The 57,671-nt window shown below is 68.3% G+C and carries 47 protein-coding genes and 2 pseudogenes (2 of these 49 cut by a window edge); 25 read left to right on the top strand and 24 right to left on the bottom strand.

Annotated elements, in window-relative coordinates; translation table 11 throughout:
- Positions 1-293, top strand: the 3' end of a protein-coding gene (locus ACIRQH_RS00495; RefSeq protein ID WP_404223959.1) for a class I SAM-dependent methyltransferase. It extends 538 nt beyond the left edge of the window; only the last 293 of its 831 coding nucleotides appear in the window; its start codon lies beyond the left edge, outside the window; it ends in the stop codon at positions 291-293.
- 264 nt (positions 294-557) lie between these two features.
- Here the strand turns inward: ACIRQH_RS00495 and ACIRQH_RS00500 are convergent, their stop codons facing one another.
- The 3 genes from ACIRQH_RS00500 to ACIRQH_RS00510 all read right to left on the bottom strand — a co-directional run bounded on the left by ACIRQH_RS00500 (position 558) and on the right by ACIRQH_RS00510 (position 2,983).
- The gene (locus ACIRQH_RS00500) at positions 558-767 is read right to left on the bottom strand and encodes a DUF6243 family protein (RefSeq protein ID WP_358821751.1); all 210 of its coding nucleotides are present in this window, start codon (positions 765-767) and stop codon (positions 558-560) included.
- A 593-nt stretch (positions 768-1,360) separates the two neighbouring features.
- Positions 1,361-2,113 carry a flavodoxin family protein gene (locus ACIRQH_RS00505; RefSeq protein WP_404223333.1) on the bottom strand — a complete coding sequence of 251 codons (753 nt, stop codon included), beginning with the start codon at positions 2,111-2,113 and terminating at the stop codon, positions 1,361-1,363.
- Between the two features lie 345 nt (positions 2,114-2,458).
- Positions 2,459-2,983: a MarR family winged helix-turn-helix transcriptional regulator gene (locus tag ACIRQH_RS00510; RefSeq protein WP_404223335.1), complete on the bottom strand. Its 525-nt coding sequence runs from the start codon at positions 2,981-2,983 to the stop codon at positions 2,459-2,461.
- 145 nt (positions 2,984-3,128) lie between these two features.
- Here ACIRQH_RS00510 and ACIRQH_RS00515 point away from each other — a divergent pair, with 145 nt between their 5' ends.
- From ACIRQH_RS00515 to ACIRQH_RS00535, 5 genes are all read left to right on the top strand, one after another.
- Positions 3,129-3,644: a YceI family protein gene (locus tag ACIRQH_RS00515; RefSeq protein ID WP_358821748.1), complete on the top strand. Its 516-nt coding sequence runs from the start codon at positions 3,129-3,131 to the stop codon at positions 3,642-3,644.
- Between the two features lie 653 nt (positions 3,645-4,297).
- Positions 4,298-5,884, top strand: coding sequence for a D-alanyl-D-alanine carboxypeptidase/D-alanyl-D-alanine-endopeptidase (dacB, locus tag ACIRQH_RS00520; RefSeq protein ID WP_404223338.1), 1,587 nt, complete (start codon positions 4,298-4,300; stop codon positions 5,882-5,884).
- A 288-nt stretch (positions 5,885-6,172) separates the two neighbouring features.
- A complete protein-coding gene (locus tag ACIRQH_RS00525; protein ID WP_404223961.1) occupies positions 6,173-7,273 on the top strand; it encodes a pentapeptide repeat-containing protein in 1,101 nt (366 codons plus the stop codon).
- Between the two features lie 232 nt (positions 7,274-7,505).
- Positions 7,506-8,153, top strand: a complete 648-nt coding sequence (locus tag ACIRQH_RS00530) for an RNA polymerase sigma factor (protein WP_388881527.1) — start codon at positions 7,506-7,508, stop codon at positions 8,151-8,153.
- Between the two features lie 77 nt (positions 8,154-8,230).
- On the top strand, positions 8,231-9,055 hold the full coding sequence (locus ACIRQH_RS00535) for a hypothetical protein (RefSeq protein WP_388881530.1): 825 nt from the start codon (positions 8,231-8,233) through the stop codon (positions 9,053-9,055).
- Between the two features lie 38 nt (positions 9,056-9,093).
- Here the strand turns inward: ACIRQH_RS00535 and ACIRQH_RS00540 are convergent, their stop codons facing one another.
- From ACIRQH_RS00540 to ACIRQH_RS00550, 3 genes are all read right to left on the bottom strand, one after another.
- Positions 9,094-10,254, bottom strand: coding sequence for an oxygenase MpaB family protein (locus ACIRQH_RS00540; RefSeq protein WP_404223342.1), 1,161 nt, complete (start codon positions 10,252-10,254; stop codon positions 9,094-9,096).
- Between the two features lie 88 nt (positions 10,255-10,342).
- Entirely contained in the window at positions 10,343-11,398 is a 1,056-nt protein-coding gene (locus ACIRQH_RS00545; protein ID WP_404223344.1) for a polyprenyl synthetase family protein, read from the bottom strand.
- Complete coding sequence (locus ACIRQH_RS00550) at positions 11,388-11,666, bottom strand: polyprenyl synthetase (protein WP_404223346.1); 279 nt, start codon at positions 11,664-11,666, stop codon at positions 11,388-11,390. The genes ACIRQH_RS00545 and ACIRQH_RS00550 overlap by 11 nt, the downstream gene beginning before the upstream one ends.
- A gap of 653 nt (positions 11,667-12,319) precedes the next feature.
- Here ACIRQH_RS00550 and ACIRQH_RS00555 point away from each other — a divergent pair.
- Positions 12,320-13,318, top strand: coding sequence for a linear amide C-N hydrolase (locus tag ACIRQH_RS00555; RefSeq protein WP_404223348.1), 999 nt, complete (start codon positions 12,320-12,322; stop codon positions 13,316-13,318).
- A gap of 308 nt (positions 13,319-13,626) precedes the next feature.
- Here ACIRQH_RS00555 and ACIRQH_RS00560 read toward each other — a convergent pair whose 3' ends face one another.
- The 6 genes from ACIRQH_RS00560 to ACIRQH_RS00585 form a co-directional block, all read right to left on the bottom strand.
- Positions 13,627-14,475 carry an SDR family NAD(P)-dependent oxidoreductase gene (locus ACIRQH_RS00560; protein WP_358821740.1) on the bottom strand — a complete coding sequence of 283 codons (849 nt, stop codon included), beginning with the start codon at positions 14,473-14,475 and terminating at the stop codon, positions 13,627-13,629.
- A gap of 339 nt (positions 14,476-14,814) precedes the next feature.
- Positions 14,815-15,561, bottom strand: a complete 747-nt coding sequence (locus tag ACIRQH_RS00565; protein WP_388881548.1) for a phosphotransferase family protein — start codon at positions 15,559-15,561, stop codon at positions 14,815-14,817.
- A 282-nt stretch (positions 15,562-15,843) separates the two neighbouring features.
- Positions 15,844-16,239 (bottom strand): VOC family protein, encoded by a 396-nt coding sequence (locus ACIRQH_RS00570; protein ID WP_358821738.1) that lies wholly within the window; start codon positions 16,237-16,239, stop codon positions 15,844-15,846.
- Positions 16,240-16,711: 472 nt separating this feature from the next.
- Positions 16,712-18,166 carry a PH domain-containing protein gene (locus ACIRQH_RS00575; protein WP_404223351.1) on the bottom strand — a complete coding sequence of 485 codons (1,455 nt, stop codon included), beginning with the start codon at positions 18,164-18,166 and terminating at the stop codon, positions 16,712-16,714.
- A 353-nt stretch (positions 18,167-18,519) separates the two neighbouring features.
- On the bottom strand, positions 18,520-19,269 hold the full coding sequence (locus tag ACIRQH_RS00580) for a hypothetical protein (protein WP_404223353.1): 750 nt from the start codon (positions 19,267-19,269) through the stop codon (positions 18,520-18,522).
- Positions 19,270-21,959: 2,690 nt separating this feature from the next.
- Positions 21,960-22,976 carry a LacI family DNA-binding transcriptional regulator gene (locus ACIRQH_RS00585; RefSeq protein WP_388936445.1) on the bottom strand — a complete coding sequence of 339 codons (1,017 nt, stop codon included), beginning with the start codon at positions 22,974-22,976 and terminating at the stop codon, positions 21,960-21,962.
- Positions 22,977-23,261: 285 nt separating this feature from the next.
- On the opposite strand from ACIRQH_RS00585, the gene ACIRQH_RS00590 reads away from it, so the two are divergent.
- The 4 genes from ACIRQH_RS00590 to ACIRQH_RS00605 all read left to right on the top strand — a co-directional run bounded on the left by ACIRQH_RS00590 (position 23,262) and on the right by ACIRQH_RS00605 (position 28,182).
- The gene (locus ACIRQH_RS00590) at positions 23,262-24,575 is read left to right on the top strand and encodes an ABC transporter substrate-binding protein (protein ID WP_388880577.1); all 1,314 of its coding nucleotides are present in this window, start codon (positions 23,262-23,264) and stop codon (positions 24,573-24,575) included.
- Between the two features lie 112 nt (positions 24,576-24,687).
- Positions 24,688-25,677: a carbohydrate ABC transporter permease gene (locus tag ACIRQH_RS00595; protein ID WP_388880580.1), complete on the top strand. Its 990-nt coding sequence runs from the start codon at positions 24,688-24,690 to the stop codon at positions 25,675-25,677.
- A 13-nt stretch (positions 25,678-25,690) separates the two neighbouring features.
- On the top strand, positions 25,691-26,632 hold the full coding sequence (locus ACIRQH_RS00600) for a carbohydrate ABC transporter permease (RefSeq protein ID WP_358821732.1): 942 nt from the start codon (positions 25,691-25,693) through the stop codon (positions 26,630-26,632).
- An 89-nt stretch (positions 26,633-26,721) separates the two neighbouring features.
- Complete coding sequence (locus ACIRQH_RS00605; RefSeq protein ID WP_404223356.1) at positions 26,722-28,182, top strand: GH1 family beta-glucosidase; 1,461 nt, start codon at positions 26,722-26,724, stop codon at positions 28,180-28,182.
- 71 nt (positions 28,183-28,253) lie between these two features.
- Here ACIRQH_RS00605 and ACIRQH_RS00610 read toward each other — a convergent pair.
- Both ACIRQH_RS00610 and chvE read right to left on the bottom strand, forming a co-directional pair.
- Positions 28,254-29,041, bottom strand: a pseudogene (locus ACIRQH_RS00610) (IS5 family transposase).
- Positions 29,042-29,406: 365 nt separating this feature from the next.
- A complete protein-coding gene (gene chvE / locus ACIRQH_RS00615; RefSeq protein WP_404223963.1) occupies positions 29,407-30,510 on the bottom strand; it encodes a multiple monosaccharide ABC transporter substrate-binding protein in 1,104 nt (367 codons plus the stop codon).
- Positions 30,511-31,835: 1,325 nt separating this feature from the next.
- On the opposite strand from chvE, the gene ACIRQH_RS00620 reads away from it, so the two are divergent.
- The 4 genes and pseudogenes from ACIRQH_RS00620 to ACIRQH_RS00635 all read left to right on the top strand — a co-directional run.
- Positions 31,836-32,507 carry an alpha/beta fold hydrolase gene (locus tag ACIRQH_RS00620; protein WP_404223359.1) on the top strand — a complete coding sequence of 224 codons (672 nt, stop codon included), beginning with the start codon at positions 31,836-31,838 and terminating at the stop codon, positions 32,505-32,507.
- A 623-nt stretch (positions 32,508-33,130) separates the two neighbouring features.
- Positions 33,131-33,967 carry an alpha/beta fold hydrolase gene (locus ACIRQH_RS00625; protein WP_404223361.1) on the top strand — a complete coding sequence of 279 codons (837 nt, stop codon included), beginning with the start codon at positions 33,131-33,133 and terminating at the stop codon, positions 33,965-33,967.
- Between the two features lie 22 nt (positions 33,968-33,989).
- Positions 33,990-34,523 carry a TetR/AcrR family transcriptional regulator gene (locus tag ACIRQH_RS00630; protein ID WP_358821752.1) on the top strand — a complete coding sequence of 178 codons (534 nt, stop codon included), beginning with the start codon at positions 33,990-33,992 and terminating at the stop codon, positions 34,521-34,523.
- A gap of 258 nt (positions 34,524-34,781) precedes the next feature.
- Positions 34,782-34,997, top strand: a pseudogene (locus ACIRQH_RS00635) (transposase); the annotation flags it as partial.
- 179 nt (positions 34,998-35,176) lie between these two features.
- On the opposite strand, the gene ACIRQH_RS00640 reads toward ACIRQH_RS00635, so the two are convergent.
- Together ACIRQH_RS00640 and ACIRQH_RS00645 are read right to left on the bottom strand one after the other, a co-directional pair.
- Positions 35,177-37,600, bottom strand: coding sequence for an ABC transporter permease (locus ACIRQH_RS00640; RefSeq protein ID WP_404223363.1), 2,424 nt, complete (start codon positions 37,598-37,600; stop codon positions 35,177-35,179).
- Entirely contained in the window at positions 37,597-38,289 is a 693-nt protein-coding gene (locus ACIRQH_RS00645) for an ABC transporter ATP-binding protein (RefSeq protein WP_404223365.1), read from the bottom strand. The genes ACIRQH_RS00640 and ACIRQH_RS00645 overlap by 4 nt, the downstream gene beginning before the upstream one ends.
- A 221-nt stretch (positions 38,290-38,510) precedes the next feature.
- Between ACIRQH_RS00645 and ACIRQH_RS00650 the strand changes: the two genes are divergently transcribed.
- On the top strand, positions 38,511-39,887 hold the full coding sequence (locus ACIRQH_RS00650; RefSeq protein WP_404223367.1) for a sensor histidine kinase: 1,377 nt from the start codon (positions 38,511-38,513) through the stop codon (positions 39,885-39,887).
- Positions 39,872-40,570, top strand: coding sequence for a response regulator (locus tag ACIRQH_RS00655; RefSeq protein WP_388880601.1), 699 nt, complete (start codon positions 39,872-39,874; stop codon positions 40,568-40,570). The genes ACIRQH_RS00650 and ACIRQH_RS00655 overlap by 16 nt, the downstream gene beginning before the upstream one ends.
- A gap of 67 nt (positions 40,571-40,637) precedes the next feature.
- Here the strand turns inward: ACIRQH_RS00655 and ACIRQH_RS00660 are convergent, their stop codons facing one another.
- Entirely contained in the window at positions 40,638-41,189 is a 552-nt protein-coding gene (locus tag ACIRQH_RS00660) for a GNAT family N-acetyltransferase (protein ID WP_404223370.1), read from the bottom strand.
- Between the two features lie 173 nt (positions 41,190-41,362).
- Positions 41,363-41,971: a TetR family transcriptional regulator gene (locus ACIRQH_RS00665; RefSeq protein WP_358821723.1), complete on the bottom strand. Its 609-nt coding sequence runs from the start codon at positions 41,969-41,971 to the stop codon at positions 41,363-41,365.
- A gap of 284 nt (positions 41,972-42,255) precedes the next feature.
- On the opposite strand from ACIRQH_RS00665, the gene ACIRQH_RS00670 reads away from it, so the two are divergent.
- The 7 genes from ACIRQH_RS00670 (at position 42,256) to ACIRQH_RS00700 (ending at position 49,851) form a co-directional block, all read left to right on the top strand.
- Positions 42,256-43,407, top strand: coding sequence for an alkane 1-monooxygenase (locus ACIRQH_RS00670; RefSeq protein WP_404223373.1), 1,152 nt, complete (start codon positions 42,256-42,258; stop codon positions 43,405-43,407).
- Between the two features lie 230 nt (positions 43,408-43,637).
- Positions 43,638-43,868: a DUF2945 domain-containing protein gene (locus ACIRQH_RS00675; RefSeq protein WP_358816352.1), complete on the top strand. Its 231-nt coding sequence runs from the start codon at positions 43,638-43,640 to the stop codon at positions 43,866-43,868.
- On the top strand, positions 43,865-44,206 hold the full coding sequence (locus tag ACIRQH_RS00680) for a DUF3140 domain-containing protein (RefSeq protein ID WP_388880613.1): 342 nt from the start codon (positions 43,865-43,867) through the stop codon (positions 44,204-44,206). Before ACIRQH_RS00675 ends, ACIRQH_RS00680 begins: the two co-directional genes overlap by 4 nt.
- A 149-nt stretch (positions 44,207-44,355) precedes the next feature.
- Positions 44,356-44,934, top strand: a complete 579-nt coding sequence (locus ACIRQH_RS00685; protein WP_404223376.1) for a DUF2231 domain-containing protein — start codon at positions 44,356-44,358, stop codon at positions 44,932-44,934.
- A 115-nt stretch (positions 44,935-45,049) separates the two neighbouring features.
- Positions 45,050-46,234 carry a zinc-dependent alcohol dehydrogenase gene (locus tag ACIRQH_RS00690; protein WP_388880616.1) on the top strand — a complete coding sequence of 395 codons (1,185 nt, stop codon included), beginning with the start codon at positions 45,050-45,052 and terminating at the stop codon, positions 46,232-46,234.
- 482 nt (positions 46,235-46,716) lie between these two features.
- Positions 46,717-48,240 (top strand): catalase, encoded by a 1,524-nt coding sequence (locus ACIRQH_RS00695; protein ID WP_358816356.1) that lies wholly within the window; start codon positions 46,717-46,719, stop codon positions 48,238-48,240.
- 546 nt (positions 48,241-48,786) lie between these two features.
- Positions 48,787-49,851, top strand: coding sequence for a PP2C family protein-serine/threonine phosphatase (locus tag ACIRQH_RS00700; protein WP_358816357.1), 1,065 nt, complete (start codon positions 48,787-48,789; stop codon positions 49,849-49,851).
- Positions 49,852-49,877: 26 nt separating this feature from the next.
- Here the strand turns inward: ACIRQH_RS00700 and ACIRQH_RS00705 are convergent, their stop codons facing one another.
- From ACIRQH_RS00705 to ACIRQH_RS00715, 3 genes are all read right to left on the bottom strand, one after another.
- Entirely contained in the window at positions 49,878-50,099 is a 222-nt protein-coding gene (locus tag ACIRQH_RS00705; RefSeq protein WP_358816358.1) for a hypothetical protein, read from the bottom strand.
- 227 nt (positions 50,100-50,326) lie between these two features.
- The gene (locus ACIRQH_RS00710; RefSeq protein ID WP_404223379.1) at positions 50,327-51,436 is read right to left on the bottom strand and encodes a sensor histidine kinase; all 1,110 of its coding nucleotides are present in this window, start codon (positions 51,434-51,436) and stop codon (positions 50,327-50,329) included.
- Positions 51,429-52,124, bottom strand: coding sequence for a response regulator transcription factor (locus ACIRQH_RS00715; protein WP_388880627.1), 696 nt, complete (start codon positions 52,122-52,124; stop codon positions 51,429-51,431). The genes ACIRQH_RS00710 and ACIRQH_RS00715 overlap by 8 nt, the downstream gene beginning before the upstream one ends.
- A 301-nt stretch (positions 52,125-52,425) precedes the next feature.
- On the opposite strand from ACIRQH_RS00715, the gene ACIRQH_RS00720 reads away from it, so the two are divergent.
- Positions 52,426-53,445 carry an endonuclease/exonuclease/phosphatase family protein gene (locus ACIRQH_RS00720; protein ID WP_404223965.1) on the top strand — a complete coding sequence of 340 codons (1,020 nt, stop codon included), beginning with the start codon at positions 52,426-52,428 and terminating at the stop codon, positions 53,443-53,445.
- 151 nt (positions 53,446-53,596) lie between these two features.
- Here the strand turns inward: ACIRQH_RS00720 and ACIRQH_RS00725 are convergent, their stop codons facing one another.
- The 3 genes in view from ACIRQH_RS00725 to ACIRQH_RS00735 are tightly spaced (at most 58 nt apart) and all read right to left on the bottom strand, a layout consistent with a single transcriptional unit that may run on beyond the window.
- Positions 53,597-54,811, bottom strand: a complete 1,215-nt coding sequence (locus ACIRQH_RS00725; protein ID WP_388936408.1) for an SGNH/GDSL hydrolase family protein — start codon at positions 54,809-54,811, stop codon at positions 53,597-53,599.
- Entirely contained in the window at positions 54,808-57,186 is a 2,379-nt protein-coding gene (locus ACIRQH_RS00730) for a glycosyl hydrolase family 95 catalytic domain-containing protein (protein WP_404223382.1), read from the bottom strand. Before ACIRQH_RS00730 ends, ACIRQH_RS00725 begins: the two co-directional genes overlap by 4 nt.
- Before the next feature lie 58 nt (positions 57,187-57,244).
- On the bottom strand, positions 57,245-57,671 hold the final stretch of the coding sequence (locus tag ACIRQH_RS00735) for an alpha-galactosidase D (RefSeq protein ID WP_388880636.1). 1,385 nt of this gene lie beyond the right edge of the window; the window shows 427 of its 1,812 coding nt (coding positions 1,386-1,812); its start codon lies off the right edge, out of view; the stop codon is at positions 57,245-57,247.

Raw genomic sequence — 57,671 nt, forward strand, 5'->3', positions numbered from 1 at the left:
AGCTGCTGCTGGCCCGGATCAGCACGCAGTCGGCGGCAGGCAGTCGGATGGGGCTGACCTTGGGCTCGCGCGGCGTGATCGAGCGCTTCGGCGCGGACGCCGCGCCGGGGTCGGCGGCCTCCATGTGGGTCTCGGAGATGCCCGACGACCCGGTGGGCTGGCTGGCCGGGCACGGCTGGGATGCCGACAGCCACACCCTGCGCGAGCGCGCCACCGCCTACGGCCGTCCGATCAGCACCCCGACGCAGCACGAGGAGCGGCCCGGCGGACTGATCTCGGCGGTCCGCCGGTAGAGCGCCTTCCGGTTCCCTGGTGATCGATTTCAAGGGGCCTGACGAGTGGGGCCAGGTCCATGCGCGGCCATCCGGCCATGCCCGCACCGACCCGCCTACGACCACTGAAGCCCGCCCGAAATCGCCTGGCCGGACGGTGGTGGGGCCGACGGTCCTTCGCCGCGAACGAAGTTCTGCCGCCGGCTCGCTACGGCAACAGGGCCCGGACCGCGCGTCGCGGTCCGGGCCCTGCCCCTTGCGGTGCCGCCCTGTGGCGGCGGCGCGTCAGCTCTGTGCGGTGTCGTCGCCCGTCTGCCCGGTGCCCTCGGATCCGCTCACCTTTTCGCGCATCTTGCGCACCAGCTCCGCCTTGAGGTCGGCGGCACTCTGGCGGTCGAGGTTGCGGTGCGGACCGTTGTTGGCCCGTTCGGCGCGGGACAGCTTCTTGCGCTTGCCGCCGCCCATGCCCACGGGGTTGTTGATGTTCTTGCTCACGGGGTCTCCCGGAATGATGTGAAGTGATCTACGGATTCAGCGGTGGGAGACGGGCGCGGCGACGTCGTAGGACGCCTGCAGGGGCCCATCACGCGCTCACTCGTGAATCGGAGTCTGGAAGAACATGACAAGGACGTTACCCGGTTCCGTCGGCCCCGCGCACCAAGCCTTTCGCCGCCCCGGTTCCGGCCGGGGTTCGGCGAGCGCCCGGGGTCCGTCGTTTCCTTCCGGGAACCTCAGCACCGCCGGCACCCGCCGGTGGCCTCGCCGCCCGCCCGGGGCCGGCCCAGATGAGCTTTGCCGGTCCTCCGCGGGCGTTGTCAGCGGTCGCGAGCGCACTGCCGGCATGAGCCTCACTTCGTCTGCCGCAGCCGATGCGCCCGTCTCTCCTGTTCGGGTGGAGTCGATGGACGCCTGCGGCGGTTGGAGACGCTCATGCGACGGGCAGGCGGATCCCGGAGCGACCCGGGGGTCCGCCGTTCACAGCGTTCGCGTACACGTCGGCGTACGCGTGGCGCAGTACCCCGACCGCAGCGTCCTGCTTCCGGCCTGTCTCGACCGGCCCAGTCGATGACTTGCGTCCGGGGGACGCGTCATCGGTAGTCGGGGTTCGCCGCGTCGAGGCGGCAGCCCGCGTCCCACTCGGAGCGCTGGTTGCCATGGGCCGGGAAGCCGCCGGCCCGCTTGAGCATCGCCGCCATGTGCATCAGGTTCCAGGCCATGAAGGCGGTGTTGCGGTTGGTGAAGTCGTTCTCCGGGCCGCCCGAGCCGGCGTCCAGGTACGAGGGTCCGGGACCTGCCGGGCCGATCCAGCCGGCGTCGGCCTGCGGCGGGATCGCGTATCCGAGGTGTTGCAGGCTGTAGAGGATGTTCATGGCACAGTGCTTGACGCCATCCTCGTTGCCGGTGATCAGGCAGCCGCCGACGCGCCCGTAGTAGGCGTACTGCCCGCGGGAGTTGAGCAGGCCGGAGCAGCTGTAGAGCCGCTCGATGACCTGCTTGGTGACCGAGCTGTTGTCCCCCAGCCAGATCGGTCCGGCGACCACGAGGATGTCTGCGGCAAGGACCTGCTCGTACAGCTCCGGCCACGCGTCCGTGGTGAAGCCGTGCTGGGTCATGTCCGGGTAGACACCTGGTGCGAGGTCGTGCTCGACGGCGCGGATCACCTCTGTGGCAACCCCCTGCCCGTCCATGATCGCGCGGCTCTTGTCGATCAGGCCCTGGGTGTGACTCTGCTGGGGCGAGAGCTTCAGCGTGCAGTTGATGAACAGGGCCCGCAGGTCGTCGAAGCGGTAGGTGTCGTCGGTCGAAGGGGCGGGGGAAGAGGCCGCCTGGGAGTCGTTCATCAGGGCTCCTTGCTCCTTGGCACGGGATCGCCGGATGTTTCCCCACCCGTCCGACCGGTGGGTCAGCAGCACCTTCTCGCGTCGATCCGTGTTTGTCCCTCCCGACGCGCGAGCATGCCGTCGGGAGCGAGTTCATCGGAGGTGCACGCCCCAACCCAGGCGCACCCTCAACGGTCGGCTCCCGCCCACGACCCGAGTCAAGTCTCCGTCCCCGGCCGCATCGCTACCGCCCGGCGTCGAGGGTGAAGGACGATCGGATTGAGCCATGGCTGTCCTGCATCCTCTGGAACGGAACACCCGTTCCAACAACCGACTGATCCGACTGATCCACATGAACCCGCCCGGTCATCGGGGTGGGTCCTGGGGCTGTGCGGCTTGCCGCTCGGTATCCGGCACACCCGGGAGAAAGTCGTGCAACTGCGAGTATCCCTGGGAGCAGGCTGTCTGGGCTATGGCCTCGGAGACAGCATCGGCCAGGGGCCGCGATGACTCGCCGAGCAGGCGACGTGCCTTCTCGGTGAGTGTCACCTCGATGCCGCGCCGGTCGCCGCACGCGGACATCCGGGTGATGAGCCCTGCGCGTTGCAGGCAGGCGACCTGGTACGTCAACCGTGTCTTGGGTCGGCCCAGCAGTTCCGCGATCTGTGTCATCCGCAGACGGGAACCCGGCTGGTCCGCGAGCAGGCACAGCACCAGGAACTCGTCGTGCGAAATCCCCATCGCGTCCTTCACCCGCGAGCGCAACTGCTGCTCGACGGCTCCGGCAGCGGCCAGAAGCCGCATCCAGGAACGCAGCTCTGTCGGCAGCAGGTCCGCGTCACTCGGCGTCTCGCATTCGGGCTGCTCGGCACGGGCGCTTGGGTCAACCATGATGTCGCATTCTACCGGTTGTTCATTTTTGGATGAACGGCTAGCGTGCAGTAATCCAAATTTGGACGATAGGGCTGGCACCTCCTGACTGACCTCGGGTGCGCTCCACCTCCACGTTTACCGTCTGTAACCACCAGGAGAAGACATGACCGCCGCCATTGAGACCGGCTTGTGGGAGCTCGACCCCGCCCTCTCCACCGTAGCCATCGCGCACCGGACCATCTGGGGCATGGTCACGGTCAAGGGCACGTTCACGGGTGTCGTGGGTGAGGGTGAGGTGAACGCCGACGGCACGGCCCACGGCGCGGTCACCCTGGACGCGGCCTCCCTGGACACCAAGAACGCCAAGCGCGACAAGCACCTGCGCGGCAGCGACTTCTTCGACGCCGAGAACCACCCCACCATCGTCTTCGCTGTGCAGAACGCTACGGCCCGCCCGGACGACACCGTCGAAGTCACGGGCCAGCTGACCGTCCGGGGCATCACCCGGCCCCAGACCGCCACCGCCCACATCACAGCCGCCGGGACCGACGCGATCAGCATCACCACGGAGTTCACCGCGGACAGGGACCAGTTCGGCATGGAGTGGAACCAACTCGGCATGATCCGCGGCCTGACCACGGTCACTGCGACGCTCGCCTTCACCCGCTCTCCCGCCTAGGCACGGCTCAGGGCACCGTCCGGCGGCCTGCCCCGCGACGAGCCGGTCCCGGCCGGCCAAGCCGCTCGTCCGGGTGCAGCCCTGGTCCATGAGGCGGGTTCAGCAGCCGCCCTTCATATAGGCAGCCCGGCTCCCGACAGAGAGGCAGACCCTCCTGGCGGGAGCCGGACCGCACCGTTGAGGGCCCGTACACGTCGACGGGCAGCGGATCGTCCGCGGCGGCCTCATCCGGCCGAGATCGACGCCTGCGCACAGCGCGCAGCGCGCAGTACGGCGGTGCCGGGTCGATGACGCATTGACGTCGGACCCGCCGGGCGTAGTGCCAACGTGAGGCCACGCCCAGCCGGAGCACTCTGTCCGCACCGCACCGAGCCGTCACCGCCGTGAAGGCTGGACTGCTCTGTCACCGCCGCACATGCGAGAGACCGAACGTCCACAGTCCTCCTCCCGGCGTCCGCGTCGTCGGCGATCGACCGACTGGATGAAGTTCCCTCCACGCGGCGTCGGCGCGACCCCGAGCAGCGGAACGTGCACGGTGCGTGTCCCTACGATTCCGCCTGGAGCGCCCCGGTGAGTTGGGCCCATGCGAGTCGGGCCCGTGCAATGCGGGCCTTTTCGACTCGGCTCCTTGGACTCCAGAAACGGCGGAACGCATGAGACCGATGATCTCTGGCCGGCTGCGGACCTGGTCCGCAGCCGGTGCGACACTCGTGGTTCTGGTGGGAGCGGCAGCCGCCGGCCCCCCTGCGTCGGCGCACGGCGACGACCTCGGGCCCGCCATCGAGGCGATCATGCACAAGCCCGGCTACGAGCACGCGCAGTGGGGCGTCCTGGAGACGGACCCGGCGAGCGGCCGAGTGATCCACTCCCGGTTCGCGGACCAGTTCTTCGTCCCGGGTTCGACGGTCAAGCTGGTCACCATCTCGACCGCCTGGCACACCCTCGGCCCCAACCACCGCTTCACCACCCCCGTCATGGCGACAGGCACCCGCTCCGGGTCGACGTTGCACGGGAACCTGGCACTGGTCGCCCAGGGTGACCTGACCATGGGCGGACGCACCAAGCCCGACGGTTCGGTGGACTACACCGACATCGACCACACCGAGGCCGAGCTGCCCGGTGCCACCCTCACCCCCGAGAACCCGCTCGCCGGCATCAACCAGATCGCCCGGCAGATCCGCAAGACCGGCATCACCAAGGTCGACGGCAACGTCATCATCGACCCCCGCCTGTTCCACCTCCCGGCGCTGAGCCCGCAGCCCACCCCGCTGATCCTCAACGACAACCTGATCGACCTGCTGACCACCCCGACCAAGCCCGGCCAGCCCGCAAAGCTGTCCTGGCGCCCACAGGTCGCTCCGTACCAGGTCACCTCCAGCGTCCGGACGGTCTCCAAGACCGGGACCACTTCCGTCAACGTGACCGCCTCACCCGACGGCACCCGGATCCACCTGTCCGGCACCATCGCCGCCGGTGCGCAGCCGCTGCTGCGGGTCTCCAGCATCCAGGACCCGAACGCCTTCGGCCGCACCGCGCTGATCGAGGCCCTCGCCCGCGTCGGCGTCCACGTCACGGCGCGGCCCACCGGTCCCAACCCGCACAAGCAGCTGCCCGCCTCGTACCGCCACGACCCCCGCGTCGCCGCGTACGTCTCTCCCCCGTACAGCCAGTACGCCAAGCTGATCCTCAAGGTAAGTCACAACCTCGGGGCCAACCTGGCCCTGTGCAACATGGCCGTCGCACGCGGCAGCAAGGACTGCTTCGACGCGTTCCCGATCGAGCACGACTTCCTCACCAACGTCGCGCACGTGGACCCGACCCAGTTCCAGCTCTCCGACGGGCGCGGCGGCACCCCGCCCGACCGGGTCACTCCCAGGGGCCTCGTCGAGCTCCTCACCTACTGGCTGCACACGCGCGACGGCAAGGCCTTCCGGAAGTTGCTCCCGATCCTCGGCGTCGACGGCTCGAACGGGATCTCGTGCACCACGAACTGCCCGGCCAAGGGCAAGGTCTTCGCGAAACCGGGCACGATTCTCGGTGACGACGAGTTGAACCAGCAGCTCGCGGTCGCAGCCCAGAACGAGGCCGGCTACCTGCAGACCGACGACGGCCGCCTGCTGACCTTCTTCGTCGGCGTCAACGGCGCCAGCAGCCCCGATCTCCAGAGCTTCCTCAGCATCTTCAACGACGTCAACCAGATCACAGCCCTCCTGCAGGAGCAGGCCTCGGCAGGCGAATAGGGCACCATCTGACTCGCCGCACAACCGCTCGGGGCACCGTCCGGTGCGAGCCCGGGCAACGGAAAGACCCCTGCGGAGCAGGGTTGGCCGGGACGCTGTCATTGCCGCCGAGCAGTGACCCGTCCCGGCCGACCCGTCTCCCGCACGACGTACTGGCCTGCGGCGTCCGGAGTCGCGCGCAACCCCCTTGATCGTCTTCTGAGCGGCACTTAGGCTCACATGCCCATGAAGACGGGGGAAGAGGTCCACGGGCGGCAGGTACGGCTCCACCGGCTGGTCAGGCATCACGTGACCGCAGCGCTGCTCATCGGGGTGACGGGACTTGGCACGCTGGGCACGGTGTTCTTCTTACTGCCCGCGGTGCTGGTCGACCACGATCTCGCCGGAGCGAGCATCTCCGCGCAGGATCGGCTGGCGGCCGTCAACGACGTCCGTACGACCCTGCTGCAAGCCGTCGGTGGCCTCGTCGTGCTGTTCGGCGCCTACGCCACGTGGCGCCAATTGCGCGTGAGCCAGGACGGCTTGCGTGCCACCCAGGAGGGGTACGTCACCGACCGGTTCAGCCGAGCGGTCGACCAACTCGGCAGCGACAAACTGGATGTGCGCATCGGGGGATTGCACGCACTGTGGCGGATCGCGGAGCAGTCCGCCCGCGACCGGGAGGCCATCATCTCCATCCAGGCCGCGTATCTGCGCACACACGTCCCCTGGCCACCCGCGAGGCCGGACGTGCCGGCTGCGGACATACCCATCAACGACATCGCACCCCTGGAGACCCGCGCCGCCGACGCCCAGGTGGCCCTGACCGCCCTCGGCGTGCTCTGTCAGCACCGAGAACAGTCGTGGGTCAACCTCAGCATCACGGACCTGCGCCGGGCCGACTGTGACGGGCTGTGGTTCCCCGAGGTCAACTTCGACCGGGCCTGCATGGAGGCGGCGGGCCTCTACCACGCCAATCTGACCCAAGCGTCCCTGGTGTCGGTCAACCTGCGGCACGCCGACCTCACGACCGCGATCCTTCACCGGGCTCGCTGCGTCCTCGCCGACCTACGGGGCGCGAAGCTGGTCGCGACCGACCTCCGTGACGCGGACTTCACCGAGACCGACCTGCGCGAGGCGAACCTGCGCAAGGCCGATGCCCGCGGCGCGGTCTTCCACCGGACCGACCTCCGCCTCGCGGACCTGCGCGGTGCCGACCTGAGAAACGCCGACCTTGTCGAAGCACGCCTGAGCGGCGCCCTGAGCAGCGGACTCACCCGCTGGCCCGTCGGCTTCGACCACTCGGCGGCCGGAGTCATGGACACAGATGAACCCGGGCCCGAGCCCTCACCCGTGCTCCAGCCGCCGGGGATGACGTGGCAGGTACCGCCGCTGCGGTCCACCCCGTGACGAGGCCCGGGGCGGTCCCGCGACGGCTTCACCCCGTGATCCTGGACAACCAAGCGCTGAAGCCGGCCGCTGAGCGCACCCAGCAGCCCGCAGCCCGCACTCGATGGGACTCACATCATGGGGTACCGGCAGGAGACATGTCATTGCGGCACCGCCGGATCCGTCCGTCCGTCCGTCAAAGAGGAAGCAGCTCAGCGGGAACCTTCGACCGGGTGCCGGACACGTATAGAGCATGGAACTGAACGACGCTGGTCCCGCCGTGCCGGTCGGAGGGATATCCGACCGGGAGCTGTGGGCGAGGGCCGTCGACGGCGACCGGGAGGCATTCGGCCGGATCTTCGACCGTCATGGGAAGACCGTCTACAACCACCTGTTCCGGCGGACGGCCGACTGGTCCGAGGCTGAAGACCTCACGTCAACCGTGTTCTTGCACGCCTGGCGCCGGCGATCGGAGACGGTGCTGGACCGCGACTCGGCCTTGCCTTGGCTGCTGGGCATCGCCGACCGCCTGCTGTCGAACACCCGGCGGCGGCTGAGGCGGGCCGAGGCATTGCTGCACCGGCTCATCTCGCATGACGAGCCGGTGGGCGACCACGCGGACCGCGTGGCCGTCCTGGTCGACGACGAGCGCCGTATGTCGGAGATCCATCGGGCGCTGGCCCGGCTGCCACGCCACGAACGCGAGGTCGTCGAACTCTGCGTCTGGTCGGGCCTGGATCAGCAGGCGGCTGCGGCAACGCTCAAAGTGGCGGTCGGAACCGTGAAGTCCAGACTGCACCGGGCACGGCGCAGGTTGGGGACCGACCTCACAGGCGGGGCCACGGCTCCCGCTCCGTTCAGTTCCAAGAATCCCGTCAACGCGGAGGAGATCGCACGATGAATGACATACAAGGCATTCCTGCGGCTCCTTCCGATCGTGAGCTGCCGAACCACCGGCGGACCCGAGAGGAACTACTGATGAAGATCGACCCAGAGGACAACCGGGCTTCGCTGGGACGCCGGTGGGGAGTACCGCTGGGCATCGCCACCGGCGTCGCGGGCGTGAGCGTCGCGGCCGTTTCCGTGTTGGGCGGGATAGGTGGTGACAAGCCACTGCTCGCCGACCCTGCCGGAAACCCGACGGGCGCCGCGGCGTCGCCGGCTCCGAGCCCCACGCGCGGCTCCACGTCCGGCGGAACCGGCTCGGCACCGTCTTCGACTCGCGCGACGTCCACCCCGGACGCATTCACCATCACCAGCGCGACGACGACCCCGATCGACGCCGGAACCGTTACCAAGATCCTGGCCACCTGCCTGGGCTCGGACGCATCGCGGTACCACGCGGTGATCGCGACCCGTACTCCCATCGCCTCGCAGGACTGGGACGGCGTGGTCGTCGCCGTCGACTCCTCCGACCAGTACGTGCAATGCCAGTCGAAGGGCGACAAGGGCACCAGCCAGGACTCCCCGCCCACGTTCATCAACGATCGCCTGTGGGGCACCGGTCACAAGATCGAGTATTTCGACTCCACCAGCGAACCAGCCGGCCAGGGGCGGTACCTCATGCTGGGCGCCGGGCACTACACATCCGACATTGCCAAGATCACCATCAGCTACGGCGACAACCCGAAGGAGTATCCGGCGGTCATGGCAGGCGGCGCGTTCGCCTACGCGGCGGCTCTCTCCACGTCCCACCCCGGCCCGCACTACGCGGGCCCGAGCCCCTACGTCCATGCCTACGACGCATCCGGCAAGGAGATCTACAACCAGGAGAAGGACCCGCAGTTCACCGACCACCAGTAGGCGCTCTCGCGAACCGGCCCGCCCTCCCTTCGAGTTGGTCAGAGAACCGTGGCGGCAGGCGGGGTCCACCGGCGGGTCCGGGGGACGGAGTCGGACATTCCGTAGCTCTTCTTGAGCTGTTCAGGGATGGCGTAGTGCATGACGCGGCCACGGGTGAGGGAGGACAGTTCGAAGACGCCGGCGAGATGGCCGAGACGGTCCAGCGCCCAGCCTCCGAGCGGTGACCGGTCCTCGATGGTCTCCAGGACGCCGAGAAGGTGCGGCACGACCTTGACGAGGGTGTCCCAGGTCGTGCGGGGCACCTGGAGCCAGTCGGCACAGGTGTCGCCGGTCAGGTGGCGGATGAGAGCGGCGACGACTGGGTCGAGCAACGTCCCGGGAACGACCTCCTCGTACAGATCGATCAACTGGCGGGTCAGGTACGCGCCCTCCTCGGACGGACCCATGTGCCGGACCATGTACAGATCGAGGAACTGCCGGGCTTCCTCTAGGGACTTGGGAACGACGTCCTGATCGACGCCCAGCATCGCACCGACAACACGCCAGGCGTAGTAGTACGCCTCTGCCCCGTCCTCCGACATGTGGATGCCGAGGCGGTGCAGACTGTCGAGCACGAGCAGGGAGAAGAACATCTGTCCGCCGATCATGTCCTCCTGGCAGATCGGCGTTCCGAGAGTCTGGGTGTCCCACCGGTTCTCGCGTGCAAGGTGGTGCCGGATGGAGGCGTGCAGGAGGCGGACCTTCTGGGCCGCGGGGAGGAAGCGGCTGCCGGCCTCGAAGGCGTCGGGCTGCATCAGGTAGACCGTGAACTGGCCTGTCTCCGCCATCCGTTTGGAGGGGTACTTCAGCCCATGGGTGGCCGACAACAGCTTGGCGACGTGCGGGACGACGTAGCAGGCGGGCATGGAGGCGAAGGCCAGTGCGGTGGAGATGTGCACGTTGTTGTCGATGAAGAAGAGCCGGGCCTTCTCCATCTCCGCCCAGTCGACCCAGTCCGGCGGGGCGCTCGTGGCATGGAGATACTCTCGGGCGACGTCGGGCAGCCCGTCCGGCAAGGGGGCTCCCGCGGTGGAGACGTAGCGCATCAGGGTGTTGAACTTGCCCACCTCTCCTCGCTCGAAGAGCGCGGCGACGGTGGCGTCGGCCAGTTCGTCTCCGGCCTGGCGCAGGGCGTCCATCGATGCCTCGGTGGGGTTCATGGCAGGGGTCCTTGTCTTCAGGGTCCGGCACGAGGGACGGCGCTGGTCGGCCGCAGGCGGCCCGAGATGGCGCCGCCCTCCGGAGCGGTCAGGCCAGACGGACGGCCGCCGAATGGGCCAGCGCGGTGAGAGCGTCGGCGGCATGGCGGGGAACGTCCAGTTCGCGGAGAGCGGCGAGGGCTTCCCCGACCCGGACAGTGATCATGTCCTCGACGCGGGCGGGAGACTTCAGCCGTCTCATCACCTCGCGCACTGCCCGCAGACCGTCTCCGTTCGGATCGCGTCGGCCCAGCAGGGCGCGAAGCCGCTCCCGGTCGTCGTCGCCGGCGAGACGCCAGGTCTCTGCCAGCAGGACCGTGGGCCGGTGTCCTCGCACGTCGTCGGCGTTCGCCTTGCCGGTGCGGTCCGGGTCTCCGAACAGGCCGAGCAGGTCGTCCCGCAGTTGGAACGCCTCACCCAGCGGGAGCCCGTAGGCCGAGTAGCCCCCGCGAAGCCGCTCACCTGCCCCGGCGAGGGCGCCGCCGATCAACAGGGGATGCTCGACGGTGTACTTGGCGGTCTTGTAACGGATGACCTTGAGTGACGCCGTCGTGTCGTGCTCGGTCCCGGTGTTCAGGATCTCCAGGCACTCTCCCGCGATCAGCTCTCGGGCCAGTACGGACCACAGAGGGCGTGCCCGCGCCAGATACGCCGCCGGCAGACCGCTCGTTGCGAACAGTTGCCCGGCCAACCCCATCAGCAGGTCCCCGACAAGAATCGCCAAGGAGCGGGCAGCGGCGACAGCACGAGGCCGGCGAGGCACCGCGCCACGCAGGGCGACGTGCGCCGTGGCCCTGCCGTGCCGCAGCGCGCTGTCGTCGATGAGGTCGTCATGCACCACCGCAGCGGCATGCACCAGTTCCATGGAGGCCGCCGCCCGTACGAGCGCGTCGCTGTCGGGCTGTCCCGCCGCGCGCCAGCCCCAGTAGCAGAACGCCGCGCGCATGCGCTTACCGTCCGCCACGGCCGCTTCCAACTCCTCGGCCACCGGGGCGAGGGCTGGGTCGATCGCGGCGAACTGATCGGCCTCCTGAGCGACGAAGGCGTGCAGCACCTCGTCGATCCGAGCCTTGAGTGCGGCGGCCTCCCCCCAGTCAGACGTCATCGGAGGCCCGTCGAGCCAGGGCATGCCGGGCGAGGATCTCCAGATGGGCGGGGGGTGCGGCCGCGTACCGGTCGAGCACCAGCCGCCCGCGCGCCGCCAGTTCCTGTTCGGCTCCGGCCGCCAGGTCCACCGCGTCCGAGCGGCGTAACAGTCCCCGTATCGTCCCCACCGCCGAACCCACGGCGCTCACCGCCAGGTCGGCCACTCCTGCCACGAGCAGGACCGCACGCTCATCCAAGCCCCCACGCCGTGCCGCCTCATACGTCATGCCACTCCCCCATCCACTGCCCAGCCGTGCGGCTCCGACCGCAGCCCGCGCTTCCCAGCATCGCCGCCGACCGGCCGTGGGACGGGAAAAGTCACGATCGAGTGATCACATCGCTCGACCGTACGGAACGTGACGGCGGACTGCGTCAGGGTTGATGCCCGCCTCGACAGCCTGGGGGGGGGACGCAGCAGCGTTGCGACAGGGTCCAGGCGGAATGTGCGGGGTCCGCCGCACCGGGTGACAGCGATGCTCGCCTGAACGCGCTGCGCCGCGGCCTGTTGATCCTCGCAGCGATCAGCGCGATTGCCATCCTGCCCGCCGCGCGGCCGCCCGCGTACTAGCCGCAGGAGATTCCAGACCCGCCGCCCGTCCCGGGAAAGTGAACGGACCGGCCGTGGCCGGAGGGACTCAGAGCGTCGCCGCGGCGCCCGGACGGCTCGGTGAGGCCCTCGGTCTCCGGGCTGCGGCAGGCGCGCGTGAATGAGGGCCGATCAGGTTCTTTCGGTCCTCTCCGGGTGCTGGGCCCGCTTCGTCGTGGCAGTCCTGGTGCGTAGGCGTCGACAGCACCGGGCCATGCTCGCCGTGGGGCCGGAAGGGGTATCCGCCTCGGCCGCGGCCCGATGCGGGCAACTCGGCGAGAGAGGGATTCACCGATGTGCACGCGGATTCTGTGGAACTCCAACAACCACGCGGTCCTGACCGGCCGGACGATGGACTGGCCGGAATCGACCGAGCCGGTCCTGACCTTCTTCCCCCGAGGCCTCGAACGCGACGGCGGCTCGCTGGCGGGCACCACAGTCGTGAACGACAACCCCCTGCGGTGGACGAGCAGGTTCTGCAGCCTCGTCACAACGGTGTACGGCGCGGGTACGGCCGACGGTCTCAACGAGGTCGGGCTCGGGGCGCACATGCTGTACCTGGACGGAACCGACCTCGGCCCTCGTGACCCCGACCGGCCGGGCCTCCAGATCGCCCTGTGGATCCAGTACCTGCTGGACACTGCGGGGACCGTCAACGAGGCTCTTGAGCTGCTCGACACGTTCCAGTTGGTGCCCGTGGAGATGCACGGCTTCACCGCCACGGTGCACGTGGCCCTGGAGGACGCGTCGGGAGACTCCGCGATCATCGAGTACATCGCCGGACGACGTCAGGTGCACCACGACCGGAGCTACACGATCATGACGAACGAGCCCGCCTACGACGACCAGTTGCGCCTCCTGAAGGAGCAGGTGCGCAAGGTGCGGTCCCTCGGGCACGACGAGGCCGGCAGTGATGTACCGCTGCCCGGGAACGTGAACGCGGTCGACCGTTTCCAGCGAGCCGCCTACTTCAGCGCCCTGCTGCCCGAACCGTCGGACGACCAGCAGGCAGTCGCCGGCATCCTGGCCGTCACCCGCAATGCCTCGGTTCCCTTCGGCGCGCCGTACCGCGAGGGAAGGTTCCAGACCTACAACACCGAATACCGCACGGTCTGCGACCTCACTCGTAAGCGGTACTTCTTCGAACTGACCACCAGTCCGAATCTCCTGTGGGCCGAGATCGGCCGCTTCGATCCTTCACCCGGCGCTCCCGTGATGACTCTGGTTCCCGAGGGCCTCGACCTCGTCGGAGACGTCTCCGACAGGTTCACGCCGTCGCCCGCGCCATTCTGAGGGGCAATGAGGGAAGGGGGTCATCCATCGCCGGGGTCCCAGCCACGATCGTCACTCGCCTCGGTGGGCAGGGCCCAGCCGCCCGGCAGCGGGGCCCGCAGTATCTCCGGGTCAGCGGAGCATCGCGGGCCGCCGACCCCGCACAGAGGTGAGCGGCCTGTCCGTGCCGCCACCTGACGGGTCGCGGTTGGATTCCCCGGACGAGCCCTGTGTTCGTGGGGGCCGACGTTCTCATCGATATCCCGGCGGCGCGACCGAAGTCGCGGCTCACCGGGCCCGAACGACAGCGGGCGGCGAACAGGGTGCTGTCAGACGACCCAAGTGCCGGTCATGCCCAGTACCTTCGATCCGTCCAGGTCCGCGAGCTTGGATCCGATGAAGGCACGGGCCCCTTCCGACGTCTGCACACGCAGCGCCGGACGTTCGGCCGTCAGGGCCTCGACGACGGTGCCGGCGGCATCGTAGGCGGTCTGGGCTGCGGCGAAGGCATCGGCGGTGCGAGCCAGATAGGCGTCCAAGGCGGGTGTGTAGGGACCAAAGCGCTCTGCCATCGCGCTGCGGTCGTCGGGAACTCCCACGTTGGCCACGAATTCGCTGGCCACCGCGCCTGGCTCGACGAGGGTGACTCCCACCCCGACCGTGGCCGCGACGGGAGCGAGCGCCTCGAGGTATCCCTCGACCGCGAACTTCGCGGCACAGTACGCCTCGTTGAAGGGTTGCCCGACGACGCCGCCCACGCTGGAGACAGCGATCACCCGGCCCGCAGCGGCACGCAGATGCGGCAGAGCGGCGGCGGTCGTGTTCAGGACGCCGAAGAAGTTGACCTCCATCACGCGCCGGGCGGCCTCGACGCCGTCGACTTCGAGTGTGCCGACGTGACCGGCACCGGCGTTGTTGATCAGCGCGTGGAGAGTGCCGTGCTCGGCGATGACTGCCGCCACGCACTCCTGCGCTGAGGCGGGCTCCGTCACGTCGAGGCGACGGACCTCGATCAGCTCGGCCAATCCCGCCGCCGTCGCTGCGTCGTTGAGTGTGCCTGCCTTGCCGGTGTCTCGCATGGTGGCGACCACGCGCCACCCGGCATCCGCGGCGCGGAGGGCCGTCGCCAGGCCGATGCCTGTGGAGGTGCCAGTGATCAGTACGGTCTTGGCGGCCATGGGGACTCGCATTCTTCGCAGGGGAAGGGGCAGGCGCGTCGAGGAACTCCAGGAGGGCAGTTCCCGCCGTCTTGTTGTCCTGCCGTGGCGATCATGCCTATTGGAGTGCACTCCACCACAAGCCAGGACTCCGGAGGTGCTCCCCCACTCTGGCTTGCTTCCTTCGGGTCATGGACTCAGCGACTCCGGCAGCAGCCTGAGGGGCACTTCAGCCATCAGTGACGGCCCGGCCGGCGTTCCGGGGCTCCGCGGCTACGAGCGACCTGACAGGCGATGCGCCCCAGGGGACGGCCTGCTCGTGCGTCAGAACGCAGTTACAGCATTCGGGCTCACGCCACCTCACATGCGGGACCTCAGCACGTCGACCTCACAGCCCGGCGCGAAGGGGTCGAAGCCGTGCTCGATCAGCCAGCGAACTATCAGCAGGCTTCGCAACGACGACCACGCGCGGATCACGTCGAGGTCGACGTCGGTGCCATAGCCGGCGATGACGTCGTCGAGGTGCTCCTCGTGTCCGAGTGTGAAGGTGGCGAGGTCGTACAGGGCATCACCCTGGCCTGCCTCGGACCAGTCGATGATGCCGGTGACCTCGTCACCGTCGACAAAGACGTGCGCGATCTGCAGGTCGCCGTGCGTGAACGCCGGAGTCCACGGCCGGAGCGCGGCCTCGGCGATCTGGCGGTTGCGAGTGACCAGGTCGACGGGCAGGACGCCGTTCGTCACGAGCAACTCGCACTCGACGTCGAGTTCCGCCGTCAGCTCGTCGATGCTCCGGCCGGCCCCGCCCGGCCGGGCGGGCAGCGGCGCGTCGTGCAGCTTCCGGATGGCGGCGCCCGCCGCGGACCAAGCCGCCGGCGACCCGGTCGACGGGCCGCCGAGGCGCCCGAGCGTCGTCCCCGGGAGCGCGGCGATCGCAAGCACGGGCGGCTTGCGCCACAGGACCTCCGGAGTCGGGACCGGCGCGAGGGACATCGCCTCGACCTCGACGTCGATGCGCGCCTGATCGGCGTCCACCTTCAGGAACACGTCGCCGACGCGCAGGGTCGCGCGCTCGGAATGGGCGACGACGACTTCGACCTCATCCATGGGCGACCAGTATCCCGGGGATGACCGCCGACGTCGCCGGGATTGTCACGTGCGATGACGTGACTGCCCGCGCCCGGCTACCCGGCGACCACGCGTACGACACCAACCACTGACCAGGTCAAGCCCATCGGCCTTGTCAGGAGTCCCTAGGCCGCCGACTTGTGGAGCCGGCCGCAAGCTGATCGTGGCGACCTGCCCGGCAGCGTGCCGTTCCGCGGAAGGAGCACCATTCCGACCAGGCGGCCGGCCCCTACGAACCGGCTACCGTGTCCCGCCGCACGGTCAGTTCTCCAGGATCTGGGCGATCTCCCAGACATTGCCCGCCGGGTCGGCGAACGCTGCCGTGCGACGACCCCACGGACGGTCCACCGGACCGTTGAGGAGCCGCACACCATGCTGTTCGAGCTCGGCAACGACGGCGTTGGCGTCGGTCACCTCGATGGTGAGCAGCGCTCGCGGGTCATTGCCGGCCCCGCCGACGGCCGAAGGGGTGACGAGTTCAGGAGCTTTGGCCGCGTCCAGCAGATTGATCATGAGGTTGTCGAACTTGACGACGGCAGAATCCTGGTTTTCGTAGATCACCTCCAGGCCGAACACGTCGGTGTAGAAGGCCTTTGTCGCGGCCAGGTCCTCGGCGAACAGGGTGATGACGTCAAGCTTGCGCAGATCCTTGATCATGTTTCTCTTCCTCTCGCTATGGCGGCTCGGGGTGGAATCGGAAGATCTGCCGGCGTCGTGGCCCGGCAGCGCCGGACCCGACCCGGGTTTTGGCGCCGCGCGGGCCTACCGAAGCGCGTCTCCGATCGGCCATGCGAAGACCTTACGGTCCACCACTGACAATGTGGCCGCCAGTAGTCGTCCACTCCCCTCGTGCACGTACCGGAACAGCAAAAGGGTCCAACGAACGACCGAGGGGTACCTGAACTGATGCGCGTTGCAGGGTGGTTGGGAGAGTGCCGTTGTCCCCCAGCCCTGTCCGAAGAGTTTCGCGAGGACGTCTTGCGGAGTTCGACCGACTCCCAGGATGTGTGGGAGAGCCGGGAGGTACGGGCGTGGGCCTACTCCACAGCTCTCTGCCACACGCTTGGAAGGAGTCGGCAAAAGCGGTTCGGTCCTGGAAGCCGTGGCGCGGAGACGACTACGCCGCCTGTCAGGGTGTCGGTACCTCCGAGTCCGCCCGGGTCACCCCCGCATGTTCCAAGACGCTCACGACGCGGGCCAGATCGTCCGGGGCGGCAGCGAGGCGCACGGGCGTGCCCGCGTCGTCGAACTCGGCGACGTGCCAGTCGCGGGGCACCCCGTCGCCGTCGCCTCCTCTGACACGCCGCACGCGACGGAGTGTCAACCGCTCCACAGGCACCCTGCGTGCCCCGAACCGACCGGGGCCGGAGTGCGGAGACACGGCGAGCACGTCGCCCCCGCCCAGCACTACATGAGTCCCGAATTCGTACGGGTTGTATTCCGTGTGCTCCAGGAAGCGAGCGCGCAGGAAGACGGTCTCCCCGTCGGCGTCGCCCGCCTCGTCCATGGGCGCGGCGACGCTGGCAGGTCGGACGCGGCTGGCGCGGAAGGCCAGGACGAAGAGCCCCACCGTCACCGCCGCCCCTGCCGCCGCCCACGTGATCGTCGCCGGCGAGCCGAACGGGTCCGTGGGGTGCAGGACGCAGAGCGGCAGCAGCCACAGGGCGGTCACGAGCAGGACGGCCGCGAAAGGGAGGGCCGAGGGCAGGACCTCGTCGTCCGGGAGCCGACGCCCACGTATCCGCTGTACGGCCTGGGCGGCGGGGTAGCCGGCGGCCAGAGCGAAAGCCACTGCGAGAGCCAACAACTGGCCCGCCGGAGCCCGGTGTTCGTGCCACACCCCGTGCGCGCCGACGAACGCTCTCGGCCTGCCGCGCCAGAAAGTCACCTCGAGCCGGTCGCCCGCGACGAACACCCCCGCCATCTCGTGGGACACGCTTACGCGTTGGGTTTTACGACCGGCCGACAGATAGATCGAGTTGTACTTGCTGTGCTCGTGGACATCGGTGCGCACGACCGTTCCCGGACGGGTGGCCAGGCACTCACCGCGATCGGCGACGGGCGTCGCGGCGGCGCACGGGACGGCCGCCCGCCATGCGCGTTCGTCCGCGAGGGAACGAGGCACGGCCCAGAGGGCGATGGTCATCGCCACGATGAGCAGCGGAACGCACCAGGCGAGTGGTCCGACCAGGCTGTGTCCCCCGGTGCGGGTGGTGATGACGTGCAGGTGCTCCGCATCTTCGGGGGTCTCGTGGCGGCGGTGCAGTGTCCGCAGCACCTCCACCTGCGCGTCGAACACCGGGTCCGTGGTCTCGTAGCTGCGCGGCTTGGGCAGGTACCGGACGCGCCCGTCGCCCAACAACAGGCTGACCCTGCGGTACTCCTGGGTTCGGGAGCGGTCGACCGTCCGGTGGACGCGCACGGCCGCCACGTCCGGCCACCGTATGGTCCGGCGCCGCAGCGGTGTCCGGTAGCGCACCCCGTCCGCGTCGGCGTGCACCATGGGACCGGCGCCCCCGAGCCGGAGGAGCGACCACACTCCTCCGGCTTCGGAACGGTAGGTCAGGTGTGGGTCGTCGGTCATGTGCGCAGCCTTCCACGGGAAAGTTCTGGCAGTTCGTCAAGATTGCGGAAATGTTCGACGCCACGACATTGCCGACGTCCTCTCCCGTACGCACTCACAAGGGAGGAGTGCCTGGTCGAGCGGAACCGGGAATACCGCGAAGACACAGAGTCCAGATGGGCTCCGGACTGCGATACATCAACACCTGTGCCGCACGGAGAGGTCTCCCCATGCCGCGCAGGTGTTGCCTCTCGGAGTGGCTCAGCTCCCCCGGACTCGGCCGGTCCAGCCGTCGCAGGCTTCCTACAAACTCCACTGATCAAGATCAGCCGGCAAGGATCGCAGTTCGTGGGACGGCTGCCCCGACTGTGAGGTCACGAGTCGACCTCCTCCTCCTCGGCGGCGTCGGCAAGCAGTCGGGCCATCATGGTTCGGCCTTCCTGTCCCGTCAGTTCACCGGGTCCGTAGGAGCGCTTCGGCCAGTACGCCTGACCGTCGATCCAGGGCACGCCCATCGGCAACCCGTTTGCTGAGCCACGCAGTTCCAGGGTGCCGACGGGCTCCACGGGCAGGTCGGCCGGGCGCTTGCTCGCTCCCAGGAACCGACGCCAAGGCTGTGGCTGAGGCACCAGTTCCAGCACCGCATCGGGTCGGGTGTCGTCGCCCCCGTCGGCCGGAAACAGCACCAGCACGGCGACCCCGCCCCAGGGCGGGTCATACACCAGGGCATACCGCCTGGGCACCAAGCCGGACGCACAGGCCGCACTGGCCAGGGCCCTGGCCGTCGCCCCTGGGGCTCCACGCAGGCGGTAGGCCCCATAGACCGCCAGCGCGACCGAAACCAGGAGCGGGTACCAGGCATCGGGCAGTATCCAAGAACCAAACCGCAAGCAAAGCGCCAGCACAAGACACATGGTGACCAGCGCCGTCAGCATCGTGGACAGACCGGAGAAGCTCCGTAGCGTCCGCACCCGCCACCAGCGCACTGTACGAACGTCCGCCTCCCGACCCCTGCGTGCCGCCGGCCTGGGCAGCGCCGCCTGGCGACGCGCCTCGGCTGTCACCACCGCGTACGTCACTGCGCCAGATCTCAGCGCCGGACTTTCTCCATCGTCGTGCGACATCGGGCCCCTCACCTCCGCGGGTATCGCCCCGCGCCCCAACTTGCTGCAACAGGCACCGACTTTAGGCCCTCAACGGTTTCGCGGACGCACGGGGCCTGCCGGTGTGTCGTGCACTCCAACCTGCTCACCAGGCTGAACAGGTCGGGGGTTTGGGCAACTCAGCCGGTCACCTCACGCCCCGACTTCCTGTGCCTCCAACTGACGCACCACCGCCGTCAGCAGCGCGGTCCGCCGTGACTGCGTCGGGTGTCGAGAAACGGGGACGCATCACAGGCCGAGCCAGCCGTACAGGCGCGGATGCCGCGCACCGGCCGTGCATTCATCGCTGAAGGAGGCGCCTCTGGGAGTTGACGGGTCGTAGACCGAGCCGTAGGGATCGGAGCTGACCGTCCTCGCGGGACAGTCGGGGCCGACAGGCTGCACCGACCACCAGGCAAACAGACACAGCCCGGTAAGGACGATCATGCTGACTCGCCATCGGCGCGAGCTGCATAGGAAAGGCGGTGTCACCCCCGGATCGTACGCGCTCACCTTCTCCGGCCTCGCCGGCGCCGGAGCCCGCCACCGTCGTCTCACCGCTGTCCCGCGACCGCGCTGTCGGCGAGGACCTCGTGCGGGGTACGACCGTCGACGAGGCCGCGCCAGCGACGAACCAGACCGCCGGGGACGTGAACTCCTTGCGGACCATTCGCACGTGGCCCGGGAACACGGTGTCGAGATGCCGATCACCGAGGTCGTCACCGTAGTGATCGACGGCACGGCAATGGTGAACGACGCCGGCTCAGCCCTCGAACCCGGCACCGTCTGTCGGCCCGGGACGCCTACGTCTGTCGGCGGAGGCCACTGCTCCCCGTTCTCCAGCAGCGTCAATCTCCCCACGCATACTTGTGAACCGGCTGCCCGACGACGACAGCGGTAGACGGCCCGTTATGCATCCCGGCGCGAAGTTACTTGAGTGCCGAACCACTGAGAATTCTTCTCTGCGTTATTGCGGAGCGCTGTCTGGGTCTGGGATGATTTTCTTGTCGCGCGCTCCACTCGCTCCGAACCTCAGGGGTGAGTTGGGCCCTTTTTGGGGCCTCAACTCGCCTGGTTGGGAGCGGGATTGGGGCCTTCGCAACCGCAGATGGCCCTGAGGTGAGGGCCTGCCCGTGGATGCCGAATCGCGCGCGGGCGGGCCCTCCGAGCCTTGGAGGCCGCTCCATGACGGTATCGATCGATGCGGGTGCGGGGCTGATCTTCGTTGCCTCGTGCATGGTGGGCTACGTCGTCTACCGGCATACGCGAAAGACTTCAACGACGCTTCCGCCCACCGGGGACATCGGCACCTCGTTTACTGCCGGGGCTACGGCCTTGGCCGGGCTGGCCTTCCTTTTCGGTGCTTCCGCGCCCGCCGTCGATGCTGGCCCTGGTCGCCAGCCGAGTTCCGCAGTGACATCGGCCGTTCCGAATACGCCCTCGCCCTCACCCTTGCCGACAGGTGGGTCGGGCCAAGGCGACCGAGATGCCGTACCGCGATGAACTGGCGCGCAACCTGCTCGTAGAGCACGCTTGCATATCACCCCAGCTCAGCCGACCGCATCCTATTAGCCTGGACCTAGCCATATATTCCTGGCTGGCTCGTTGAACGAGTCATGACGGACGGGAACGGTCCTCCGTGAATGATGCCGGATGAACTGTGGGGGCCGATCGAACCGTTGCTGCCGGCCAGGCAGTGGCGTCCGCGCCATCCCGAGCGGCTGCCACTGGACGACCCCGGCTGCCAACCCTGTTCGTGCCCCACACCTCGATCCAGTGGGAGTGCCTGCCGCTGGAGCTCGGATTTTGTGCCGGGATGATGTGTTGGCGGCAGGACTGACACGAGGCCGAGATGTGAGACCGGCTGCCTCAAGCGCTGCTGACCGAGCTGCACCGTGCCGGGAAGCCGGACTGGTCCCGGGCGGTGATCGACGGCTCCCACCACCAAGCACGTCGGGGCGGCCCAAAACCGGGCCGAGCCCGGTCGACCGTGCCCGGCCAGGCTCGAAGCACCTCGTCGTCCCCGACGCAGGCCACACCCGACTCGCCATCTCGGCCTGCGCCACCCGGCTCTGCGTACGCGGGCAATACGTGGCACTTCCTGGCCGGCCACTGCGAGCGGACGGAGGCGATCAACTGCCTGATCAGGGAAATAACCAGCGTTCAGCCTGCCTGCTTAAGCAGACCCGCCGCCACGAGTCCGGCCAGGCCCATGTCCGCGTCGGTGTACTGACCACCGAGGAGCGGCTACGTACTCGTCTTTCGGCAGGGCCACCGGTTCGACGAACTCCTTCGCTCGTCCGCCGGTTCCTGGCAACAGTCCGGAACTCCACACCGGTCGCTGAACGGCGAAGGGAGCTGATCCAACGGTGCACGTGCGATGGCAGCCCACCGAGTGAGAGCCTGTTCAACGAGGCCGGGTTGGAGACGCGTCCGCTCCAACTGAATGATCTGTGCCTGAGCCGGGCCAGAGAGCCGACCAAGCTTCGAGTAGCGGTGATGCGAAGCAAAGCCCCCTGCTCCGGAGCCGTCCCGCCCTCCATTGGCATCGCTCGCTCTGCGCGATCTCCTGCGACCTGAGGCGATCGTCACCGTGTTGAGACTGGGTCGGGTTTCCGCTTGTGCCAGCGTCCCTTGGTGGCGCAAGAGCGGGGCAATCGTACGCGACCGACCTACGACGACTCCCGCACCACCAGTTCGGTGGGCAGGACGACGTGGCGGCGGGGCTCCTCCGGATCATTGATCTCTGTCAGCAGAATGCGGGCGATCGTGCTGCCGATCTCCTCGACCGGCTGGCGCACGCTGGTGAGGGGCGGGTTGGTGTGCCGAGCGATGATGGAGTTGTCGAATCCGACCACCGCAACGTCATCGGGGACGCGCCGCCCCTGTCGGCGCAACTCTGCCAGCGCTCCCGCCGCCATGACATCCGAAGCGACGAACACGGCGTCGAGTGAAGGGATTTGATCAAGGAGCGAGCGCATGGCGGCTTCGCCACCCTCTTCTGTGAAGTCCGCCGAGGCCACGAGCCGCTCGGGGGTTTCATGGCCCGCCTTCTCGAGGGTCTCGCGCCACCCCCGTAGACGGCTGCGCGCCACGTCCATGTCCAGAGGACCACTGATCGTGGCGATCGTCCGGCGGCCCCGTCCGAGGAGGTGCTCGACGGCCGCTGCGGCTCCGCCCGCGTTGTCGGAGTGCACATGGCTGAGCGACTCGTCGAGGGAGCGGCGTCCGGCGAGCACTGTGGGCAGGCCCATGTCTTCCAGCAGGCCCGGCAACGGGTCGTGTTCGTGCACGGAGACGAGGAGCACCCCGTCCACTCGTCGCTCCGCGACCGACTCGGTGAGCTGGTCCCGCTCGGCCTGATCGCGTACCAGGACGAGTTGCAGCTGGGTCCGGGTCTCGGCCAGTGCGGTACTGACCCCGCGGATGACCGCTGCGAAGTAGGGCTCGGAGCCCAGTCGGCTCGCCGACTCGGGAATGACGAGGGCCACGGAGTTGGTCCGGCTCGTCACGAGTCCCCTGGCGACCGAGTTCGGCACGTAGTTCAGCTCGGCGATGGCGGCGAGCACGGCAGCCCTGGCCTTCTCGCTGACGAGCTCGGAGCCGTTGATGACTCGTGAAACCGTGGTGCGTCCGACGCCGGCGCGCGCGGCCACGGTCTTGATGGTCGGGCGTTGCCTGCCCCCCATGGCATCTCCTCGCTGGCGCGTTGTCGCAACGGCTTTCACCTGCGCATTGTGCCAGACCACAAAAGGGCTGTCGTAGGGTCACGGCGCGGGGACACGACATCCGCCGGCAACAAACTGGATTCAACTTCTTGACAGGGCCCCTGAGGTGCGACCACGCTTCGGACCTCCGAGTGGGTACGTTCCCACCGCACTTTGGGTACGTACCCACCAGGACATATCGGGACTCTCGGAGTGGACCGTGGATCTCGAACTCCGGTGCGTCAGCGCCGCCGCTAGGAGGACGAAATGGGCAAGAACCGAAGGAAGTTGCAGACACGTGCCGTGGCCGCCGTATCGGTCGTGTCGGCTCTCGGTCTGGTCGTCGGTTGCGGGAGCAGCGACAGTGGCGGGACGGGCGGAGGGAAGAAGGACGGCAAGGTCACCATCACCATGGGGCTGTTCGGCGTCATGGGCTTCAAGGAGACCGGGCTGCTCGACAAGTACATGAAGGAACACCCGAACGTCGTCATCAAGGCCGACGTCGCCGGTGACGAACAGACCTACTACACCGCCCTGCAGACCCACTTGGCCGCGGGCAGCGGGCTCAAGGACATCCAGGGCATAGAGATCGGCCGGGCCAAGGAACTGTCCGACACCCAGAAGGACAACTTCGTCGATCTGGCCGGCGTGGCCGGCACGGACCACTTCCTGCCGTGGAAGCAGAGCCAGGTCACCACCACGGACAAGAAGGTCATCGGTCTCGGCACCGACATCGGCCCGATGGCGGTCTGTTACCGCAAGGACCTCTTCGAGCAGGCAGGTCTGCCGACCGACCGTGAGAAGGTCGCCAAGCTGTGGGAGGGCGACTGGTCCAAGTACGTCGATGCGGGCAAGCAGTTCAAGCAGCAGTCCAAGGACGACAAGGTCGCCTTCATGGACAGCTCCAGCGGACTGTTCAACGCCATGATCTACGGCCACTCCGAGCAGTTCTACGACAAGAAGGGGGAGCTGATCTATGCCTCCAATCCTGTCGTGAAGGACGCATGGAAGCTGGCCTCCACAGCAGCCACCTCCGATCTCACGGCGAAGCTGCGCCAGTTCCAGCCCGGTTGGGACCCCGGCCTGGCCAACAGCACCTTCGCCACCACCGTCTGCCCGGCGTGGATGCTCGCGCACATCAGCGAGAAGGCGGGACCGAAGAACAAGGGCAAGTGGGACGTCGCCAAGGCACCCCAGGGCGCCAACTGGGGCGGGTCCTTTCTCGGCGTGATGGAGAAGAGTCCCGTGAAGAAGGAGGCGCAGGAGCTGGTGGCCTGGCTCACCGCCCCCAAACAGCAGGCCTACCTCTTCAAGAAGATCGGCAACTTCCCCTCCTCGAAGACCGCGCTGGAGATGCCGGACGTCGTCGACGCAAAGTCGGACTACTTCAGCGGCGCGCCCATCGGCCAGATCTTCGGCGCCGCGGCCAAGGAGATCCCCGACGAGCAGGTGCTGGGCCGCAAGGACGGCACCATCAAGGACATCTTCTCGCAGGGCCTGACCTTGATCGAGTCGCAGCACAAGAGCCCGAACGAGGCGTGGAAGACCACGGGCGAGCGCATCGAGAAGGCCACCGGCTGACCGCTGTCACGGCTGCCCGCACACGAAGCCGCCCGGCCCCACGCACGGCCCGCCTGGGCTGCCGGGCCGGCTTCCGCCCGCTCCTCTCATCCTCCAGGAAGGACGCGTTCCGGTGGTCATCTCCACCTCGACACCCCCTGACGGGCCCCCCGTTACCACCCTGCCGACCGGGACCGGGACCGGCGGGGACCGGCGCCGCAGCCTGCTGCACCGTCTCGACGTGCGCGGCGCACCGTACGCCTTCATCGCGCCGTTCTTCGTCGTCTTCGCCGCCTTCAGTTTCTATCCGCTCGTCTACACCTCGTGGATCTCCCTGCACCGCGTCGAACTGTCGACCCTGAACGTCATGGAATGGGTCGGCTTCGACAACTACACGGCCCTGTGGGACGACGACCGTTTCTGGAACGCACTGCTCAACACGTTCACCATCGGCGTGCTGTCGACAGTGCCGCAGCTGATGATGGCCCTCGGGCTCGCGCACCTGCTCAACTACCAGTTGCGTGGCTCCACGTTCTTCCGCGTCGCCGCCCTGACGCCCTACGCGACGTCGGTGGGCGCCGCCGCCTTGGTGTTCACGATGCTCTTCGAACGCGACTTCGGCATGATCAACTGGATGCTGAGCCTGGTCGGCGTCGACAACATCGACTGGGAGAACAACAAGTGGGCCGCTCAGACGGCGATCTCCACGATCGTCATCTGGCGCTGGACCGGCTACAACGCTCTGCTGTACCTGGCGGCGATGCAGGCGATTCCGCGTGACCGCTACGAGGCCGCGGCGATCGACGGCGCCTCTCGTTGGCAGCAGTTCCTCAAGGTCACCGTCCCCGGTATCCGCGCCACCATCGTGTTCACCATCGTCCTGTCCACGATCGGCGCCACACAGCTCTTCGGTGAGCCCCTCATCTTCGGCCAGGGCCCGAACGGCATCACCGGAGGAGCGGACAACCAGTACCAGACGCTGGGACTGCTGCTGTACGAGGAAGGCTGGAAGAACTACCAGATGGGCCGGGCCGCCACCGTCGCCTGGGCGATGTTCCTCCTGCTCATCGCCATCTTCGTCGTCCAACGAGTCGTGTCGCGCGTCCTCGCGCGCAGGACGTGACCGGGAGAACCCCATGACCACAGAAAGTATCCCGGTCCGGACGACGGACGCACGCTCTGAAAGGGCGCCGAAAGTCCGGAGGAACAGCGCGCCCCAAGGACAGGGCCGGCGACTGTTCCGGCACCCGGGTGCCGGACGTCAGCATCACGCGGGACCGGTCGCCTACATCCTGCTCGGCATAGCGGCCTTGTTCTCCCTCTTCCCGCTGTACTGGACGATGGTGGCGGCATCGACAGACAACACGCGCGTCACCCAGACGCCTCCGCCGTTCCTGCCCGGCACCCATCTGCTGGACAACCTCGCAAAAGCCTGGCAGGACGCTGCGTTGGGCAAGGCCATGCTCAACAGCATGATCGTGGCCGGTGTGATCGCCCTGTCCACCGTCCTCTTCGCCACGCTGGCGGGTTTCGCGTTCGCCAAACTCCGCTTCAAGGGCCGCAACATCCTACTCATGCTCGTGATCGGCACGATGATGGTGCCGCCCCAACTCGGCGTCGTTCCCCTGTTCATGATGATGGCGGAACTGGGCTGGGGACAGAAACTGCCGGCCGTCATCTTCCCCACGCTCGTCAGCGCTGTCGGGGTGTTCTTCATGCGGCAGTACCTGGCGGAGGCACTGCCCGACGAACTCGTCGAGGCCGGCCGCGTGGACGGTGCGCACTCCCTGCGCATCTTCTGGAGCATCGTGCTGCCGATCGCCCGAGCGCCCATGGCCGTGCTGTTCATGATCACGTTCGTGCACGCCTGGAACGACTTCTTCTGGCCGTTCATCGTGCTCGACATGACGAATCCGACGGTGCCCGTCGCCCTCACTCAGTTGAGCGCCGGATACGTCCGCGATCAGTCTCTGATCATGGCAGGTGCACTGCTCGGCACGTTGCCCCTGCTCGTGATGTTCGTCGTCTTCGGCCGCCAGATCGTCGGCGGAATCATGCAGGGCGCCGTCAAGGGATGAGCCGGCCCTCGATCCCCCGCTCACACGACCCTCCGGCCTCCGCTCCCCCATCGCCCCTCGCGACCTGCAGTTCCTCTGAAAGGATTGACGTGACCACCGCCACCCGACGTGTCGCTCCCGCCCCTGGCACCACCGACACCAACCGTTTCCCTCAGGGGTTCACCTGGGGCACGGCGACCGCCGCGTACCAGATCGAGGGGGCCGCCTCCGTCGACGGTCGCACGCCCTCCATCTGGGACACCTACTCGCACACCCCTGGCAGGGTGCGCAATGGCGACACCGGTGACGTGGCCACCGACCACTACCACCGCTGGCGGGAGGACGTCGCGATCATGGCCGATCTCGGCGTGAGCGCCTACCGGTTCTCCCTGTCGTGGCCCCGGGTGCAACCGACCGGCCGCGGCCCGGCCGTCCAGAAGGGGCTCGACTTCTACCGGGCGCTGACCGACGCCCTGCTGGAGAACGGCATCGAACCGGTCGTCACCCTCTACCACTGGGACCTGCCACAGCACCTGGAGGACGCGGGCGGCTGGCCGGAGCGCGCCACCAGCGACCGGTTCGCCGACTACGCGGCCCTGGCTGCCAACGCGCTGGGGGACCGGGTGAAGACATGGACCACCCTGAACGAGCCCTGGTGCAGCGCGTTCCTCGGATACGGCTCCGGTGTCCATGCGCCCGGCCGCACCGACCCGGTCGCGGCACTGCGCGCCGCACATCACCTCAACCTCGCCCACGGGAAGGCCATTCAGGCACTGCGCGCCGAACTGCCATCCTCCGCGCAGGCATCCATCACACTCAACGTCCATCACGTGCGCGCACTCACCGAGTCCGCCGAGGACGTGGACGCGGCCCGCAGGATCGACGCACTGGCCAACCGCGTCTTCACCGGCCCGATCCTGGAAGGCCGCTACCCGCAGGATCTCCTCGACGACACGGCCCGCCTGACCGACTGGTCCTTCGTACGGGACGGCGACACGGCAACGATCCACCGACCGCTCGACTTCCTGGGCGTCAACTACTACACACCCACTCTTGTCTCCGCAGCCACCGGTGAGGGCGGTCACACATCGGACGGCCATGGGGTGAGCGACCACAGCCCTTGGCCGGGCGCCGACCAGGTCGCTTTCCACCGTCCTGCGGGGAGTACCACCGCGATGGGCTGGGCGGTGGATCCCACTGGTCTTTACGACCTGCTGCTGCGGCTCAAGGCGGACTTCCCCGCCATGCCATTGATGATCACCGAAAACGGGGCCGCCTTCGACGACTACGTCAATCCGGAGGGCGAGGTGACGGACCCGGAGCGGATCGCCTACCTTCACGGGCATCTGTCGGCCGTACAGCGGGCAATCTCGGCGGGCGTCGACGTCCGGGGTTACTTCCTGTGGTCCCTGCTGGACAACTTCGAGTGGGGCTACGGCTACAGCAAACGCTTCGGTGCCGTCTACGTCGACTACCCGACCGGCAAGCGCATCCCGAAGGCGAGCGCCCGCTGGTACGCCGACGTGGTCCGCACAGGCAGCCTGACGGATAGGAAGGACGAGACCGGATGAGATCAACGGGCGGCGGTGCTCTGCGCGTCGTCCGTGTACCGGCCCCTTCCCCCGTAGAGCTCGTAACACGATCATGAACGGGTCTTCTTGAGGCGCCGGTAGCAGATGAGGCTGCAGGCGAGGGAGACGAAGGCGTCGTGGAGTTCGGTGCGGCGTTCCCAGCGGACGGCGAGGCGTTTTAAGTGGTGGAGCAGGGCGAAGGTCTACTCGACGACGTAGCGGAGTTTGCCCAGGCCCTTGATATTCGGCCGGCCCTTGTGTGAGACGACGGGCATGAACCGGCGCTTGGGCAGTGCGTCGCGGTTCGGGTTGGAGTCTTAGCCCTTGTCGCCGAGGAGGGCGTCAGGTCGGCGGCGAGGTCGTCCGGGTCGGCCTGCGACGGGTGGCATGCCGTCGACCAGGGCGAGGGTCCGGGTGACGCCGTTGACGTTGGCCTCAGTGGTGATGACCCTCGAGCGGGGTGCCGTGCCCGTCGCAGATCACGTGGTGTTTGCTGCCCGTCTCGCGCCGGTCGACCGGCGACGGACCGGTGTCCGCTCCCCCTTTCGCGCAAGTGTGAGAACCATCCACGCACGCCCGTGACCAATCGACCTTGCCGGCCGCATTCAGCTCCGCGAGCAGGACCCGGTGCGGTTGGTCGAAGCCCCCTGCCTTCCGCCATCGGTCCAGGCGACGCCAGCAGGCCCGGCCGAGCTGAACCCCAGCTCCAAGGGCAGGAGTTGCCAGGCTATGTCGTATAGAGGACGAACAGAATGCCCTGGAGACAGAGCCGGTCCGACACCTGCCAGGGCCCCGGAGACCGCTCCGGCCACGGCGGCAGCAGCGGTTCGATCAGCGCCCACAACTCATCATCCACAATCCACGGTCGAGTACCCACACCCTCACGAACGGCCGAATCGTCAGACCGGTAGCGCCCGACCAGGACACCTCAACAAGATCGTGTTACGAGCTCGTAGGGCCAGTCGCTGTTAGCGGCTGCAGGAGCGAGCAAAAGGCCTGCGCGAGCGAGATCCGCGACAGCCTTTCGCTCCCCTCGCGCGAAGCACCGGGCTGGGTTCACTCAGTAGTTCAAGGCGCGCCGCGCCGACCGACCCTGTCGCACTTACGACTTCAACCAGCAGGCTGGCCTTGACCCCCGAGGCGCACCCCGCCTCGGCTGCACGCTGGACATCTCGACGCCGCGACCGAGGACCACGTCGAGCTGCTCACGGGCCAAGCAGCTGGTCAGTTCAACTCATCCTCGGTATACCACCCGCCACCTACAAGTACTTTCTTGTAATTCGACTTGTCGACACTTACTGGCTGCAGCAAGTACGCCGGGACAACTTTTACCCGGTTGTTGTAACTTTTCGTGTCGTTGATCCTGGGCTTTTTGTTGTGCAGTGTTGCATCGACCATATTTGCGGTAACTTTGGCGAGCTTTCTGAGATCTTTGTAAACCGTCTGTGTTTGTTGCCCAGATATTATTGATTTGACGGAAGCGAGTTCGGCGTCTTGACCGGTGATGACAGGCCACGGCTTAGCCTTCGAGCCGTAGGCATCGGATTTGAGTGCGGATATGATGCCAATAGAGATGCCATCGTAGGGTGAGAGCACGGCATCGACCTTGCCGTGCTTGTATGAAGAAGTAAGAATGTCTTCCATACGTTTTTGAGCCGTTGCGCCGTCCCAGCGTAGCGTAGTAATGCGATTCAACTCGGTCTGCCCAGAGCCGACGACCAGCTGCCCCTTTTCGAGGTAAGGCTGGAGAATTGTCATCGCGCCTCGGAAAAAATAGCGAGTATTATTGTCGTCGTTTGACCCTGCGAATAGCTCGATATTGAAGGGCCCCTTCTCCGATCCGCCCTCCAGACCAAGCTTTTCGACAATATAGCGGCCTTGCAACCTGCCGACCTTCTCATTGTCGAACGAGGCGTAGTAGTCGACGTTATTGGTTCCCAGAATGAGGCGATCATAAGCGATTACCGGTATGCCGGCGTCAGCGGCCTGCTGGGTGACGTTGTTTAGCGATTTGTTATCGATGGCTGCGATGACCAGCGCCTTGACGCCTTGCGTTATCAAGTTCTCGATCTGCGCAACCTGCTGATCCGGATCGTCCTCCCCGAAGACCAGCTTCGTTTTGTAGCCTTTCGCCTCGAGCTCCTTTTTGACGTTCGCGCCGTCGGCGATCCAGCGTTCAGAGGATTTTGTCGGCATCGCGATCCCGATCGTCGCTCCCTTGAGGCTCTTCTCATCTAAACCTCCATCGTCGCTCTGACCACAACCTGACACGGAGACAGACAGTGTCAATGCAAGAAATGCGACAGGAGCGGCACTGGGAAGCTTCAATTTGACCAATCCTTCTTTCGGCGCCGCCAAGGCGCGAGTTCCACGTGTCGGGCAGTGTCGTTGGGGACGGATCGAATCCACGGACCCTGTCCGCTTTGTTCACCCCATTGCCGTTCGATATATCGACCGTTGTTCGAAAGCTGCGGCGGACTCTAGAAGAGGGGCTCCCGACTGTCAATTGAGTGAACAATATTCGCCATATAGATCATGAAACCGTGTCTTGCGAGTCGGGGTTCGGCGAATCGCTGTAGCGGTGAGGGGCGATGCCAGGGCCGGAGAAAGACAGGTAGGTCCATGATTTTTTAGCAGAGCGGACCGAGTCCGGGACATTCACGCGTTGTCCGTCAGAGCACGAGACGTCGGGATACTGCCGGTTGGCCGTCGGTCGGCGTCTTGACCGGGTCTTGCGACCGCCGGCCAACGAGCAAGAGGAGTCCGCCGGGCGACGCACATGTCAGGCTGCTGATACGTGGAAATTGCGGAGGCGGCGACTGCTGCGACCTCGACGGTGCCGACGGGCCTTATGCGGCCTGCTCGGCCTGTTCCCTGCCTGTGTCAAGTAGAAACGGCGACTGCTCAAGCCGGCACGTGTGCTTCCACGATGTTGATGCCCACCGGCCCCTGGTAGGCAGCCCGGGACATGAACACCGGGCATCGCGCAACGGTCGATGCGCGAACGGCGAGAACGCGGGGCCGTGACGACACCGGATCCTCATGCCCTTACGGCCGGCACCCTCACTCTGATCGCCTACAAGGCCTCCCCCATGTGGAACGTCGGGCAGCGCTAGGTGATCGAGTCAACTCTTCGCTGTCTTAGGCTCTCTGCGTGATCCGTCCTGTCTCAGGTCCTCCCACGTGGAGGCACCTTCCTGCTTCCTTCCTGCTCGTGCTCCTCATAACACTGGATTGGTACGGCATGCAGCCGGTTTACCCGGACTGCGTCTTGTCTTCGTTTGGAGGCTCGCTCAGCCCGCAGCGTGCTCACCAACAGGCAGTCGAAAATGGACAAGGCGACCCTGACTACCCTCGTTGGCACGATTGGGTCGGCTAGTCGTTTCAACTTTCTACAACTCTTGGGGCCGGACCGGATGGCGCTTCGTGGGCTGACAAGCCCCGCCGGAGGGGGCGGTCTCATGGGAGGCGTCGATCTGCTGAAGCGTGGCGTACCCCGTGTGCATTCACACGTCGACGCCTACTGGTGGTGACCGCTCGAGAGCCAGTTCTGCCGGGCCGGCTGTCCCCGATTCACCGTCGAAAGGCGGCGCTCGTGGCGACCTTTCTTCTGGTCCACGGCGCCATGCACGGCGGATGGTGCTGGCGGAGGGGTGCGCGACGCACTGACCGCACGCGGGCATCGGGTCTTCACACCGAGTCTCACGGGGGGGCAGGGCGAGCACGGCGGACAGCTTTCGCCCTCGGTCGGGGTCTCCACTCACGTCGACGACTTGACGGATCTGCTCTGGTACGAAGACCTCCAGGACGTCCACCTGGTCTTGCACAGCTACTCCGGGATCCTGGCAGGCCCGGTCGCGGAACGCGCGCGAGGGCGCCTGAACAGCGTGGTGTGGCTCGGCGGGTTCGTCGTGCGCCCGGGCGAGTGTCTCCTGAACGTTGAACCGCCCGAGGTCGCCCGGCGCTACCGCGAACAGGTGGCCGCGGCAGGCGACGGCTGGTACCTGCCGGCCGATCCAGCTTTCCTGTCGCAGTGGGGTGTTCACGACGGAGAGCTCCGCGCCTGGGCAGGCGCGCGCCTCACGGCCTTCCCGTCCCGTTGCCAGACCGATCCCGTGCGGTTCGACCCCGCACCTCTCGCAGCCCTCCCCCGGTTCTACGTACGACACACCAGCCCGCCGCTGACCAGTCTGGACGCGTCCTTCGCGACGGCGATAGCCCAAGGTTGCACTGTGCGGACACTGGCCACCGGCCACGACATGATGCTGGAAGCTCCCGACGCGACGGCCCACCTTCTCCTGGAAATGACGGCACCGGCGGACTGACCGCCTCCTCAAGTGCCTCACGGACCAGCAGCAGTAACCGCCTCTTCGCCCACCCCGACCTTCCCCGACGAACGTCCACACGAGAACCTGCGGCCACAGCTCGACGAATCAACACCACCCGCCCCGCATCGGCAGCCACAGCGCCAGCGAACAAGCCATCGTCATCCGTCACCTACACCCCACCTCTGAGAGCCGTCATTCGCCACGTGCCGCCCGTTCGGCACGGACATCATGCCGACATGACGACGGAGGCCAACGCAGCCACTGTCTGGGTAGCCGACCGGCCGTTGAACGGCAGGAGCGCCCGCCGAATCTCCTGAGTAGGGGCCCCGACGCCGCAGGATCAAGGGCCGCGACCCTTGGTTCACCCACGCCCGCCAGGACAGAGGGCAGGGCCGCTTCCGGCCTGCCCTCTGTCCGGCATCTTCGAGCGGTGGTGGCGCCTGTTCATGCCGAGGCTCGCTCTTCGAGCGCGATCGGCGGCCATACCTGTCGAGAGTGGAGCGAGAGCAGCGTGCCATCGGCCCGTTGGCAGGCCACCGTTGACAACGTAGGCTAACTGTATTAGCTTTTGGCTAACGAACTTAGCCAGCAAGCTAAGGCAACTAACTTCAGGAGACCTCATGACCGAGTTCCTTTCTGTCGACGGTGGCACGATCGCCTTCGAGGTGGCGGGATCGGGCCCGCTGATCGTGCTCGCGCACGGTATGGGCGACCACCGCGCCGCCTACCGCGCCGTGATCCCCCAGCTGGTCGCGGCGGGCTACCGGGTCGCTGCGGTCGACCTGCGCGGCTGTGGCGAGTCCAGCACCGATTGGGCGGACTGGAGCCGCACCGCCATCGCCGGTGACCTGCTCGCCGTGATCCGTCATCTGGGTGGTCCGGCGGCGCTCGTAGGTCACTCGATCGCCGGCGGCTCGGCCACCATCGCCGCGGCGCGCGCGCCTGAGCTGGTCAGTGCAGTGGTCGAGCTGGGGCCCTTCACCCGCAAGCAGTCCACAAGCCTGGGTGACCTGCGCAGCAAGCGTCTGCGGCAGGGCCTACTGCGGCTTATGCGTGCGATCATGCTGGGCAGCGTGCCGGCGTGGCGCTCCTACCTTGAGGTGGCCTACCCCGGGGCCAGGCCGGCGAACTTCGCCGAGCGGCTCGATGACGTCGAAGCGATGCTGCGCGAGCCGGGCCGGATGAAGGCACTGCAGGGCATGGGCCGCACCACCCCCGTCGACGCCGGCGCCCAGCTCGGCAACGTGGGCTGTCCGACCCTGATCGTCATGGGCACCGACGACCCCGACTGGGCAGACCCGCGCGCCGAAGGTTCGGCGATCATCGCCGACCTGCCCGACGGCCTCGGCCGCCTCGAAATGATCGAGGGCGCCGGGCACTACCCGCACGACCAATATCCTGACCAGGTGGCCTCTCTGATGCTCTCCTTCCTCCGAACGGACGCCGCCCGTGCCTAGGGCGGGCCTGGATACCCCGACCGTGGTCGCGGCCGGCGCCGACCTCGCCGACGAGGTAGGCCTGAGCCGCCTGACGATGGGGCTGCTGGCCGAGCGTCTCGGCGTGCGCGCCCCGTCCCTCTACAAGCACGTCGGCGGGCAGGAGGACCTCGTGCGGCGCATCGCGGCGCTGGCCACGGCCCAGGCCGCCGACGCGGTCGGCACCGCCGTCCAGGGCCTGGCGGGCCGCGATGCCTTGGCAGCCGCGTTGCACGCCTTCCGCACCCTCGTGATCACCCACCCTGGCCGATACGCCGCCACGACCGGCATGGAACCCACCGGCCCAGACGATCCGATGGCCCAAGCCAGCCAGCGACTCTTCGACGTGTTCCGAGCCGTTCTGCGCGGCTACGAGATCGACGAAGCGGACATGGACCACGCCCTGCGCATGTTCCGCAGCCTTTGCCACGGCTTCGCCACGCTGGAGGCGGCAGGCGGCTTCAAGTGGAGCACTGACATCGACAAGAGCTTCGAGTGGCTGATCGCCTTCGCCGACCAGGGCCTGCGCGCCATGTGAGAGCGTGCCACCACGCCGCGCGCCGCCAGGGAGCACTTGCCAAGCGGGTCTGCCGCCTCCGCGAATGCCGTGCCCAGGTCTGTCAGGGGCACGCTCGCGAATCCGTCCAGGTCTCCGAGCATCGCGGGGACGGCCATGGCCCAGCGCCTCACCACCTGCGAGTGCCCGACACGCACGCAGTGAGGAAGGGCGAACGCGCTGCATCTTGTGCTGCGTAAGAAGCTGCGGTCGAAGGACAAGGTGGACTGGTCGCGGGCGGTGATCGACTCCTCCCACGTCAGAGCAGCCAGACGCGGCCCAAAAGCGGACCCAGCCCCGGTCGATCGCGGGCGACCGGGCAGCAAGCACCACGTCCTGACCGACGCCCTCCCTCTCGCCGTGTCGCTGACCGGCGGAAACCGCGACGACGTCACGCAGTTGCTGCCGGTGGTGGACGAGGTTCCGGCCGTGGCCGGACTCGTCGGCCGGCCCAGATGCCGCCCCGACGCACCAGTCGCCGACGATGGCGCGGGCGGCAGCCCGCTTCGTCATCCGAGCCGCCCGCGCCCGGACAGTCCGACCGACGCCCGCACAGCGACGGATCCGGCCACCGACGCCGTGCGGTCCGGGAGCCGCGGCTCGGCGGGCGCCGCACGGCGTCGGCCTGCCGACGGTCATTCCGTGCGCAACGCCGTGGCTGTACGGATCTTGGACGCCCAGCCCGCCGGGGCCAGCGCGCCCAGCAGGGCCACAAGCAGCCCGGCCAGACCCAGCAGCAGCAGTTGCGCGGTGCCGTACACATCGAGGACGGACGGCGGCAACCCCGTGCCCGCGGCCTCACCCATGACCGGCAACACATAACCGTGCAGGGCGAACCCGGCCGGCACTCCGATCAGTCCGCCGAGTACACCGACCACGGTCACCGAGGCGAGGACGAGGCCCACGGTCTGGCGCGGGGACATGCCGAGGGCTTTGCACACGCCCAGGTCGTGGACGCGTTCGCGGGTGTCGAGGACGACGGAGTTGAGTACTCCGAGGGCCGCCACGGAGACGAGCATCAGGGTGAGCAGCGCGGCCATCGCCTCCAGTACGAGGATTGTGCTCTCCCCCTGCGACGTGGAGTTGGCGAGGACCTGACCGCCGAACGGCTCGACCACCTCGTTGAGTTTGCGGGCATAGGTGCTCGGGGAGACTCCCGGCTCGACCTCGATGTGGAAGACCACGGGCTGGGCAGTGGTGAAGGTGTCCAGGTCGGCGTGGATCCGCATGCCGTCGTCTGAGGTGTCGAAGGCCTCACCGACGATCCGCAGGCGCTCTGTCTCCTTCTCAATGGTCACGCTCACGCTGTCACCGATCCTGGTGCCGGTCGTCTCCAGGAAGTGCGTGGGCACGACGATCTGGCCGCGGCCGGTGATCCAGTGGCCGGCGATCATCTCGTAGCTGCCGGGGCGTGAATCGCCCTGGTAGAGGCTGGCCCGTACGGTGCCGGAGACCCCGGACACCGTGGCGTCCCCCTGCGCCACGCCGTAGTACGAGGCGGTGCCCGGTTGTGCCGCGATGGCGGTACGCAGGCGCTTCGGGTCCGCCGTCGGCTGCTTCTGGCCCGGCCCCGCCGCGGCGGGCTTGCGCTCGGGGCCGGCCGAGGACTGCTCCTGGTTCGGACCCGTCTGGCGCGGTCCGGTGCCCGAGGAGGTCACGCCGCTGATGACGCTGACATCGGCGCGTTCCTCGGGATCCTGTGCACCGGCCACCGCGTTGAGGGACTGCGTCAGCCCCACCGCGAAGGTCGCGGCCGCCGTTCCGAAGGTCACGGCGAGGACCATCGCGATCGAGCGCACGGGGTGAGCGAAGGGGCTCGCAAGGCCGTAGGTCACCGGTCGCGGAAGCGGCAGCCGCCCTGCGGCCCGGTGCGCCCACTGACCGCGTGCGGTGCGCGGCGCCCTGCCGACGGCGATGGCCTCGACGGTGCGCAGCCTGCCGGCCCGCAGTGCCGGCACCAGCGCGGCGATGGCGACCACGAGCAGCGCGGCGGCCGGGACTACGACGTCCACCCACCAGGCCACCGAGAGGGACACGGTGCCGTACACGGACTCGGTGTCCTCAAGGAGCGGCACGGCCAGCAGGTTGCCCAGGACGACTCCCAGCGCGATGCCTGCTCCGGCCGGGATCAACGCCTGGGCCACGTAGGCCCGTACGACCTCCTGCGGGGTGAAGCCGATGGCCTTGAGGATGCCGATGCGGCGCAGGCCGGTGCCGACGGCGCCGCTGATCACACTGCCGACGATGATCACCGACATCACGATGCCGAGGACGCCGAACGCGATCAGGAACGGGATCGTGGCCGCCGCGCCCTGATCGGCGGCGCGTTTGGTGTCCAGCCAGGACTGGGTACCGACCAGCGCGTCGGAGGGCACGGCGGCTGCGAGCTTCTTGCGGTCGCCGGTGATCTGCGACTTCGTGGCGGCGGAGTCGAACCGGTAGAGCATCTGTGTCGTGAGACGGCTGTCTCCGGTCGCCAGCGATGTCACCTGGGACGGGGTCGCCCAGAGGTCGGCGCTCCCGCCGGCCGACAGGGCGAAGCCGACGACGGTCAGGGTCTGGCCCTTGGCGTCTTCGGAACTGGTCAGCGTGGAGCCGAATTTGAGGAATTCGCCGGCGAACGAGGCGGACAGCACGATCTCTCCGGGCTTTCGCGCCCAGCGGCCCGACTTGAGTTCCAGTGCGTCGACGTCGCTCTTGGGGCCGGACCGTCCGACCAGGGTCAGCGCACGCAGGTGTCCTCCGTGGCCGTCCACCGGGCTGATCGTGGTGGCCGGGAAGGGACCCGCGCTCGCCGTGACCCCGTGGACCCGGCCGGTGGTCCGCAGCTGTGCGGCGTTCACCCGGCCGGGGTCGAAGTCCGCGGTGAGGTGCGCGCCGTGCTGCCGGTCGAAGGCACGGTCGAAGGGTGCGTTCGTGGCGATGATGAGGGAACCGGCGACCACGGCCGAGGCCACCGCCATCATCGTGGCCACGGCGATGACCACTGTCTGGACGCGTCGTCTGCCGACCCCGGAGCGCACGACCCGCCCCAGGGGGCCGCTGCCGAGCCGGATCATCGGACGGCCTGCGCACGCGTGTCGGCGGCGATGAGGCCGTCCACGAGGTGGATGGTGCGTTGTGCGCAGGCCCGTGCCAGTTCCAGGTCGTGCGTGACCAGGACGACGGTCTGTCCGCCGCGGTGCAGATCCACGAGCAGTTCCCGTACTTCCTGTCCGGACGCGGTGTCCAGGGCGCCGGTCGGCTCGTCGGCGAGCAGCAGTGCGGGCTTGTTCACCAAAGCCCGTGCCACCGCGACGCGTTGGCGTTCGCCGCCGGACAGCCGGCCCGGGTAGGCGCGGGCGTGCTTGTGGATGCCCAGCACCTCCATCAGTTCCCCGGCGCGGGATGCCACGGTGCGGCGGCCGGTGCCGGCCAGCTGGGCAGGAAGCTGGATGTTGTCGGCGACGGTGAGGTCGTCGAGGAGGTTGAAGAACTGGAAGACCATGCCGATCCGTTCGCGGCGGAACCGGGCCAGTGCGTGCTCGCTGAGCCGGTCGATGCGTTGCCCGGCGACGGTCACGGTGCCTTCGCTCGGCCGGTCGAGTCCGGCGACGAGGTTGAGCAGGGTCGACTTGCCGCTGCCGGAGGGGCCCGTCACGGCCAGGGCCTCGCCCTGGGCCACCGCGAGGTCGAGCGGTCCGAGCGCCGCGGCGCCGGCGCCGCCGTACCGCTTGGCGACGCCCTGCAGTTCGATCACCTGAGTCATGGGTGGTTCCGTCCTTCGTGGTCGAGAAGCCGATGTGCTGTGCGGGCCCGGTGAACGTACGGGCGAGCGTCGGCCCGGCGCGTCGACCGCGGCACCGACTTCAGACCCTCCCCGCGGAGGACACGGCGGGGAGGTCATCCCGGAGGAGTACTCCTGGCGGACAGAGGAGTTGGCCGTGCAGGTGGACGCGGATACGTGTCCTCGGGCCACACAATGTGCGCATGATGACGGAGGACCCCTGCGGACGTCCGCGTGCGGCTCGGTGGGCGGGCGCATGGCGGGAGCGCGTCGGCGATGTACTGCGACCGTCGACGTGGTGGGCGCATGTCCGCGACGCGATGCGGCCGGAGGGTGTGCCGGTGCCGCTGTCGCGGCGGGCGATGTGGGTGGACGCGACGTTGGCGGTCGTGCTGACCGTCGTCGCGCTGATCGTGGCGGCACGCTATCCCGGCGACGGGCCGGTCCGGATCAGTTCCAAGGTCGTGTCGGAGAGCCCGGGCGCTGCGCCGTACCCGCCCGCCGTTCTCGGCCCGGAGGTCCTGTACGAACCGGAGCCGTCCGTGCCCTGGGTGCTGGTCGTGCTGTCGGCGCTGCCGCTCGTGGCCCGGCGCAGATATCCGCTGCTCGCGTTCACGGTGGTGGCCTTCGCCACCCTGGCGATCGGTGACAGCGTCTCCTGGATCAATGTGCTGACCTGCAGCATCGGCGTGTACGGGGCCGTCGCGTTCAGCCGGTACCGGATGCGGGCGATGGCCGTCCTCGTCGTCACCGCGGTGCTGGCGGGTGTCGCCTTCCGGGAGTCGGACCCCGTGCTCCCCGGCTGGTCGAGTCCCGCGGTCGTGCTCCTGGTCGTCGGGGTACTGGCCAGCTTCGTCCGTCTGGCGCGTCTGCGGCTCGAGGCCAGCCGGAAACGCTTCACGGACCTGGAACAGGCCCAGGAGACGTCCATGCGCCGGGCCGTCGAGGAGGAGCGCGCCCGCATAGCCGCCGAACTGCACGACGTCGTCACCCACAATGTGAGCGTGATGGTCATTCAGGCGGGGGCGGCACGCAAAGTGATGGACGCGGCTCCCGAACGGTCCAAGACGGCACTGCTGGCGGTGGAGGCCGGTGGCCGTGCCGCCATGGCCGAACTCCGCCATGTGATGGGCCTGCTCGCGGGCCCGGTCACCGGCACGGCCGGCGGCCCCGCCGACGGCCTGGAGCCGCAGCCCGGGCTCGAACAGCTCGACGCCCTCGCCGAGCGCGTGCGAGCCGCCGGGACACCGGTGGCCCTGACGGTGTCGCTGCCCACCGTGCCGCTGCCGCCCGGGGTGGAACTGACGGCGTACCGTGTCGTCCAGGAGGCGCTCACCAACACGATCAAGCACGCTGCGGGCGCCGGTTCGACGGTGGCGATCGGCTTCACCGGCTCATGGATGGAAATCGAGGTGAGCGATGCCGGAGCACTCCGGGACTCGCCCGCGGTGGACGGCAACGGCCGCGGGCTGATCGGGCTGCGCGAGCGGCTCGCACTCTACGGCGGCGAGCTCACCGCAGGGCCCACTCTCACCGGCGGATACCGGGTCACGGCCCGGATCCCGTGGGAAGCGGTGTGAACGCGCCCGCTCTGCGTGCCGTCATCGCGGACGACCAGGCCCTGGTGCGTACGGGTTTCGGGATGATCCTCGCCGCCGACGGCATCGAGGTGACGGCCGAGGCGGCGGACGGGGCCGAGGCGGTCGACGCCGTCAGGCGCACCCGGCCGGACGTCGTCCTGATGGACATCCGGATGCCGCGGATGGACGGCATCGAGGCCACGCGGCGCATCCTCGCCCACGCGCCCGAAGGCACGGACGGAACCCGGGTCATCATCCTCACCACGTACGACCTCGACCACTACGTGTACGCGGCGCTCACCGCCGGAGCGAGTGGCTTCCTGCTCAAGGACGTCACCCCCGAACACCTCGTGGCCGCCGTGCGCCTGGTGCGCTCCGGTGACGCACTGCTCGCGCCCACGATCACCCGCAGGCTGATCGAACGGTTCGCGCACCGCCAGGAGTCCCCGCAGAGCGGCCTGCGCCGCGACCTGTCCGGGCTGACCCCGCGCGAACTGGAAGTGCTGCGCCTATTGGCGACCGGCCTCAGCAACGCCGAACTCGCGGACCGCCTCTTCCTCAGCCCGACCACGGTCAAGACACACGTCGGCCGCATCCTGTCCAAGCTCGATCTCAGAGACCGCGTGCAGGCCGTCGTACTCGCCTACGAGAGCGGCCTGATCTCCCCGCAGGACCCGCGCTGACAGCGGCCGACCCACTGCGTGTGGCCGGAGCGGAACGCGCACCCACCTGGGCGAGGGGCGGACGAGACTAGCCTGCATACGTCCCCTGGTCCGCGGCCGTTGCGTTCAACATCCGTTCCCAGAAGACTTCGTCGCGCCAGGCGCCGTCCGCGTAGAAGTGTTCGTGGGCGATGCCCCAGGAACGGAAGCCGTGCTTGCGGAGGATCGCCTGGGAGGCCAGGTTCTCGAGTTGGGTGTGCGCTTCCAGGCGGTGCAGGTTCAGCTCGTCCTCGGCGACCCGCAAGGCCAGGCCCACAGCGCGGCTTGTGTGTCCGAGCCCTTGGTGGCGGGAGGAGATCCAGTAGCCGAGGAAGCCCTTCTGGAACGGGCCGCGCAGGATGGAGCTGATGGTGACCTGTCCGATGACCGCCCCGTCCGACACCACGGCACCTGGCCAGGTGAGCCCCTTGCCGTGGGACTCCAGCAGTGACGCGATGACCTTGGCCTGCCCGTCGGGCGTGTAGAACTCCTCGGGCCTGGTGGGCATCCAGCGCGCGTACGCCTTCCTGTCCCGTGTGTGTGCCTCGGCCAGGGCGGGGCCGTCGGAAGGGTCGATCAAACGGACGCATGTCGATGTCAAGTCGCTCTGCTGCCTTTTCAGTTGCCGTAATCGGTCGATTGCGGGGGCTCGCGCAAATCGCGTTCGATGATCGGGCCGACGATCCGGTTACCAGACTCAACGGTCCCGTTGTCCCGTTGACCGAAAAGCCGAACCAGGGCCCACCGAGCGGAGCAGCATGCTCCCCTGGAAAGTTACTGCGTGTGCTCTTTCGGGGAGGGGTGGGGGGCCACGGCTGTCTCGAGCAGCGCGGAGGCTGCTCTGGCCACCTGCTTCGCGGCTTCGCGCCGGTCGTGCGACGGCAGCAGCATGTGGCTGAGGGTGAGTCGCACGACGATGTCTGCGGCGTCGCTGCGCCGATGCTCGACGGTCCGGGGCAGGACGTCGGCCAGCCAGGCGGCGACCAGCTGCCGTCCACCGGAGAAGACCGGTTCGGGACGGCTCGTCAAGAAGGGCAGCAGAGCGTCGGTACCGCCTCGCGCGGCGGTGATCACAGCTCGTATGAAGGGATTGCGCGCCGCTTCGGCCAGAGCGTGCCCGACTCCCGCTTCCAACGCCGCGTGGACATCATCCCGGTGGGAGGTGAGGACGATCGCGACCTCTGTCAGGAAGCGCTCCGCCTCACGATGTACCAGTGCTTGGCCAATGCCCGCGCGATTCCCGAATTCGGCGTAGATCGAGGGCCTGGACACGCCGGCCCGCTGGGCGAGGTCGGCGACCCGGACACGGTCCCATCCGTGGTGGGAAGCGAGACTCCACGCCTCCTGGAGTACCTGCTCACGCATCTGTTTGCGCCAGGCCACCCGAGGAGGGTCCGGCCTCTTCTCCTGTGATCCCGGCCGCGTTTCGAGGAGGTGACGGTTGAGGGACATGCGGTCAGTGTGCGGCACGCGAACGCTTCGGAGACCGGTCTCGTGGAGAAGTCCCCCGCTCCGAAGCCTCTCTGATGTTCCGTCAGAACATTGACACAGCGCCACCTTTGTCAGCGAGCGGGAGGCACTGGCACGCTCGTGTTCCCCCCCCAAGCGCGCTTTCGCCGGATCCCGGGCGGGACCGGCGAAAGCGCGCACTCCACGGAGGAGCTGACGTGTCATACCAGGACGCCGGAGAACTCCACTGGCGCGACCCGAAGCGCCACCTGTGGCTGCTGGCACTCGCTGTCCCCACCCTTCCCCTGCAGGCAGGCGCCCTCGTCCAGGCGACGGGACTGCGCCTGTTCTGGTGGTGGGGACCCGTGTTCGCCTTCGCCGTCATCCCGCTGCTCGAACGGCTCACGGGGTCGGACGGCGCGAACCCCCCGGACGCCGTCACAAGGCGACTGGAGGAAGACCGCTTCTACCGTTGGTGCACGTACCTGTACCTGCCCCTGCAGTTCGGCGCGCTGGTATGGGCTTGCGGGCAGTGGACGGCCGCCGGGCTGTCGGTGACCGACAGGCTCGGTCTGACCGCCACCACCGGAGTGGTCGCGGGCGTGGCCATCAACACCGCGCACGAACTGGGCCACAAGCGAGCGCAGTTGGAGCGTCGGCTCAGTCGCATGGCACTGGCCCAGAGCTGCTACGGACACTTCTACGTCGAGCACAACCACGGGCACCACTTCCGTGTGGCAACTCCGGAGGACCCGGCGAGTTCCCGCTTTGGCGAGAGCTTCTGGCACTTCCTGCCCCGAAGCGTGCTGGGCGGCCTACGGTCCGCATGGACGCTGGAGGCGAGCCGTCTGCAGCGGCGTGGCCGCCGCACGTTGAGCCCGCACAACGACATACTCACCGCCTGGTCCCTGTCCGCCGCGCTCTTCGGCACGCTGGCCTTCACGTTCGGCTCGGCAGTGCTCCCCTACCTCCTGCTGCAAGCCGTCCTGGGCTTCTGCCTGCTGGAGACCGTCAACTACCTGGAGCACTACGGTCTGCTGCGCCGACGACGCCCGGACGGACGCTACGAACGGGTCGCGCCGCGGCACAGCTGGAACAGCAACACCACCATCAGCAACCTGCTCCTCTTCCAGCTCCAGCGCCACTCCGACCACCACGCGAACCCACTGCGCCGCTATCAGACACTCCGGCACTTCGACGAGGCTCCCCAACTGCCCGCCGGCTACGCCACGATGATCGTGCTCGCCTGGCTGACGCCCCTGTGGCGACGCGTCATGGACCCCCGTCTCGTCGCCCACTACGGAGGTGACATCGAACTGGCGCACCTTCACGCGCCGGCTCCCGGACGGGCCGACCGTACCCGCACGTGAGCCCGGCCACTCGTCCGGTACCGGCGCCCTCCTCGAAGAGGTGCGTCATCGATGAGTCCCGCACCCCGCAGCCGGAAGAGGTGCAGTCCGGCCGCAGAGCCGGCCGGCTTCGGCCCGGGCCGCTTTCGCGACCGGGTCTCGCGCGGATGAGCTGAGGTGCGAGCCCCTACCGGAGCCAACAGAATGGACGTCGGTCAGGGTTTCGCAGCAGACGTGAACGGAGCGGCGGCGTGGCGAAGAAGGAATCCCGAAAGAGTGATCTCGCCAAGGGCGACAAGGTTGGCTGGCGCAGCCACGGCAGCGACACGGAGGGGACCGTCGAGAAGAAGATCACCAAGCGGACGAAGGCCGCCGGCAGGTCCGTGGACGCGTCACCGGAGGATCCACAGTTCGAGGTGCGGAGCGACAAGTCCGGGCGTTCCGCAGTGCACAAGCCTTCGGCTCTGAAGAAGAAGCAGTGACGTCCGAGGACCGCCGACAGACGTGGGACACGTTTCGCGACCTGGTCAACATGTCACCTTCGGCGCTCGACGAGTGGCTCGGTACCGAGGAGTCTCAGGCAGCAGGCCAGCACAAGGACGGCGGCGAGTCGACAGGGCATGCCTCCGGCCGGAAGATCGTCGCCATTCTGCGCAAGAAGAAGGGCGATCTCTCGGAAGCGGACTATCAGCACATGGACAAGGTCGTCGGATACGTCCGCCGGCACCTGGCCCAGCGGCCCACCGGAGACGTACGCGACTCCCGCTGGCGCCACTCGTTGATGAACTGGGGCCACGACCCCGTCGCCGAGGCGTCCTGAGAGTCCTGAGAGAAGCACCCACGACGACACGACAGAGCGAACACCGCGGGATTGCGCAGGGCGGGCAGGGCGCCCGGGCCCGTACAGCGTTCGGGGCAGTCGGCGGACCGTAGGCGGGACGGGAGCGCGAGGACGGGTACGCGTTCCTCATGGACACACACGTAGCTCCCCTCTCCGAACCCGGAAGCGCCTTCACCGAGGGCGGTCCGTCGGCCGCCTGGCTGTCGACCGTGGCTCGGATCGAACGGTCCTCCGTGGCCGATCCGGCGATTCGCGCCCTTCAGCGAGGAGTCCGCTCCCTCCCCCTGGGCGAGGCGCGCGATCTGCTGCGCGGCAGGCCCCTGGGGCATCCCGTGCATCCCGTTCTGGTGCAGCTGCCGATCGGCTGTTGGCTGTCGGCCGCCGTACTGGACGTCGTGCCGGCGGGCCGGAGCGCGCCCACCGTCCTCACCGCCGTAGGTCTGGCCGGAATCGCCCCGGCGGCCCTTGCCGGCTGGGTCGACTGGGCGGACCTCCCGCCCGAGCAGGCGCGGGTCGGGCTGGTCCACGCCGTCACGAACGTGGCCGCTGTGGCCTTCTACGCCGCGTCCCTCTCCGCGCGGCTGCGCGGCCGTTCCAAGAGGGGAAAGCTGTGGGCGCTGGGCGGTCTCGGGGCGGTCGCCGTCAGTGGCGCCCTGGGTGGGCACGTGGCGTACCGGCGTGCCGTCGGCGGGTACCCGGCCGTATAGCGCAAAGGGCGGATCCCGGATCAGGCCGAGGCGGGGCCCGCCGGTGAACTGCGACCGGCGCGTCGCACGGAACCTGAATGGATCGGCCGAAGGCGACCAGCGAAAGGCGGACACGATGCGAGCACTCACCTGGCAGGGCCGGCGGGACGTGCGGGTGGAGACCGTCCCCGACCCGGTACTGCAGCAGCCCGACGACGTGATCGTGCGGATCACCTCCACCGGCATCTGCGGTTCGGACCTGCACCTCTACGAAGTCCTCGGGCCGTTCCTGGACCCCGGTGACATCCTCGGCCACGAGTCCATGGGCGTCGTCGAAGAGGTCGGCCCCGACGTACACGCCGTCGCCCCCGGGGACCGGGTCGTCATCCCGTTCAACGTCTCCTGCGGAACGTGCTTCATGTGCTCCCAAGGGCTGCACTCGCAGTGTGAGACGACACAGGTGCACGCGTACGGCTCCGGAGCCGCCCTGTTCGGCTACACCAAGTTGTACGGCCAGGTCCCGGGCGGGCAGGCCGAGCTTCTGAGGGTGCCGTTCGGCAACAAGCTACCGATCAAGGTGCCCGAGGGGCCGTCCGACGACCGCTTCGTCTACCTCTCCGACGTACTGCCGACAGCATGGCAAGCCGTCGAGTACGCGGCCGTGCCGCCCGGCGGCTCGGTCACCGTGCTCGGACTCGGTCCCATCGGAGACATGGCCACTCGGATCGCACAGCACCGCGGAGCGGGTCTGGTCATCGGAGTGGATCTCGTCAACGAGCGTCTCGACCGCGCTTCGGCGCACGGGGTCACCTGCCTGGACCTGCGCCGTCACGAGAAGGACCTGGGCGACACGGTGCGCGAGCTCACCGGCGGGCGTGGCACGGACGCCGTGATCGACGCCGTCGGCATGGAAGCCCACGGCAGCCCCGTGACCAAGGCCGCCCAGTGGGCGACCGGCCTCCTGCCCGACGCACTGGCTCAGCCGTTCATGCAGAAGGCCGGGGTGGACCGGCTCGGCGCCCTGTACGCGGCGATCGATCTCGTACGGCGCGGCGGCACGGTCTCGCTGTCCGGGGTCTACGGCGGTGCCATGGACCCCATGCCGCTGCTCCGGATGTTCGACAAGCAGATCCAGTTCCGGATGGGGCAGGCCAACGTATGGCGCTGGGTGCCGGACATTCTCCCGCTGCTGACCGACGAGGACGTCCTGGGCGTGGACGGCTTCGCCACCCATCACCTCCCGCTGGAGGACGCGCCCAAGGCCTACGCGGCCTTCCAGGCCAAGCAGGACGGCATGATCAAGACTCTCCTGCGCCCCTGAAACCCGGTGATCCCACGGGCAGAGCATGGCGGCCGGAGGGGCGCCCGGCCATCCCGTGCGCCACCCGTATGGCGGTGGGCGGGCCGGACTGTCACAACGGTGCGGCTCGCCGCGTCGGGTATCCGCTCCGTGCCCAGGGTCCGGCGTACCGCGTCTGAGGCGAGGCCGCGGGACGCCCGGCTTCCGGAAGCACGGCTGTTCCTCACGTCCCCCGCCTCCGGGACCGCAGGCCGTGTGACCGCTGGCGGGGCACGGCCGCCCGGGAGAGGCTGCGAGGTGGCACTCTCGACCCGTTCGTGAGCGTTTTACGACGTCGATCGCGGGTTACTCGTGCCTCGCTGTCGGAAATGGGGCGGCAGGTGCGCGGCCGAGCGGCCGCGAACATGCGGCCTTCGGCGGTGACGTCCCGAGTTCTGAGCCATACCGGTCCACGGCCCGGGCCCACGGTCCGTACCCGCACGCGCCACGAAGGGGAATCGAGAATGACCGACACCACTCCCAAGCCGACCACCACAGACGCGGGCATCCCGGTGGAGAGCGACGAGCACTCGCTCACCGTCGGCCCGGGCGGACCCATCCTGCTGCAGGACTCGTACCTCATCGAGCAGATGGCCCAGTTCAACCGGGAGCGCATCCCCGAGCGTCAGCCGCACGCCAAGGGCAGCGGAGCGTTCGGCCGCTTCGAGGTGACCTCGGACGTCAGTGCCTACACCAAGGCCGCCGTCTTCCAGCCCGGCACCACCACCGAGCTGGTCACCCGGTTCTCCACCGTGGCCGGTGAGCGGGGCAGCCCGGACACCTGGCGCGACCCGCGCGGTTTCGCGGTGAAGTTCTACACCAGCGAGGGCAACTACGACATGGTGGGCAACAACACCCCCGTGTTCTTCGTGAAGGACCCGATGAAGTTCCAGCACTTCATCCGGTCCCAGAAGCGCCGCGCGGACAACAATCTGCGCGACCACGACATGCAGTGGGACTTCTGGACCCTCTCCCCCGAGTCCGCCCACCAGGTCACCTGGCTGATGGGCGACCGCGGTATCCCGCGCAGCTGGCGGCACATGAACGGCTACACCTCGCACACCTACATGTGGATCAACGCGCAGGGCGAACGTTTCTGGGTGAAGTACCACTTCAAGACCGACCAGGGCGTCGAGACGTTCACCCAGCACGAGGGCGACCAGATGGCGGCGGCCGACACCGACTACCACACGAGGGACCTGTTCGAGCACATCCGTGACGGCGAGTACCCCAGCTGGACGCTGCACGTGCAGGTCATGCCGTACGAGGACGCGGTCGACTACCGTTTCAACCCGTTCGACCTGACCAAGGTGTGGCCGCACAGCGACTACCCGCTGATCGAGGTCGGTCGGATGACGCTGGACCGCAACCCCACGGACAACCACGCCGAGATCGAGCAGGCGGCCTTCCAGCCGAACAACCTCGTTCCGGGTATCGGCCCGAGCCCCGACCGCATGCTGCTGGCGCGGCTCTTCTCGTACGCGGACGCCCACCGCTACCGCATCGGGGCCAACTACCAGCAGCTGCCGGTGAACGCCCCCGTCAATCCGGTGCACACGTACTCCAAGGACGGGGCGATGGCGTACCGCAAGACCAGCGACCCCGTCTACGCGCCGAACTCGAAGGGCGGCCCGGCGGCCGACACCGCGCGGTTCGGCAATCCGCCGAGCTGGCACGCCGACGGCGACATCACCCGCGCCGCCTACGTCTCACATGCCGAGGACGACGACTGGGGCCAGGCCGGCACCATGGTGCGCGAGGTCCTGGACGACGCGGCGCGGGACCGGCTCGTGGACAACGTCGTGGGCCACCTGCTCAATGGTGTGACCGAGCCGGTGCTGCGGCGGGCGTTCGAGTACTGGTCCAACATCGACAAGTCGATCGGTGAGCGCATCGAGCAAGGCGTGCGCGACAAGGCCGACGAGAAGGACCCCAAGGCCTCCGAGCAGGGCAACCCCGCGCGTCGGAGCATGCAGGACAAGGCCTGAACCCGAGCGGGAACCGGGACTCCGGTTCCCGCGATCGCACGTCGCGAACGTCTTCGCCACCGGTCCGCCCGACCGGTGGCGAAGACGTTCGCGGGCGTATGCCCGCGCGTGTGGCGTCGTGCTCCGTCACAGGTCGCGTTCCGCCGTGGGACCGGTCGTGACGCTCATGGTCCGTTCCATCATCCGCGAGGTCCCCTCTGCCAGTTCGGCGTGGCTGTGTGCGACCGCGGCAGGGGGCCAGGGGGACGCGGCACCCGACATGCCGCGCAGTGGAGCAATGGCCGCTCCATCGCGGCGGGCAGGCAAGGATGCACCCGTGTCCAATCCGCCCCAGGAGCTCCGCGTCCACGCTCGGGCCTGCGAGCTGCCAGGCAGGTCACCCGCGGTCATACTCCTCACGGGAGAGACCTACCGCTTCGATGACTCGTGCGCGCGTGAGAGCCTCGGGTGAACACCCCTGGTCACTCCCCCGACGAACAGTACGAGCCCCTGCCCGGGCTGAATGGCAGTCAGGTACTGCCGGAACTACCCGCCTGGGTGCGATGGATGCCGTTGGCGTACGTGGTCACCATTCTGGCGATCGAACCCATGACTCCCGTGGAATGGCCCGTCAGTTTCGCCCTCATCGCTCTTCCACTTGTCGCTGCCTTCGGACACGGGTTCGCTGCGGTCGCCATCATCACCGTGCTGGCGATCGCGCTCGAGGGAGTTCTCGCCGGCACCCCCTGCTGCGCGGGCCGTGATGTCGGCTACCTGTGGGATCGTCACTACGTAGCCGCCTACCTGTGCACCGCCCTGGTCGGCGCTCTGGGGACACTCCTGGCCCTGCACCGCACACGACGCGAACGGACCCTCGCCGATGTGCGCTTCGTGGCTGAGATCGCGCAACGCGTCCTGCTCGGGCCGGTGCCTCGTCACATCGGAAGCGTCCACGTGGAGAGCTTCTACCTCTCCGCCGCCGCCGAGGCACGCATCGGCGGTGACCTCTACGGGGCGGTCGCCACCGAGTACGGCGCACGCCTGGTGATCGGCGACGTGCGAGGCAAGGGCTTGACCGCGGTGGAGACCGCAGCCGCGCTCCTCGGCGCATTCCGCGAAGCCGCCCATGACGAACCCGATCTGGCGGCCCTGTCAGGACGAGTGGAGACCAGCATCACCCGACGGGCTTCTCAGCTCGCAGGAAGCGACATGGAAGAACGGTTCGTCACCGCCGTCTTCGCTGAGATCGAGCCCGACTGCCGCGTTCTGCGGATCGTCAACTGCGGACACCCGCCGCCTCTGATCATCCGCAACGGTGAAGTGAGGGAACTGGAACCCGGCAGGACCGCACCACCGCTCAACCTTGGCGTACTCGTCGACGAGCCGTACCACGTCGAGGAACACAGCTTCCTCCCCGGTGACCAGTTGCTGCTCTACACCGACGGAGTAACCGAAACCCGCAATGCGGCCGGTGACTTCTACCCCCTTGTCCAGCGGGTCCGCTCCTGGGGTGCCCTCCCGCCTCGGCAACTCCTGGCGCACCTGCACCACGACCTCATCGCGTACAGCGGCAACCGACTGCACGACGACACTGCCGCACTCGCAGCCGGCCTTGCTTCGGAAGACGCCTGACAGGACTCCGCCCGCGCCCTGGGCAGCTACGCCTTGACCGGGCCGCTGCCCGGCTCCTTCACGATGCGATCGCCGACCGCGATCGACTTCCACAGCCCGCGGTCGACGCGCACCTTGGTGACCTGGCCGTCGGTACGCCTCACCTTGACGAAGTGGTACATGTTCGCGCCGTCGAGCATGCCCCGCGACTTGTCCTCCACCATGCCTTCCCAGGCATCGTCTGGTCCTGGTTTGCGAGATCTGAACATGGCGCAAGCCTACGGACGTCGACGGGCGTGGTGCAGAGCCAAGAGTCACCGACACCGCAGTACAGATGTCACACGGAGAACCGCACACAAGTGCTGCCGTCGGCGGACGCAGGCAGGCGTGCAGGCGTGCAGGCGTGCACGGTTGCCCGCACGTCGTCACTGCTGAGTACGGCCGGGCACGCGCCGGGGGATGTCCAGGAGCGCGACGCACCGGCGCCCCATCACTCCTACCTGTCGACCCCTGGTCGGATCGCGGGCAGTTCCACGGTGATGTGGAGCCCTCCAGCGGTGCGCGGGGTGAGGGTGAGGGTTCCGTCGTGTGCGCGGGTGATGGTGTCGACGATGGCCAGGCCGAGGCCGACGCCCGCGTGATCGATGTGTGTCCGCTCGGTGCCGCGCTGGAACGGTTCGGTGAGTGTCGAGACCAACCGCGGAGTGAGTTTCTCACCCGTGTTCTCGACGGTGAGCACGACGGTCCTGGGGCGGACGGTGGTGTTGACCCACACGGTGCCCCGTCCGGGCAGATTGTGGACGATCGCGTTGTGCACGAGGTTCATGGTCAATTGCAGCAGGAGCGCCTGCGATCCGATCGTGCGAGCGACCTCCCCGCTGGTCTCGATCGTGACGCCGTGCTTCTCCGCGAGGGGGAGGAGTGTTTCTGTGGCTTCCTCCGCCATGAGCGACAGGTCGACGTCTTCTCGGGTGAAGGACCCCTGGTTGGCCCGGCTGAGCAAAAGCAGAGCCTCAGTGAGATCGATCGCTCGGGTGTTCACGGCGTAGAGCCGGTTGATGAGTTCGCCGGCGTCGCGGTTCGGATCGGTACGGGCCACTTCGAGCAGTGCCTTCGAGGTCGCCAGCGGAGTCCGCAGCTCGTGCGAGGCGTTGGCCGCGAACCTCCTCTGTTCGCCGACGTGCGCTTCGAGCCGCTCGAGCATGCCGTCGAAGACGTCGGCGAGTTCGCGGAACTCGTCCTTGCGGCCGGGCAGCCGGAGCCGGTGGGAGAGCGTTCCGTTCGCGGCGGTGCGTGTGGCGTTGGTGATCCGGGTCAGCGGGGCGAGCATCCGGCCGGCGAGCAGCCACCCTCCCACCAGGCCGAGTACCAGCAGGAACGCCAGTACCGCGGCTGCCCTGGGTGCGAAAACGTGGAGGAGGTTGGACCGGATGGGAAAGACACCGTGGGTGGGGGTGCCACGGGGGACGATGAGCGCGCGCTCGGGCACGTAGCGCAGAAGGAACACCCACACCGCCGCGAGCAGCAGGACACCCGCGACCATGAGGAATCCGGCGTAGCTGAGGGTGAGTTTGAGGCGAACGCTCAGCCCGGGCGGCCTATCCACGGGCCCCTCCTTCACGCCCGGTGTGGGGCGCCGGGTCGATGCGGTAGCCGACGCCGGCCACGGTGGCGATGATCCAGGGTTCGCCCAGGCGTTTGCGGAGTGCCGAGACGGTGATCCGCACGGCGTTGGTGAAGGGGTCCGCGTTCTCGTCCCACGCGCGTTGCAGGAGTTCTTCTGCGCTGACGACGCCGCCCTCGGCGGCAGCGAGAACCTCGAGCACGGCGAACTGCTTTCTGGTCAGCGCGACGTAGCGCCCGTTGCGGTGGACCTCGCGGCGGAACGGGTCCAGCCGCAGCCCTGCGATCTCTCGGACGGGAGGCCTGTTGTGTGCGCGTCGTCGGTCGAGCGCTCTGAGCCTGAGCACGAGCTCCCGGAGTTCGAACGGTTTCGTGAGGTAGTCGTCGGCGCCGAGGCCGAAGCCGGTGGCCTTGTCGTCGAGACGGTCGGCCGCGGTGAGCATGATGATCGGCATGCCGCTTCCGGAGGCGACGATGTGCTGGGCGATCTCGTCACCGGAGGGACCGGGGATGTCCCGGTCGAGGACGGCGATGTCGTAGGTGTTGATGTTCAGCAGTTCCCGTGCGGTGTCGCCGTCCCCTGCGATGTCGGCCGCGATCGCTTCGAGGCGTAGGCCGTCGCGGATGGCTTCTGCCATATAGGGCTCGTCCTCGACGATCAACACACGCATGCCTTCGATGCTACGAGTCGTTGCATATCGCCGGCGTATCGAAAAGCGCGTACGTTCCGGCAACATCACCCTGGCTTGGCTGGCCGTATGCATCGGGCCGGTGACGGGCCCGGCGAGGCGCGGCTGCCCGCATACGCATGCCGACCGACCCCACACGAGACCCGAGGATGCGGCAGTGACCGGCAGTGAGCGAGAACAGACGGTGGCGCGGGTGGACACGGCGGAGGCCGGGCAGGGCGGCGCCGAACGCCGGAAGACGGGCCCCGGTGGCAGTCCCGCGGGCATCCGCCGGGATACCGGCATCGGAGCGTGGCGCGCGCGCCTCCGCCGGACGGCACACGCCGCTTCCCGGCCGGAGCCTTGGAAGCGCGGCCTGGTGCTCACTGTCCTGTCGTTGCTGTTGGGTCTGTTCATGCTGCTGCACGCGAGGATCCCGAACCGGATCGGGAACCTCGGCAGCCTGGTGGAGACGTTCCTGCCATGGTTCGGCGTGTTCATCCCCGTTCTGCTGGCCGGGGCGCTGTGGCGCCGCTCCGCCTCGGCGGTCACCGCGCTGCTGCTGCCGGTCCTGGTGTGGCTGAACCTCTTCGGCGGGCTGCTCGGCGACAAGTCCCACCCGGGAGGCGACCTCACGGTGGCCGAGCACAACGTCGGCGCAGGCAATTCCGACCCGGCCGACACCGCCCACGCACTGGCCGCCTCCGGAGCGGACGTGCTCGCCCTGGTCGAGCTGACCGAGAAGGCCCGGGGCACGTACGAGAAAGCACTGGGGAAGGCCTACAGGTACCACACGGTGCGGGGCACGGTCGGGCTGTGGAGCAAGTTGCCTCTGTCGGAAACGCGGCAGGTCGACATCCAGACGGACTACGGGCCGCTGGCGGCGACCAAGCCGGCCGACGTCAGGTTGACCTACGCCCGGGCTCTGCGCGCCACGGTGGCCACGGGCCGGGGTCCGCTGGCGGTGTATGTGGCCCACCTGGGATCCGCGCGTGTGAATCCCCGGGTGGGCTTTTGGACGGACACGCGGGACAGAAACGCACGGGCGCTCGGCAAGGCCGTCGCCGCCGAGCGAAACGAACGCGTCGTTCTGCTCGGCGACCTGAACGGCACCACGGACGACCGCGCGTTCGACAGCATCAGCTCGCGGATGCGCTCGGCCCAGGACGTGGCCGGGGACGGCTTCGGCTTCAGCTGGCCGGCGACGTTCCCGATGGTGCGGATCGACCAGATCATGGTCCGCGGCGTGACGCCGGAGAGCTCGTGGGTGCTGCCGGCCACCCACAGCGACCACCTGCCGGTGGCGGCCCGCATCAGTTGGTGAACACGCTCAAGAGCCGGCGTTCCACTGGCGGCAGTTGACGCTTGTCTTCGTCGACGCGGTGTCGGTCGAGGACCGCCTCGCCCTTGCCGGACCGTCCCGGAGGAGATCTGCCCTTCGGTGTCCAGGGCCTCACGGGGACGGTCCGTACGGGTCACGGACCGGAGTGGCACTCCATGTCCTTCGGGTTCACCGCGTCAGCCATGGCCTGCATGCCTTTGTCGTTCGGGTGCAGGTGGTCGCCGTTGTCGAAGAACGGCAGGACGCGCTCGGGGTCGTAGGGACTGCGGAGCACCTTGTCGAAGTCGGTCACCGCGTCGAACTCGCCGCTGTCGCGGACGAACGCGTTCACCGCCTGCCGGACGGTCTCGGCCGCGGGGTCCCACTCGGACCAGCCCTTGAACGGCCCGATGGTCGCTCCGACGACGCATGTGCCTGCCGCGTGCGCGCGTTCGATGATCTGCCGGTATCCGGTGATCATGTCCTGTGCCGTGACACCGGTGTGCGCCTTGATGTCGTTGACGCCTTCGAAGAGGAACACGGTGCGTACGCCGGGGTGGGACAGCACGTCCTGGTCCAGCCGGTTCAGGGCGCTGCGGCCGGCGCCGTCGGCCAGGACCTTGTTCCCGGATATCCCCTCGTTCGCCACACCGCGCACGGTGGTGAGGGTGGAGGTCCGCAGGCGTCGGGCGAGGTAGTCCGGCCAGCGGCGGTTGAGGTCGGTGCTGGACTGCCAGCCGTCGGTGATGGAGTCTCCGAGGGCGACCACGGCTCCCGTGGTGGAGGGTGCTCGCACGGTCACGGCATCCAGGTAGAACCACGAACCGGTGGTTCCGGCCCAGTTCGCGGCGCTCTCCTCGGCCGTGTGGTCGCCTTCGGAGACGTACGAGGTCTGCATGGCCATGCCGTGGCCGGTGGCCGGACCGGCCGCGTCGGAGCTGTGCAGGCTGACGACCAGGTTGCTCTCCGCCGCGACCTTGCCGGGGAGCGGGTCGCTGTACACCGTCGCTCCGGCCGGGACGGTGATCGACCGCGCACCGCCGAAGGTCAGTCTCCGGTTGCCGGCGCGGACCACCCCGGCACCGGAGGACTGCAATCCGGCGTAGACACTGTCGAAGGTGACAGGGCGGTCGCCCAGCGCGTTGGAGACCCGCACCCGGAGGTTGTCGCCGCCGACACTCGTGTGGACGACCAGCCGGTAGCCGCGGTCGGCCACGCCGTCGCCGACCCGGTCGGCCGCTGCGGCCCAGGTGACGACATCGTGCGTGCCGTTCGCCGCCTCGGCCGTCGCGGACAGTGGTTGCACCGCCGTCGCGGCTCCCATGACGGCCCCCAGGACGGCCAGCCGACCAAGCCGAGCCGCCCTCATCGGCTGAAGTCCTTGATCGTGACGGACTCGCCCTGTTCGAGCGTCACCGTCCTGGACGTCCCGTCGAAGACCACCGCGGTGGTACGGCCGCCTGTGCTGGTCACGTGCAGGCGGGTGGGACGGCCCTGTCGCCAGGCCAGATCCACGACGAATCCGCCCCGCACCGGGACGCCCTCGACGGAGCCGGAGGCCGCCCATGCCGACGGCAGCGCCGGAAGCAGTTCCAGGTGTCCGGGGCGGGAGTACAGCAGCATCTCGATCATGGCCGCCGGGGTACCGAAGTTCGCGTCGATCTGGAAGATCCCGCGTCCCTCGGCGGCCTCGTAGATGTCGAACAGGTTGAACGCGGTGCCGTTGACGCCGCCGACCGAGGGGCGCAGGTTGGTGGCGATGAGACGGTACGCCTTGTCGGCGTTCTTCAGCCGGGCCCAGCACAGCGCGCGCCAGGCGTTGGCCCAGCCGAAGCTGTCCATGCCGCGCGCGGTGAGGAGGGCGGTCGCGCCGGCCACGATGTCCTTGGGTGTGGAGCCGTCGGGGCGGATCCGGTCGCCGGGGAAGAGGCCGACGAGCGGGGACAGATGGCGGTGGGTGGTCTCGCCGAGGTTCTCCGGGGACATCCACTCCTCCAGCCAGCCGGTCGTGGGGCTGACCTGCGGCAGGTGGAGACGGTCGCGCAGTGCGTCGATCCTGCGTGCGTGGGCGGAGTCGCGGCCCAACACGCGGACCGCTTCAACGTAGTTGCCGAACAGGGCCCACACCAGTTCCTGCGCGTAGGTGATGCCGCGGGCGTCCAGGGGGCCGTGCTCGGGTGACCAGTCGCTGTCGGCGATCAGGACCTCGCGGCCGGTGCCGGGCTCGGTCGTGGTGATCAGCCGGGCTTCCCAGAACTCGCAGGCACCCTTGAGCAGCGGGTGGATCTTGGCCAGGTACTCCCGCGACCGGGTGTACTCGTAGTGCTCGAACAGGCTGTTGGCGAGCCAGGCGTTGCCTGCCGGGTGCCACCACCAGCCGTTGCCTCCATGGGGGTTGGTGGAGATCGCGACGGTCCAGCCCGCGGTCTTCCCGGTGGAGTTGCGGTACCGGTTGTGCGGGTCGCCGAAGAGGCGCCGCGTCAGCTCGGTCCAGGAGGGCAACTGGGCGAGGCAGTAGTCGGCGAAGGCGTCGAAGCACTGCGACAGACCGGCCCGGTCGGCCATCCAGTAGTTCATCTGGAGGTTGATGTCGGTGTGGTAATCGCCCATCCAGTCGGGGTCGTTGCCGTCGAGCCACAGGCCCTGCAGTCCCATCGGAAGGCTGCCGCGCGAGCCGGAGATCATCAGGTAGCGGCTGTACTGGAGGTAGGCGGCCTCCAGTTCGGGGTCCGGGACGTCGCTCTCGTACCGCGAACGCAGCCGCGACCAGGTGTCGAGGGAGCGCTGCCCGGTGCTCGACTCCCCGAGGGAGAGCCGCAGTTGACGGAACAGGGGCTGGTAGTCGGCGACATGGGTGCGCTGGAGGGTGGAAGCCGGGTGTCGTGCGGCCGAGGCGGCCTTGGTGCGGGCGAGCTCTTCCGGGTCCAGTGACGGGTCGCGGTAGTGGTTGGCGGCGTCGGGTGCGTAGTTGGTGCCGCCGCTGAGGACGACCGTGAGGTCGGTGCAGCCGGCGAACTCGATGTTCGGGCCGCTGATCCGGACCCGGCCACCGGTGCCGTACGCCTTGATCGCCGCGCCGTAGCGCAGGCCGTTGGGGAACGAGGCGCCGAACGATTCGGCGCTTGTGAGTTTCTCGCCGTGGGTGCCCGCGAGGGTGATGGTCCCGGTGTATCGGCCCGCGCCGCTCTGGGTGAAGTGCAGGACGATCGCGTCGTCCGGGCGGCTGGCGAAGAGCCGGCGCCGGTAGGTGACGCCGGCGTGCACGTAGGACGTGGTGACGACCGCCTGGTCGAGGTCGAGGGTGCGGCGGTAGCCGGTGACGCCCGAGAGGTCGTGGTCGGGAATGTCCACGGTAAGCCGGGCGAGAAGGGTCAGGGAGCCGAAGTCGGCGCGTCCGTAGGGGAACTGGCCGTCGGCGTCGAGGGTGTCGTTGAGGCCACCGGTCCACAGGGTGGCGTCGGTCACGAGGAGCAGTTCACGGCCCGGGTCGTTGCTCGCGAGGGCACCGAGGCGGCCGTTGCCGACCGGCAGGCCCTGTTCGATCATGGAGTGTTCGTCGCCGGGAGCCTGCCACCACAGCTGGTCGGCGGCGGTGCCGGCGGCCCGCGGGGTGTCGGCGGTGGGGCGGATCGGCGCGGCGGAGGCGGTGAAGGCGGGCAGGCCGCCGAGTGCCGCGGTGAGACCGGCGGTCGCGGCCAGCGACAACGCCGTTCTCCTGCTGGGGTGGTCCGGACGTGCGTTCATGGCGGCTCCAGAAGTCGGTCCGGTGGCCCGGCCCGGCGGGCCGGGCCACCGGGTGGTGTCAGGAGGACTTCGGTACGTCGATCCGGTCGATGTCGGGGGCGTAGCCCGTGCCGCTGTCGAAGGTGACGGTGTTGGCCCCGGCCTTGAGCGTCACCGGCACGTAGACGCTGTTCACGGTGGACCAGTCACCGGTGGAGGGGAACTTGTGGCCGGTGGCGCCGCCGCCGTTCGCGGAGACGAGGGCGGAGCGGGCGTCTCCGCTGACGTAGGAGACCTTGAGCTGGTACTGGCCCGCCTTGGGCACGACCACGTCGGCGATGGTCAACTTGCCGCTCTGGTACAGGTTTCCGACCTTCTTGCCGCCGGAACACGCGTCGCAGTCGGCGATGGAGGCGTTGCCGGCGAGGGTGTTGCCGCTCGCTTCGGCCTCGATGCCCGTCCAGGCGAGGGAGCGGCCGTTCGGGGTGACGGTGAAGAGCCTGGAG

The organism is Streptomyces sp. NPDC102279, from assembly GCF_044766365.1.
Taxonomy (GTDB): Bacteria; Actinomycetota; Actinomycetes; order Streptomycetales; family Streptomycetaceae; genus Streptomyces.

Coding starts and splice junctions, on each gene's coding strand:
- ACIRQH_RS00505 (WP_404223333.1), bottom strand. CDS start 2,113: ATGAACGACTCCCAGGCGGCCTCTTCCCCCGCCCCTTCGACCGACGAC.
- ACIRQH_RS00510 (WP_404223335.1), bottom strand. CDS start 2,983: ATGGTTGACCCAAGCGCCCGTGCCGAGCAGCCCGAATGCGAGACGCCG.
- ACIRQH_RS00515 (WP_358821748.1), top strand. CDS start 3,129: ATGACCGCCGCCATTGAGACCGGCTTGTGGGAGCTCGACCCCGCCCTC.
- dacB (WP_404223338.1), top strand. CDS start 4,298: ATGAGACCGATGATCTCTGGCCGGCTGCGGACCTGGTCCGCAGCCGGT.
- ACIRQH_RS00530 (WP_388881527.1), top strand. CDS start 7,506: ATGGAACTGAACGACGCTGGTCCCGCCGTGCCGGTCGGAGGGATATCC.
- ACIRQH_RS00535 (WP_388881530.1), top strand. CDS start 8,231: ATGAAGATCGACCCAGAGGACAACCGGGCTTCGCTGGGACGCCGGTGG.
- ACIRQH_RS00540 (WP_404223342.1), bottom strand. CDS start 10,254: ATGAACCCCACCGAGGCATCGATGGACGCCCTGCGCCAGGCCGGAGAC.
- ACIRQH_RS00545 (WP_404223344.1), bottom strand. CDS start 11,398: ATGACGTCTGACTGGGGGGAGGCCGCCGCACTCAAGGCTCGGATCGAC.
- ACIRQH_RS00550 (WP_404223346.1), bottom strand. CDS start 11,666: ATGACGTATGAGGCGGCACGGCGTGGGGGCTTGGATGAGCGTGCGGTC.
- ACIRQH_RS00555 (WP_404223348.1), top strand. CDS start 12,320: ATGTGCACGCGGATTCTGTGGAACTCCAACAACCACGCGGTCCTGACC.
- ACIRQH_RS00560 (WP_358821740.1), bottom strand. CDS start 14,475: ATGGCCGCCAAGACCGTACTGATCACTGGCACCTCCACAGGCATCGGC.
- ACIRQH_RS00565 (WP_388881548.1), bottom strand. CDS start 15,561: ATGGATGAGGTCGAAGTCGTCGTCGCCCATTCCGAGCGCGCGACCCTG.
- ACIRQH_RS00570 (WP_358821738.1), bottom strand. CDS start 16,239: ATGATCAAGGATCTGCGCAAGCTTGACGTCATCACCCTGTTCGCCGAG.
- ACIRQH_RS00575 (WP_404223351.1), bottom strand. CDS start 18,166: ATGACCGACGACCCACACCTGACCTACCGTTCCGAAGCCGGAGGAGTG.
- ACIRQH_RS00580 (WP_404223353.1), bottom strand. CDS start 19,269: ATGTCGCACGACGATGGAGAAAGTCCGGCGCTGAGATCTGGCGCAGTG.
- ACIRQH_RS00585 (WP_388936445.1), bottom strand. CDS start 22,976: ATGGGGGGCAGGCAACGCCCGACCATCAAGACCGTGGCCGCGCGCGCC.
- ACIRQH_RS00590 (WP_388880577.1), top strand. CDS start 23,262: ATGGGCAAGAACCGAAGGAAGTTGCAGACACGTGCCGTGGCCGCCGTA.
- ACIRQH_RS00600 (WP_358821732.1), top strand. CDS start 25,691: ATGACCACAGAAAGTATCCCGGTCCGGACGACGGACGCACGCTCTGAA.
- ACIRQH_RS00625 (WP_404223361.1), top strand. CDS start 33,131: ATGACCGAGTTCCTTTCTGTCGACGGTGGCACGATCGCCTTCGAGGTG.
- ACIRQH_RS00640 (WP_404223363.1), bottom strand. CDS start 37,600: ATGATCCGGCTCGGCAGCGGCCCCCTGGGGCGGGTCGTGCGCTCCGGG.
- ACIRQH_RS00645 (WP_404223365.1), bottom strand. CDS start 38,289: ATGACTCAGGTGATCGAACTGCAGGGCGTCGCCAAGCGGTACGGCGGC.
- ACIRQH_RS00650 (WP_404223367.1), top strand. CDS start 38,511: ATGATGACGGAGGACCCCTGCGGACGTCCGCGTGCGGCTCGGTGGGCG.
- ACIRQH_RS00685 (WP_404223376.1), top strand. CDS start 44,356: ATGGACACACACGTAGCTCCCCTCTCCGAACCCGGAAGCGCCTTCACC.
- ACIRQH_RS00690 (WP_388880616.1), top strand. CDS start 45,050: ATGCGAGCACTCACCTGGCAGGGCCGGCGGGACGTGCGGGTGGAGACC.
- ACIRQH_RS00695 (WP_358816356.1), top strand. CDS start 46,717: ATGACCGACACCACTCCCAAGCCGACCACCACAGACGCGGGCATCCCG.
- ACIRQH_RS00700 (WP_358816357.1), top strand. CDS start 48,787: ATGCCGTTGGCGTACGTGGTCACCATTCTGGCGATCGAACCCATGACT.
- ACIRQH_RS00705 (WP_358816358.1), bottom strand. CDS start 50,099: ATGTTCAGATCTCGCAAACCAGGACCAGACGATGCCTGGGAAGGCATG.
- ACIRQH_RS00715 (WP_388880627.1), bottom strand. CDS start 52,124: ATGCGTGTGTTGATCGTCGAGGACGAGCCCTATATGGCAGAAGCCATC.
- ACIRQH_RS00725 (WP_388936408.1), bottom strand. CDS start 54,811: ATGAGGGCGGCTCGGCTTGGTCGGCTGGCCGTCCTGGGGGCCGTCATG.
- ACIRQH_RS00730 (WP_404223382.1), bottom strand. CDS start 57,186: ATGAACGCACGTCCGGACCACCCCAGCAGGAGAACGGCGTTGTCGCTG.